Source organism: Fretibacterium fastidiosum (assembly GCF_964642095.1).
Classification (GTDB): Bacteria; Synergistota; Synergistia; order Synergistales; family Aminobacteriaceae; genus Fretibacterium; species Fretibacterium fastidiosum.
The window spans coordinates 2,802,815-2,849,698 of sequence record NZ_OZ209244.1; the positions used below are offsets into that span (position 1 = coordinate 2,802,815).

The window sequence follows — 46,884 nt, forward strand, 5'->3', positions numbered from 1 at the left end:
CGCGCCACCCGTGTGGTTCTCCGCCGCGATGAAGAGCGGCGTGCCGACCTGCACGGCGCGCAGCGTCGTCGTCCAGCCGGCATAGGCCATATCCATCCGGCCGGCGCTCATGGCCTCGGGGACCTTTCCGTTTCCGGTGATCTCCACCTTCATCCCCAGGGCCTTGAAAATGCCGGAGTCCTTGCCGACACAGGCCGCCGTCATGTGGTCGCAGTTGTAGTACCCCAGGTTGACCGTGTAGTCGGCGTCCTCCTCAGGAAGGGGCTCCAGGTCGTATTGAGCGACCATCTCCGGTACCGGGTCGTCCTTCTCGACCGAGGCGGCCGACAGGCAGCTCGTTCCGAGGACGCAGACCAGGGTCAGGACAAGAGCGCAGAAACAGGACTTTTTGTTCAACTTCAACGTTCATCGCCTCCGGTAGTTTTCAGAAAATCCGCAAAAACAAAAAACAGAAAAAGAAATCAACAGCATCCGTCCATGCCGTCGCCAAAGAGGCTGATCCACTCCCCATCGACGAAGCGAAAGACGGCGTATCCGATGTAAATGCCCTTTTGTCCCGACACCAACAGCTCGACCGGCGGGACCTCGTCGATATCGCGCCACTGCAGCCGACAGTTCTCCAGGGGGGCGCGCACCGGCGCGGAGAGGCGGAACGCGCCGCCGTCGGAGTAGACGGCGACCATATGGTTCTTGTCCCTGTCCTCGCGGTAGACGACCACGAGGTCCTCGATGCCGTCCGCATTGCAGTCCCCGGGCGTCGTCAAAAGGACCTCCCTGTCGGGGAGGCTCTTCCTGAAGACCGCCATCAGGGGATGGCTGGTCACGGGCAGGAAGACGTCCTCCGCTCCGCCGGGCGCCGCGCCCGGGCCAGGAAACGCCAGAAGGAACAGGGCGCAGAGCAGGGCTGCGCCCCACGGGACGAGTCGGGTCATGCCTCCCTCCTGCGCAGGGACCGCCTCCACTGCAGAATCCAGCCGTATCCGCCGATGCAGAGGACGAGGATTGCGCAGAAGACCTTGAACCCATCGGGGAAATCGATGGATATCCTGCTGACGAAATCGATCTTGCCCTGCGAGCGCGTCAGGTCGAAGACCGGCCTGAAGTTGTCCGCCAGGAGGAAGTTCGTGATGTAGCCGAAGGCCAGGCCGAACAGCACGAGCATTCCCGTATAGAGGGTCACCGCCCTTTTGCCGATCAGCCGCCAGATGCTGACCATCTCCGGGAAATTCGTCGCCACGCTCGAAAGGAGAAACGTCACGGCGACGCCGGGTGCCGCACCGGCGCTGACCAGCGCCGCGATGAACGGGATGTGTCCCAGTGCGCAGACGTACATGACGCACCCCAGCAGGGTGATCCCCAACAGCGACACCAGGCGTGGGTCGCTCAGATAGTCGAGGATGAACGACGTGGGGACGACCGTCAGCAGAAGCGCGGCGAACGCGGTGCCGACGACGATGAAGCGGCACGTCTGCACCGCGAGGTCGTTGAATCCCCATTCGATCCCCCCGCGGATGCGCTGCATCAGGGGCGGGAGCGCCGGCCGCTCCTCCCGGGCGGAGGGCGCCGCCGCCAGCCCCGCGGCTGCGGGCGACTGGAGCTCGGGGCCCCCCAGGGCGTTTCCGACGATCCCGATCACGAAGGGGATGACGAAGCCGCTGATCAGGTAGATCGTCGCGATCTGCGGCCCCAGCATCGCATAGGCCAGGATGACCGCCGCCGGGTTGATGATCGGCGTCGCCACCAGAAACGCCAGCGTCGGGCCGAGATAGGCCCCGGAGTAGTACAGGCCTAGGGAGAGCGGCACCACCCCGCAGCTGCAGATGGGGAGCAGCATCCCGGAGATCGTCGCCTTGACGATGGAGGACAGCTTCTTGTTGCCAAGCGACCGCTGCAGCGTCTCCGGACGCAGAACGGCGTGCAGGACGCCGCAGAACAGGAAGCTCAGGATCAGCCACGGTCCGCTGGTCTCCAGCATCCCCCAGGAGTATTGGCAGAACTGCCAGCCGTATTGAAGGAAGAGCCTCATAGCTCCTCGCCGATCGCTTCCGATACGACCTTCTCGATGGTGCGGCGGTTCAGGTCCTCGTAACGGTCCTTTCCGTCGACGATCATCGTGCCGCGGGTGATGGGACCGTACTTGGGCAGGTAGTCGAAATCCTTTCCGGCATAATAGATTTTGAGGTCGATCTTCTCCGGAAAACGCTTCTGCAGTTCGTTGAGAACGTCCACATGGCCGTCGCAACACGGACACGTATTGATAAACTCGACCTTCGTCATGGCAAACCGCCTCCACACAGCGTAATCGTATGCCTATGCATCCAGGAGCTGCGCCAGGAACAGGGCGCACCACGCACACCCCTCCCCTCGTCGAGGTCGCCGAAGGATTAAAAGGGATTTAGAAGGAATGAAAGGGAATGAGAAAAACCGTAAAGGGAATGAGAAGATGGACAAAAGAAGGCCGCTCAAGCGGCCCACTCAAAGGAAAATCGAAAGAGCGACGGCGCACAAAGACGGCGCGTCAGCTCCTGAAGAGCTGGGCCCGAACGGACAACTCCTTCGCGGAAGGAATTCCCTCACGGCATGCATCCCGTGCATCCAAGCCACATCCTCAGGTGTATCCGCAGCGTCGCATTCGGGTTCCCTCCTTACTTAAAAGAATTTTTCACGATACTTATACCCCACCGCCGGCTAAATGTCAATCAACGTGTCGTTGTTCCGAGCTCCGGCCGGACAATGAGCAGAGGACCGGGAGCGCCGTTCCGCTCCCGGTCCCCTCCGTTCCCCTCAGGGCGATTGCGTCAATGGATTGGGTTGAACTCCGCGCTCAGGAGCTTTTGGAACGCCTCGAGGGACATGCTGCCCAGGTCACCCTTCGTGCGCTCGCGCACCGCGACCTGACGCTCGTCGCGCTCCTTGTCCCCGATCACGATCATGTAGGGCACCTTCTGCAGCTGCGCGTCGCGGATGCGCTTGCCCAGCTTCTCGTCGCGGCTGTCCGTCTCCGTCCGCACACCCCAGCTCATGAGCTCCTTCCTCAGCTCCTCCGCGTAGGCGCGGTGCGCCTCGGAGATGGGGATCAGCTCCGCCTGCACGGGCGCGATCCAGTAGGGGAAAGCACCCGCGTAGTGCTCGATGAGGATGCCCATAAAGCGCTCCAGACTGCCCAGGATCGTGCGGTGCAGCATGACGGGCCGATGTTCCTTCCCGTCCTCCGCGATGTAGTGCATGTCGAATCGCTCCGGCATCTGAAAGTCCAGCTGGATCGTCCCGCACTGCCAGGTGCGGCCGATGCAGTCCTCGAGGTGGAAGTCGATCTTCGGCCCGTAGAAAGCGCCATCGCCCTCGTTGACGCGATAGGGCGTGTTGGACTGCTCCAGCGCAGCCCTCAGGCCGTTCTCCGCGGCCTCCCACTGCTCCGTGCTCCCCATCGCGTTCTCCGGCTTCGTCGAGAGCTCCACGGCGTACTTGAACCCGAAGACGTCGCTGTAGACGTAGCGGCACAGGTCCATGATGCCCATGACCTCCTGCTGAATTTGGCTGGGCTCGCAGTAGAGGTGCGCGTCGTCCTGCGTGAAGCAGCGCACGCGCATCAGCCCGTGCAGCACGCCGCTGCGCTCGTGGCGGTGGACGACGCCCAGCTCCCCGATGCGCATGGGCAGTTCGCGGTAGCTGTGCAGCTGCGTCTTGTAGATCAGGATGCCGCCCGGACAGTTCATCGGCTTGATGGCGAAGGGCTTTTCGTCGATCTCCGTGAAGTACATGTTCTCGCGGTAGTGGTCCCAGTGGCCGGAGCGGAGCCACAGCTCGCGGTCCAGGATCTGGGGCGTGCGGACCTCCTGATAGCCGCGGCGGACGTGTTCGCGGCGCCAGAAGTCGATGAGCGTGTTCATCACGACCATCCCCTTCGGGTGGAAGAACGGGAAGCCAGGCCCTTCCTCGTGCAGGCTGAACAGGTCAAGCTCTCGGCCCAGCTTGCGATGATCCCTCAACTTCGCCTCTTCCATGCGCTTCAGGTAGGCCTTCAGCTCGTCGGGCGTCGCAAAGGCCGTGCCGTAGATGCGGGTCAGCATCTTGTTCTTCTCGCTCCCGCGCCAGTAGGCGCCGGCCACGGAGAGCAGCTTGAAGTTCCGGATGACGGACGTGTCCGGCACGTGAGGTCCACGGCAGAGGTCCACGTAGTCCCCCTGACGGTAGAGGGACACCGTTGGCGCCTCCAGCTCGGAGATCAGCTCTTCCTTGTAGGGATCGCCCCGATCCTTGAAGAACTTCAAGGCGTCCTCGCGCCGCATCTCCTCCCGCTCGACCTTCTCGGCCGCGCCGGTCAGCTTCCTCATCTCCGCCTCGATGGCCGGCAGGTCCTGCTCCGTGATGGTCCCCGTCGCGTCCACGTCGTAGTAGAAGCCATCCTTGATGCAGGGGCCGATGCCGAAGTGCGTCCCCGGATAGAGCCTCTCGATGGCCTGAGCCATGAGATGCGCGCAGCTGTGGCGCAGGACGTCAAGGCCCTCCTCGTCGGCCGCCGTCAAGGGCTCCACCCTCCCGCCGGCGCGGATCTCGCGGTTCAGGTCCACCGCTGCGCCATCCAGCTTCGCGGCGATCGCCTTCTTTTGCAGGCCAAGCGCCTCCAGGACCTCGGACGCCCTCACGCTCTCCCGGTCGAACTCACAGGACTTTCCGTTGCTTCCCTCAAACTTCAGCATGTTCCAATCCCCCTCTTGAATTCTAAAGCAGCCCCGCCGTGCAGAGCAAACTTCGCAATCGCCAACCGAACCGCGCAGCGTACCGACGTCGGTCCGCAAAAACAAAAAAGCGCCCACGTCATCTCGCACACAGGAGACGACGTGGGCACACGTTCGCGGTTCCACTCCACTTCCGGCCTCGACGGGCCGGCACTCAAGTCCGCTGTGAGGGGCGGACCCCGACGCCTTATCTTCCGCTCCGCACAAAGAGAGACCCAGCCTCGACGCCAGCTCGGAGGGGGTTTCGTCCTGTTCCTGGATATGGCGCGCCTCTCAGCCTGCGGCGTGCCTCTCTGGATATCCGCCCTGCGCGAACGCGCAGGACAGGGCGAATGGTCCTCTTCATCGCTTTTTTCATTCAATTTCCGATACGATACCACCAAAAGGGCTTTTAGGCAAGCGCGACTTTTCGGCCCTGCCGCAGGACCACGCGCATCGCAATGCCCTGCGCGATCGGCACCGGCGGCCTTCTCTCATCCGTCCTCGCCGGGTGGGCGCCTCGTCACCGTGGTCAAAATTGATGGGCACTCACCTTTTGCTTGTCTCAGCTGACTTTTCATCGTAGAATAGAAAAACATGGATGGAGACATGCGCGCACTACCGAGCGAAGGGTACTCCGAGGTCATTGATTATGGAGGATTCATCATGAACGCAAGCCAGGAGATACAGGCGGTCATCGAAGCGCTGCCGGACCCCGTTCTGATCCTCGCCCCCAACCGAGGACGGGTTCTTGCCTACAACAAAGCCTTCGTGGACAAATGGGGTTTTGCAGAGGAAACCTTCATGGACAAGCCCTTCCTGAAAATGCCCCAATTCTCCCGGGCGATTCAGCGCGGGCTGATCGGGGTCTACGCCAAAGCCAGGCACAGAAGGGCCGAGATCGCTCCCTTTTCCTTTTGTTATCCCGACATGAAGGGGTTCCTGAAGACGTTCTCCGCCTCCGCCTCGCCCATTGAAGAGGCGGGGAGCGTCGATGTGCCCTGCGTGATGCTGCGCTTTCAGGAACTGCCCCAGATGGACGAGGCCACGATACGCGCTCAGAAGGACTCTGAGGCCTTCAACATCTTTACGGACATCACGGATGAGCCGTGGCTGGAGTTTCGCCCCCCGCTCCCCATCGTCGCCCCGGGAATCGAGGACAGCGACCGGCGCGACCACCTCGCCCACATCGGGAAGCACCTTCGCCTCGTCCGCGCCAGCAAGGCGGCCATCCACTTCTATGGCCTCGTCGAGCGGGATATGGAATCCGAGGACGGCGCCATCAAGCTGAAGGAGAAAAACTTCCCCGCATTCTTCAGCCGCAGCGAGGACGCCTGCCGAATGTTGGACATCCTCACGACCATCGGGTTCATTCGGGCGCGGTCCGCGCTGCTGGACCGCAAGGGCAACGTCATCGAGGCGGAAGTCTCCTGCGCCAGCCAGTTTGGCCAGGGGAACAGCCTCGCCGCCATCTACTGCATCTTCCACTTCTCCGAGGAGATGATCAACTGTCGCAACGCCTTCCGTGAGGGACAGCAGATGCGCGACTTCACCTTCAATCAGCCGTTCCTCGGCCTGGGTCAGCTTGTCCCCCAACGCCCGCTGAAGCGCCCCGAGGCAGAGAGCGCCGAGGCAGAGCTGGGGAAGCTCGTCAACGCCATCCTCCTCGTGGCGGCCAACGACGCCCTGCTGAAGCTCCACAACGCGCAGAAGAGCCGGTTCCTGATGCAGCCGATGTCCGTGCTCTTCCCGAACACCTCCCACGCCGTAGCGGTTCTCCGAGAGCTCTTCGTCACCCGGGAATCCTCCTTCGCCCTGTACGACGGCAACGGAACGCTGCAGCACATCACGATCTTCAAGGCGATCTTCAACGACGCCGACGAGCTGGTGCGCATCCTCATCTCGACCTCGGACCACTCCCAGGGCATCGAGGAGCACTACAACAACCAACCCATTCCGCTTCGGCCAAAGCCAGCGTAGACGCTCTGAAGGTGCGGGCCTCCCCTCGAAGGGGAGGCCCGCGTTGGTCATCAACTTCTAATAAAGAGGCCAAGCCTCCCCTGTAAGGAAGTGGGCCGGAGGGCAGCCAGACGACACGACTTACGGACGCCGACAGGCGGTCGGCGTCGTGTCGGTCGGCTGAGGGCGAAGGAAGTCCGGGGGACTTCCGTAGCTCGGCCAGACGACGCAGCTTATGCAATCGCGTCAACGATTGCGGCGCTGCGTCGGTCGGCTGTGCCGAAGCAAGGCAATGGATTGCCTTGTGGAGGCGTTGGCGGGGAATGTCGGACAGGCGCGTCTTATGAAAAACACTCGCCACCTCCCCCTCGGGGAGCCTTCCGGCTGTCGTTCGCTACCGCTCACGGGCCGGCAGTCTCGCCCCTGCGGGGCTCGCCAGCCCCCCTTCCAGGGGGGCCTGAAAAGCGCGCCGCTTCTTTTTGCCTCCCCTGCAAGGGGAGGTGCCGCCGAAGGCGGCGGAGGGGTTGTTCTGAAGTGGTGCGTTCAGTTTCCGGTCCCGGCCCTCAGTGCCGCAACCTCGTCAGGGGAGAGGCCCGTCGCCTGAGATATCTGCTCCGACGTGAAACTCATGCCCAGCATCCGACGCGCCGTGGCAGCGACGCCCCTTGCCTCACCCAGCTGAATGCCCTCTGTCCTGCCCAGCTGGATGCCCTTTTCAATGCCCTTACGTTCCATGATGCTGACGTACATCCGTCCCGCCTCCTTCGCCTCTTCCAGGGCGCTCTCCCATTCCTCGTACTCCCTGGAGCTCTCGTCCTCCGTCAGGTGAATCACGCCCTCCATAAACACCAACAGCTGCGCCTTGTCCGCGTGGGGCCAGCCCTGTTCGTCCAGGAGCTTCAGCATCTCCTTCAGGTAACTCAGCTTCCTCGGCTCGCTGCTCCGGCTCTTCCACGCCCTCAAACCCGCCAGGTGCGCCCAGTCAAAGGGGTTGTCGCTCGCCTTCAGGGCCTCTTCGTCCCCTTCGTAGAGCTTGAACACGGGAAACTCGTACTTCACCCGCGTGCCGTAGCCCTCCCAGGAATAGATCCCGTAGGACTGCGCCTCCGACAGGGGCTCGATGAGGAGAGCCAGGGCGCTGACGTGCCTTCGGTAACGTCCCTCCAGGAGGCCACGGTAGCGGTGCATCCGCAGAGGGAAGTCCTCGTTCCCGCCCCGGCCCTGCACCTCCACGTGAAGGAGGATCCAGGCGTCTTCTTGGGTACGGAGGGGGACGTTCGCCAGGAGGTCCACGAATCGGTTCCCGTCCGGCTCACCGCCTTCCGACCTTTGGGTGAAGCGGGCCAGCCGGCGCAGTTCCTTATCGAGGAAAACGACGTCCCGTTTCTCGTCGAGGTCCCTGGCCAGGTCGGGCAGCAAAGAGTGGAGCATGGGGACGAAGAATCGGTTTAGAATATCTTTCCAGAGCAGATCATCGCGTCGCGGTTCCTTGGCGGCCTTCTCCGATGGGTCTTTTTTCTTCCCGCTCATGGCGTCACCTCGTTTCGTGATTTGCCGTGCACTTAGGCTTTCCCTGTACCAGTATAGCAAAGCTCAGGGGAGTTTGATTCAGAAAGGGGCTCAAAAACAACCCCTCAGTCTCGCCCCTTCGGGGCTCGCCAGCCCCCCTTTCAGGGGGGCCCAAAAGCGCGCCCTGCTTGCCTTGCCTCCCCTGAAAGGGGACGGCCAGACTGCCAGCGAACGCAGTGAGCTGTGCAGGTCGGCTGGTTTCTTCATCAGGTGGCCCAACGGGCCGGAGGGGTCATCCCCTCCGCCGCAACACAACGGGGATAGCCGCAGCGAGCAGCAGCCAGCCCAACAAAAACCCTGCGTCGCATCCACCACCACCGCCCTTGCCCTTGTCGGGCTGGCCGGGGTTGGTGTCTGGCTTTGGCTCCGGTGCCGGCGTGCCCGACGCCTCGACCGTGAGGATCGCCGCGGGGTCCACCACCTTGCCGTCCGCCGCACCGTCCAGGTCCAGCGGGCCGCCGTCCCGGATAAACAGCGTCAGGACGTAAGGAATATAAGGCTTCAGGTCCTCGACGATGTTGCCCTTGTCGTCCAGCACCGTGAAGCGTCCGTCGGCGAAGTCCGCAGGCCTGGCCGCCCACGTCAGCAGCACGCCCTTATCCGGTCCCGTGACCTTGAGCAGCTTCACGTCCGCACCCCTCTTGCCCTTGGGATCCGTGACCGTCAACGCCACGCCTGCCGCCGCAACACCGCCGGCCTTGTTCAGTCGGGCCGTGAGGACCGGAAGGAGCTTGACGGTCGCGGTCGTCTCGGAGGCCGGCAGCACCTTCTTCGCCACCTCCCTGGCAACCCTGGGCGCGAGCTTCACGACGCCACTATCGGAGTCCGCCCTCAGATCGTCCCGGGTCAGCCCCGTCCGGGAGAGCGCCTCCGCCGCTTTCGTCAACTCTTCCGCCTGGCCGGACGCCGCGAAATATTCCGGTTTCACGGCCTGGATACCCTCGGGGGAACCGCCCGGAAGGCTGGGCACAATGCCGGACTCCGGCTGGCCGGGCTGCGGCGTGGGCGACGGAGAGGGGCTTGGCGATGGACTCGGTGAAGGGCTTGGACTGGGAGACGGGGACGGTGGGATCACCGGGCCGGTCTGGATGGAGATTGCCGTGTAGGCCGAGATGTTCCCGCCCAGCGCGTTGGCATCGAACTCCCTCCAATTCGTCCCGTCGTAGCGCCACAGGCTGTAGCCCACGCCCGCCCACAGGTAGTTTCGCTCCGGGTCATAGACCAGGCCCATCCGATAACCGTACTTCCCTTTGAAGTCCCGCAGCAGCGTTCCCAGGTCACCGGCGGCCAGGCGTTCCGCCGTCGTCTCATAGACGCGGATGCTGTAGCCCGGCTTGTACTCCTCCTCGGAGACCCACTGCGTAGCCTGCACGTAGATCTTGCCCCATGCCGACGCGACCGCCCCGAACATGTGGCTGAAGGTGGGGTCCTTCTCCTTCATCCTTCTTGCCGTCACAGGCGCGGAGACCTCCATCGTGTCCAGGTTCACGATCTCCACGCAGGAGTCGGGATTGTACGTGTTCCCGAAGGGCTGGACTCCGCCCAGCGTGGCCACGTAGAGAAGGTTTCCCTGTCGGATGTAGGCGCCGGGGGTGAAGCCGTCCAGGTTCTTGCCCAGCATCGGCTTGTTCGCCAGCACGTTCAGGTCCTTGTCCAGCTTCACCAGCCGGTTGGGCGCGTAGCCGACGCCTGCGATGTTCCACACATCGTGCCCCTCGGTAAAGATGGCGTAGAGCGCGTCCCCATAGGGGACCAGCCCCTCGCCGTGGGCCTTGTTCCCAGAGGAGGACGGCGTGTAGAGGTACGTCTTGTCCTCCGTGTACTGGTCTCCACGGGTCGACACGCGGTTGATCGTAGGAATGTCGTAGGCCGTACCGTAGAGATACCCTCCCGAGGGGACCAGTATCCGGGTGTTATGCAGCGAGGTGCCAGCCTCCTGGGGGCGGTTCCATGTCTGAGGGATCTTCCAGTTCTCCTTGGGGCCGGGGTCGTGGATGTTAATGACGTCCGTACCGTTCAGGGTGTAGAGGGTGATCGCGACGCGGAAATTGCCGTCCGCGTTGACGAATGGGTAGATGCCCTGACCCTGGTTGCCCCCCATGTTGCTGACCAGGGGATGGATGGGCACCCCATCCCCCAGGACGATGCCCAGAGCTGTGTTGGCGTAGCTGTTGTCCTGCCGCGTGAAGATCAGCTCAGCTCCTGCCGGGGCAACCGGGAACGCCAGCGCCAGGATTAACGCCAGAATTGCAAAGAACCGCTTTCTCATTCCTACCACCATCCTCTTAATAGTGCCATGGCCTCCCCTGGAAGGGGCATCATTTTCCTACGCTGCTCTTGCCTGTAGTGCCCGGATTGTCGATTTGGCGTTGAAAATCCAAGCGTCTCCCACAAAGGACAATTTCGGGGCGGACGGGGCACCCTCCCATGCACAGGCTTCTTTTGTCGCACTCTGGGCAGGACGTTCTGAGACAAGTGCGAAAATCCTCGAACGTGCTGCTGTTCCAGGCTGCCTCAACCGTATTGTCACGAAGGTTGACTTCCCATCGTCGATCCTGATTGTCGAAGCTGCACGGGAGCATCTTCATGTCGGGGGTGACGTAGGCGGACCAGCGTGCTCCCTCGCACGTATCCAGGCTCTTCATATCAATGATTCCGGGATTGTTCACCAACGCCGGTACGGTACAGGAGTCGAACCCTACCCTGTATCGAAAGGTCCTGGAGTTCACCAGCTTCAGAAATTCCTTGAAGCTTTCGTCCTCAAGAGATATCACCTTTTCCCGACTCCCAAGGCCAACAGGCTTGTGCAGCAGAAATACGACAGCGTTTATCCCCACCGGGAAACCCTCACTGGGCCCCTTACCGGTGAGAAGCCTTATTGCTTCCGCTACGCTGTCACGGGCAAGGACGAAATGAATGTTCGTCTTAACACCAGCATTAAGAAGCAGACTGACAGCACGGAGTGTGTATGTGCTTCGATACCAGCTGACAGCCACCGCCCCGCAGTGCCGTCCGCTCAGCTCTGCAATATCCTTCGTCATGCCCAGTCCGGATGTCGTGTAATTGGGCACAATACGATAATGCCTACAGATTTGAAGTATCTCCGCAAAGTTCTCGTGCTGGTCGGGATCCCCGCATCCCCCGAGCGCAAACTGGTACGTCCTGCTGCTGCACTGCCGCGCCAGCTCCAGGAAATCGTCCAGCTCCATATCCGGGGCATCCGAATGAGGCCCGTCCTGATAGCATTCCACTCCCGCTGCCCGGCACAGGCCAAGCTTGCCGTGGCGACAATGCCCCATGATTCCGACATCGACCAGTTCCGGGAAAGATGACATAAACGGGTCCTCGCCGGTGTCCCTCCCATCCCTGATAATGCCGGTTCTGAAATACCGCCCTGTCCTGTCGTCGAAACAGGACAGGAAATCTTTTTCTCTGTGGATTTGCATCGTAGTTCCAGGAATGTCAGGCCACAACAATTCGGCCCGATGCCCTAGTACGAAAGATCATCATCAATGGCAACAAAGTTTCCGTCGCCGGTTTGATCAAGAACAGCCCACAGGTCCTGGAACAGCCGTGTATAGTAGACCTCGGCCGTCTCGAGGTCAAGGGTGCCCGAGTAAATGTCCTTGCCCTCCTTCAAAGCCTCACGAATCCCATCCTCATCCACGACGTAATTGTCCTCAAAAAAATCCTGGATATCCTTCTCGCCGCTCTCAGGCCCCAGGACTTTTTTGCCGAGCATCTTCTCCTCAACAAACTTAATGATAGCTTCCTTCTGCTTTTCGTTCAGTTCACCCTGCCGCGCGACGATAAAACTGCTGCTGCTTGAGTTCGTCACGAAATCCATTCGGATTTTCATAAAACGCTACCTCCTCGTTATTATCCCAAAGTAACCGATTTTTATTGATACCGTATGGACTCACGGTTGCAGGGGTGGTCCGAATGACCGGAGGGGTTCGGCCAGACGACACGACTTACGGACGCCGACAGGCGGCCGGCGTCGTGTCGGTCGGCTGAGGGCGAAGGAAGTCCGGGGGACTTCCGCAGCTCGGCCAGACGACACGACTTACGGACGCCGACAGGCGGCCGGCGTCGTGTCGGTCGGCTGAGGGCGAAGGAAGTCCGGGGGACTTCCGCAGCTCGGCCAGACGACACGACTTACGGACGCCGACAGGCGGCCGGCGTCGTGTCGGTCGGCTGAGGGCGAAGGAAGTCCGGGGGACTTCCGCAGCTCGGCCAGACGACACGACTTACGGACGCCGACAGGCGGCCGGCGTCGTGTCGGTCGGCTGAGGGCGAAGGAAGTCCGGGGGACTTCCGCAGCTCGGCCAGACGACACGACTTACGGACGCCGACAGGCGGTCGGCGTCGTGCCGGTCGCTTAGGGGCTTCAGCAGCGGGGCCCAACAACCCCTCAGGCCCCCCTTCGGGGAGCCTTCCGGCTGCCGTTCGCTACCGCTCACGGGCCGTCAGTCCCCGCCCCTGCGGGGACCGAAAACAACCCCTCAGTCTCGCCCCGTTGGGGCTCGCCAGCTCCTCTTGCAGAGGAGCCTAAAAAGCGCGCCCTGTCTTTGCCTTGCCTCCCCTGGAAGGGGAGGTGTCGCCGAAGGCGACGGAGGGGTTATCCCCTCCGCCGCAGCGCGACGGGAACAGCCGTCATCAACAGCCAGCCCCACAAAAGCCCCGCATCGCACCCGCCACCGGACCCCCTGGACTCGCTGCCAGGTTTTGGCTTCGGTTTTGGAGACAGGGCGCCCGACTCCTCAACGGACAATAGCATCGCCGGGTCCACAATACGCCCGTTCGCACGGCCGTCGAGGTCGTACTTCCCCCCGTCCTCGATGAACAGCGTCAGCACGTACCGGCCACGGCCGCTCAGGTCCCCGACGATCCGGCCGCTCCCGTCCAGCACCGTGAACCGCCCGTCACCGAACTCCGAGACCGAACCCGCGTACTTCAACAGTTCCCCTTCCTCCGGGCCCAACACCTTCAACACCTTTACCCCGGACGCCTCCTCGGCCATCAGCGCGGAGCCCGTCACCTCGAGGCCCACCGCCGCAACACTCGCTCCCGACGGCAGCGTCGCCGTCAGGACCGGCAGAGACTTCGCCTCGTCGATGAAGCCGTCGGAGCTCACGGCCTTCTCCGCAACCTCCCAGCCCACGTCCGCGTTCAGCTTCACCTGCCCCGTCTTTCGATCGACGATCAAGTCACCCTTCTCCAGCCCGGAGTCCGCAAGCATCTTAGCCGCCAGGGCCAACGATTCAGACGGGGTTTTTCCAAAGGCAAGCTCAGGCTTCACCGCGATGATTTTCCCGTCCGTCCCCTCGGGCAGCTGCGGGGCGACGCCATGCTCCGGAACCTTGGGCAGCTCCACATCAGGACTCACCGGTGGCTTTATATCCGGGCTCACGTCAGGACTGGTCGGTCCAGACAGGGCAGTGTTCTTCGCCAGCACCAGAGAGGCGGCAACCCTGCGCTCCGCCGGGGTCAGGTCAACCCGGCCTCCATCACGGACGTACACCACCAGGCCGTATTTCTTATCCGGGACGAACGGCTCGTCTCCGGGCATCACCGTACCATCCTCGTGCTGCACCGCAAAGTGCCCGTCCAGGTAATCCCTCGGGCTCTCCGCGTAACGGAAAATCTCACCCGTCCCCTTGGGACGCGCCTCGAACAACGTGACGTCTTTCGGCGCGGCGGCGCGGAAACGCTTGCCCTCAACCCAGAAGCCCACAGCCGTCAGGGTACGTGACTTCGATACCTCAAGCGAGATCAAAGGGAAGGGCGAGGCTCCAATCAGCTTCACACCTTCCTGCTTCCCCAACGCCTCCATGACTGTCTCTAGCCGGGACCGGCTCGGGTACAGCAGGCCGTCGCCACCAAGGCGGAAGTCCTCCGGGGCCGTCCCCATCTCCGACAACAGCTCCACCGCCGAACCGGACCTCACCCCGAAGGGACGCTTCCCCTCCGCCCCGCCCGGAAGCATCGCCCCAATCGGGACGAACCCCGGCACGTTCGGCTCCGCGCCCAGTGCCTCGCCCCACACCGTGGTTGTCGCGGACAGGCCGCTGGCCGACTGGACCGTAACGCCGTAGGAAGCGCCGTCCTTGTACTGCTTTTTCAGCGTCACCGCAGCCGTCCCGTCCCCGTGATCCTCCAGGAGGAGGTCGTCAACGGCCCCCTGCCCCTCGGCCTTTGTCACTGCCCAAGTCAACACCTCGGGCTTCGCATCGGAGGGGACGATCGCGGCCGTCAACGTAACGCTCTCCCCCTCCTTCAGCGCATGGCTGGGGCCGCCCAGAGCGATCCTTGTCGCCGGCGGCAGGACGTTCACCACCTTCAGCACCGCCTCGGGCATCAACGCCGCGTCGTCGCTGGCCACCGGCACGCCCAGCACACCCGTCACCGCGAGGGCTAGACGGTGCAGCCCCTCGGAGGCGGCCTTCACCTCGATCTCCGGCCCGTCGGCCCCGGAGAGGACCGTCAGACCACGGTCCGCGGTCCACCTGTACTTCAAGCCCGAAAGGTCCCCCGTGGAGGGATAGGGACGGGCACGGATCTTCCGCGTCTCCCCCACGAGCATCGTGCGCACGTCGGCCGCATCCAGCACCACCGAGGCGACCGGCAGCTTGGCGGGGTCCGTTATCATGACCCCTAGATCTAGTCTCCCTGAGTAACTGGGTTGGGTCTCCTTCACCTTCAGCCAGTAGCAATCCTCCCAGCCTCCGTAGGCCCCGACGATCCCTCCGGTGTATTGCGGCAGGGCCTTGACGGAATCGCAGATCGAGACACAATGTTTGAAGCCGCTGGCCAGGCCGCCCCCCAGCCCGCCGCCGTCCGTGTAGCTCTCCACCTCTGCGAGGGCGGCCGTACAGTTTTCCACTTCCCCACCGTCCCAATAAGAGAAACCCAGAATTCCTCCGGAATAACAGAAGTTGGTAGAGACTGCCCTGGCCGTTCCGAAGGTTACGCAGTTGCGAATCATGCCTATGGCGATGAGGGAGGCGATGCCTCCCACAAAGGCCCGGCCATCGCACTCGACCCTGAGATCGAAGGATGTCGTGCAGTTCAGGACGTTGCCATCCATCCAATTCGTTATCCCCGAGGCCCCGTTGCCAGCCGTGGCATTGATGGAGCCCATGGCCGTAAGGTTTTTGACGGTCCCCCCCTGCTCGATGCGTCCGAACAGGCAGGACGAATGACTTAAGATACCCGTTTTCGGGCTGACCGGAAGGTGGTCGCTGTTGGTGAACGTGACCCCCGTGATGGCGTGGCCACCGCCGTCGAAGGTGCCCGCAAACCCGGCAAGGTCCCCGTAGGCCTGCATCCAGCCGATAGGACACCATTCCCGGCCCACCACGGAGATGTCCCGAGTCAGAAGGAAGTGTTTGCCCTGAAAATCCTTGTAGTCGGAGACCAGCTTGGCCAGGCCGGCCAGTTGCTCCGCCGTCTCGATGAGATAGGGGTCAGCCTCCGTCCCAGCATGTTGATCCAACCAGGACGTGTCGGCCACGTCGGACCACAATTCAGCACTCAATGCTGCAGGCTGTAAGCCCAGCAGCACCACACCAAGAGCTACGACACCGGCAATACCATGCAGCCATCTGCGCATGGGTTCACGCTCCTTTCAAAACTATTGTTGCCTCCCCTGAGTTGCCTCCCCTGGAAGGGGAGGTGGTCCGAAGGACCGGAGGGCAGCCAGACGACGCAGCTTACGCAATCGCGTCAGCGATTGCGGCGCTGCGTTGGTCGGCTGTGCCGAAGCAAGGCAATTGATTGCCTTGTGGAGGCGTTGACGGGAATGTCAAACAGGCACGTCTTATGAAAAACACTCGCACCTCCCCTTCGGGGAGCCTTCCGGCTGCCGTTCGCTACCGCTCACGGGCCGTCAGTCCTAGCTCCTTCGGGGCAGCCCCCCTTGCAGGGGGGCCAAATCAAACCGGGGGCCGAAAAACCTTGCCTCCCCTGTAAGGGGAGGTGTCGCCAAAGGCGACGGAGGGGTTATCCTCTCCGCCGCAGCACAAAGGGGACGGCTGCAGCAAGCAGCACCCCAGCCCATGGGAGCCCTGCCTCACACCCCCTACTATTGCCCTTCTCTTCTTTGATATCAGCCTGCTTCAGGGTGTCCAATGCCGACTCCGCGGTAAAAACTTCCTGCGGTAACGGCAACGGTGCAAAAGCGGAGATGTTTCCGCCCAAGGGAATCGCACTGCCTGAACTGAAGACCGTTGCCTGTGAAGAGGCCGTTACGGGCAACGAATAGCGATGAAGCCTGTCCCCAACGGCCACCCAAAGGTAAGTCCCCTCCTGAACCATCCCCAACTGCCAAATGGCGTCGGTTGCAATTGTCTGGACTGGGGCAGTTTGAGGCAGAGTCCCAATGTCTGACATGGAACATTTATAAATTCGCACCTCACCTCCGGGCATTGCGAAAGGGGTACCCGGAAATTCCTTCCAAGTAGCGGCCTGTACATAAGCCGTATTGCCATGAAGAGCGATGGCGGTGAAATGATGCTTCCACGAAGGATCATTGTCGTGCATCTGCTGCCCCGTGACAAGGGTTTCGGTGGACATTCCGTTCAGGTTCACCTTCTCGATCCGGGACTCGGGATGCCAGTTGGAGATAAAGAAATGGAGACCGCCCCAAGAGGTGAGGTAGAGCGTACTGCCACTCTGGCAGTACGCTCCAGGTATACTGCCGTCGGTGTTCTTACCGTGCAGATCGAGCGCCCCGACCTGTCCCAGCTCCGCGTTGAGCTTCACCAGCTTGTTCGGAGAGTAAACGAAATTGGGGTAGTTCCCGGTATAAGATTTAAAGAGAGCGTAGACGAAGCTTCCATGAGCTGCCAGTCCCTCGCCGTTAGCCGTGTAGCCCGAGGGGGACTCATACTGAAAGAGGTGGGTGTAGAGGTTGTCCGGCCAGTAGGTCGTCCCCCACATATGGTTCCAGCGCGCGACCTTTGCGCTTCTTCTGACCGGATCCTCACTGTAGGCAAAGGCAAACGGCGTGCAGTCATAGCCGATGCCGTAGGGATGTCCTCCCATAAAAGCCAGAGCCCGAATGTTCTTCAGACGTACATGGGTTAACGTGCTCTCCGGGGACGACCAATTCAGCGATGCCGGATCATAGATACGGACCTCATCTCCAGGATAATAAGGATTTGAGTTGGGATATAAAGTCACGGCCACACGATCTGCCGCCCCACGTTTGAAGGGAAAAATAACCTGTCCCCAGTTACCGCCAACGTTGGTCGCAAGAACTATTGCGGTGTCCCCCACGATCTTGCCGACACTCGTAGAGGCATAGTTATTGTCATGCACCGTATACAGCAGGTTTGCCGAGGCCGGGGCTCCGAGGACCAGAGCCAGGGCAAAGAGCAACATCCCTGAAGGCCAACGCTTCATTGCCTTGCGATACATAACTTTACCTCCTCACTGAAATGATTTTTGATGTTCCTACGGACTACCACGCTCGCGAAGTTCCACCGCCTGTATGTCTTCTTTTTCCGCATCACCTCCCGCGTTTTTGAGGGGAAAGAGGGATTGCTCTTCACACTCAGCCCCCCTTCGGGGAGCCTTCCGGCTGCCGTTCGCTATCGCTCACGGGCCGTCAGTCTCGCCCCGCTGGGGCTCGCCAGCCCCCCTTCCAGGGGGGCCTAACAACGCGCTTCTTCATTTTCGCCTCCCCTGAAAGGGGAGGTGTCGCCGAAGGCGACGGAGGGGTTGTCCTTCACGCTCAGCAACAACCTCTCCAGCCCCTTCGGGGCAGAAGGCCAAAACAACCCCTCAGTCCCCCCTTCGGGGAGCCTTCCGGCTGCCGTTCGCTGTCGCTCACGGGCCGTCAGTCTCGCCCTTGCAGAGCTCGCCAGCTCCCCTTCCAGGGGGGCCTAACAACGCGCTTCTTCTTTTCGCCTCCCCTGCAAGGGGAGGTGTCGCCAAAGGCGACGGAGGGGTTGTTTTGAAGTGGTACGTTCAGTTTCCGGTCCCGGCTCTCAGCGCCTCGACCTCACCACGGGACAGACCGGTGAAGTCGGCAACCTGCTCAGGCGAAACGCCCCGGTTCAACATCCGCCGCGCCGTAGCGGCAATGCCTTCAACCTTACCTTTGGCCTCTCCTTCAACAAGTCCTTCATCCCTGGCAACGCGGCGAATCGTTTCGTCGGTCATCAAATCGTCCACCATCGCCTTATAGCTCGTAATGTAACGCTGGCGTTCCTCCTGGTTCTGCAGAAATTGTTTCTCCAGATCCAGCGCCTGACTAATCATCTCATCTTTCGCCACCTCCTCAGGCATCTCCTCCGCAGCCATCCCCGAAAGATACATCATCCAATAGTCCAGACGATTCAGTGGAGCGGTCAGCTCGCCGTCGCGCTCCTGCTCTGCGTCCTCCATGTCCCTGCCTCCTCTCCGAAAACGTCCTCTCACAGTCTAACTTTATTATAATTTGCCCGTTGCGTTCTTCGCCTCCCCTAAGGGGAGGTGCCGCCAAAGGCGGCGGAGGGGTTATTTCTCACGCTCAACCCCTCCCCTGCCCCTGCGGGACCAAACCAACCCCTCAGTCCCCCCTTGCAGGGGGGGGTCAATTACTGCCGCCGCAGCGCGACGGGAACGACCGCAGCGAGCAACAGCAGCCAGCCAAGGCCAGCGTTACACCCGCCACCGCCGCCGTCCTTGCCGTCAGGGCCTGGCTGAGGCCCCGGGGCCGAACCGCCCTTCAGCGACAGCAGCGCCAGCGGGTCCACCACCTTGCCGTTCGCCTCGCCGTCCAGGTCGTACTTCCCTCCGTCCCCGATGAACACGGTCAAAACGTACCGGCTGCGGGGCTGTAATTCATCGACACCCCGACCGCTCCCGTCCAGCACCGTGAACCGCCCGTCGCCGAACTCCTCCGGTTTGCCCGACCATTTCAGCAGCGCTCCCGTGTCCGGCCCCGTCGCCTTCAGCAGCTCCACCTCGGACGCCTTCTTCGCCATCAGATCCCTGCCCGTCAGCTCCAAACCCACTGCCGCAACGTTCGCTCCCTGCGGCAGGGTGGCCGACAACACTGGCAGCGTCCGAACCCGCTTCACCGTGGCCCCCTCCGGCAGCACCTTCCTGGCCACCTCACGGGCCACCCGGCTCTGGAGCCTCACGATGCCTGTATCCGGGTCGAAGGCCAGGTCCTTTGCTTCCAGTCCAGTGTCCGACAACGCCGCCGCAGCGTTCTTCAAAGCCGCTGCCTCGCTGCCGCCGAAGAACGCGGGCTTCGACGCTCCCACCCCCGCGGGCACGCCGTCCGGCAGCCTCGGGGCAATTCCCACCTCCGGCTCGCCAGGTTCGATGTCCGGGCTCGTCGGCGCAGGAACGTCGGGGCTCGTTGGTGCAGGAACGTCCGGGCTCACATCCGGGCTCACCGGCGCTGGGGGATTGTATTTGACCATGACGATCACGTCGTCCGACAGGCCGGACCCGTCCACCGCCTCGGCCAACACCCGGTACTTCGCGCCAGAGACCGGGCGCACCAGCGTCACCGCGGCACCCAGCCCATCGGCGGTGGGCATCAGCTCGATGTCGTCGGCCGCCGCTGAAGTTCCTTCGAGTACACTAAACGTCCATTTGGGAAGATAGGACACGGCGCCTGCGTCCGGAGCGATCGCCATATGGATCTCCGCAGATTGGTCTTTTTGGGCCAACTCAATGACCTTCGGGCTCAGGCTCAAGGACGCCAGTCGGATAAGCCGAACCGTGACGAAGGAAGCCGGGTAATAGCTCGTATCCCCCAGAAGGCCGTTGCAGGAGAGCTTGAGGCCGGACGTTCCCTTCTTCACGCCTCGAACGACCGCCATCCCGGCATGGTCGGATTCGACCTTCAGGATATTTTCGTCGAGGGGCGAAATTTTTAAGGAGACCGTCTCCCCATTGAAGGCATCCAAGGGATAGACCTCCGCCTTAACGGAGGCGGTTTTGTTCTCAGTCAGGCCGATCCAAGGGATCATGGCCACCGAGGTGGCCGGCAGGGCGGACTCCGCCGCAACGACATCGGTGCTGTCCAGTTTATCTCCAGCCCCTATCGCCTTGTCTGCCCCCAGGCCCGACACCCAGCGGCAGTTGCTGACCGCACCCTGAGCGTCCTGGTTGTTCCCGACGAGGGCGCCCACGTTCGCGTTGTCGCCTTCAGAGGAGACGTTGCACGCGGCAGAACAGTTCTCGACTTTTCCGAATGCGTAACCGGCAATGCCCCCTACAGCACCGTCCGGCCCCGTCACCGTTCCTTTGGCAAACGAGTTGCAGATCAGGCCTGCTCCGAGGCCCGCAACCCCTCCATAGGCTCTCACTAGGCTTGCCTCCGGTATCAAGGGAGCCATCGGCGTCCCCGCGATCGTGACGTTCCCCTCAAAAACCCCGTTGATTATCTTAGCGAAGCCAAAACCCAAGATGCCGCCCGCGCACACGTTGTCGATCCCGCACTGATACTCCAGCTCCGCCCTGGCGCGGCAGTTCTCTATTTCCGTTTGGTCATAGAGGCGTCCCACAATTCCGCCCAGGCACGTCGTGTCCGGCGTCCCCATTGCCGTCATCATTGCAGCCTCTTGCATGGGGACTGAGCTCTTCATGTCAAAAGACGCAAAACAGTTGCGGTAGCTTCCTCCCGATAGTATATCGAAACACCCGTCCAGTCCTCCGGCGATCCCCCCCGCGACGATCGAGCCACCGCCCATCGTTCGGTTGAGCATCCCCTCAAACACGGAGTCCTCAATATCACCGAGGTTTATCCCCGCAATCCCTCCAATGAGCACTTGAACGAGGGGGACTCCAGAGCTGGCGCTGCCCGCCTCGGGCGCCATCTCCAATGCTCCCGACACCCGGCATCCCCGGATTATCGACGAGGGGTTCCCAGGCAACCTCTGCGGGTTACACCCCACCAAACCGCCCAGAGCCCGGACAACCCCCTCCGATCCTACGTACCTCACCTTCCCCTTGAAGGAACAGTTCTCGACAATTCCTCGGTTGACGCCGAGGAGCGTCCCGTCAGCCCAACGAAAACCTTCTTGCATGACAGGAGATGCCCCTTTGGGGGCCAAGTTCACCGTTCCGCTCAAGTGCAGGTTCCTCAGGATGCCCCCTTTGAGAAGGTCCGAAAAAAGGGCTGTCGTGTTGCCCGTTCCCAGCGTAATGGAGCGGTTCCGGCCATCGAAGAGGCCTTCAAAAGCCCCGACGGCGGTCCATTCCTTACTTCCCAGGTCCAGATCCGCCCCCAGCGACACCGTCTTGTCCTTGAAGGACTTGCCCTCAAGGGTCAACTTCGCCAACCCGGCAAACTGGGCCTCTGAAGTGAGAGTGAATTCGGACTTGCCCTCGTCATACCAGCTCACATCCGCGCTGTCGATCCAGTTCGCCGCGTTCGCGGCCGGGCTGAAGAGAACGAGGAATGCCAGGAGAAACGCGGTGCAAAAGGCCCTTGCTTTCATCGTTTGCATTACTTGTCACCTTCTTTACTTTATTTGCCTCCCCTGGAAGGGGAGGTGGCCCGAAGGACCGGAGGGGTTGTTTTTCACGTTCAGCAACACCCCCCAGCTTCGCTACCGCTCAGCAGCCCCCCTTGCAGGGGGGCCAAAAGCCTCCCCGTAAGGTGAGGTGCCGAACAAAAGGAGGGCGGAAATCCGCCCTCCTCCTTTCCGTACCTTTTCCTAGAGGAAGAGAGCGATAACACTATGACCCTTAAAGCGTTATCCCCTCCGCCGCAGCGCGACGGGAACGACCGCCAGGAGCAGCAGCCAGCCGAACCCCGCGTCGCATCCGCTGCCGCCGTCCTTCTCATCCTTGGCGGCCATGGTCTGCACTGGCTCGTCCATCGCAGCCTGGGCAGCGGAAACACCTCGCAAAGAGGGGATGGCCGCAAATGCAGAGATATTTCCATACAGAGATGTTCCCCCCGGCCCGAAGACCGTTGCCACCGAGGAGGCCGTTACGGGCAGCGCGTAGCGGTAGAGGGAATCCCCCGCGGCCACCCAAAGGTAGGTTCCGTCCTGAACCATCCCCAACCGCCAAGCGCCGGTTATGGGTATCGTCTTGACCGGCAAGGTTTGAGACAGGGTATTCAAGCTCGAAATGGAACAGCTGTAGACACGCACCTCTCCACTTGGAGTTGCACCAGGACCAATCTGGTTCCAAGTCGAGGCCTGCACATAAGCCGTATTGCCATGAAGAGTGATGGCAGTGAAATGGTGCTTCCACATGGCGTCACTGTTGCGCATCTGCTGCCCCGTGACAAGAGTTTGGGTGGACATGCCGCTCAGATTCACCTTCTCGACCCGGGATTCGGGATGCCAGTTGGAACTGGCGGGCTGGTTACCGCCCCAAGAAGTGAGGTAGAGCGTACCGCTGTCTTGGCAGTACGCACCAGGTATACCGCCGTCGGTGTTCTTGCCGTTCAGGTCGATCGCCCCAACCTGTCCCAGCTCCGCGTTGAGTTTCACCAGCTTGTTCGGAGAGTAGACAAAATTGGGGTAGTTCCCAGTATGAGACGTAAAGAGAGCGTAGACAAAGCTGTCGTGAGTCGCCAGTCCCTCGCCGTTAGCCGTGTAGCCCGAGGGGGCCTCGTACTGAAAGAGGTGGGTATAGAGGTTGTCCGGCCAGTAGCTCGTCCCGCCCATATGATTCCAGCGCGCGACCTTTGCGCTCTTTCTGACCGGATCCTCACTGTAGGCAAAGGCAAAAGGCGTGCAGTCGTAACCGATGCCGTAAGGATGCCCGCCCATAAAGACCAAAGCGCGGACGTTTTTCAGGCGGGCATGAGTAATCGTGCTCTCCGGGGACGACCAGTTGAACGACGCTGGGTTGTATATCCGCACCTCATCCCCGGGATAGTAAGGATTTGTGTTGGGATATAAAGTCACGGCCACACGATCTGCCGTCCCACGTTTAAAGGGGAAAATAACCTGTCCCCAGTTACCGCCGACATTGTTGGCAAGGATCGTGGTGGTGTTTCCCACAACCTTGCCGACACTTGTAGAGGTATAGTTGTTGTCCTGAACAGTGTACAGCAGGTGGGCCGAGGCCGGAGCCCCAAAGGCCAGGACCAGCGCAAAGAGCAACATCCCGGAAAGCCAACGTTTCATTGCCTTGCAATGCATAACCTTACCTCCTCACTGAAATGATTTTTGATGTTCCGACGGACCACCGCGCACGCGAAGTTCCAGTATCTTGTTCTCCTTTTCCAAATCACCTCCTGCGTTTTTGAAAAGAGAGGTCGTCCTTTACACTCAGCACCCCCCCTTGCAGGGGGGCCTAAAGCCTCCCCTGAAAGGGGAGGTGGTCCGAAGGACCGGAGGGGTTGTCCTTCACGTTCAACAACACCCCCCAGCTTCGCTACCGCTCACGGGCCGTCAGTCTCGCCCCGTTGGGGCTCGCCAGCTCCTCTTGCAGAGGAGCCTAAAAAGCGCGCCCTGTCTTTGCCTTGCCTCCCCTGGAAGGGGAGGTGTCGCCGAAGGCGACGGAGGGGTTATCCCCTCCGCCGCAGCGTGACGGGAACAGCCGCCACCAGCAGCAGCCAGCCCCACAAAAGCCCTGCGTTGCACCCGCCGGACCCCTTGGACTCGTTGCCAGGTTTCGGCTTCGGTTTTGGAGACGAGGCGTTCGGCTCCTCAACGGACAATAGCAGCGCCGGGTCCACGATACGCCCGTTTGCACGGCCGTCGAGGTCGTACTTCCCTCCGTCCTCGATGAACAGCGTCAGCACGTACCGGCCACGGCCGCTCAGGTCCCCGACGATCCGGCCGCTCCCGTCCAGCACCGTGAACCGCCCGTCACCGAACTCCGAGACCGAACCCGCGTACTTCAACAGTTCCCCTTCCTCCGGGCCCAACACCTTCAACACCTTTACCCCGGACGCCTCCTCGGCCATCAGCGCGGAGCCCGTCACCTCGAGGCCCACCGCCGCAACGCTCGCTCCCGACGGCAGCGTCGCCGTCAGAACCGGCAGAGACTTCGCCTCGTCGATGAAGCCGTCGGAGCTCACGGCCTTCTCCGCAACCTCCCAGCCCACGTCCGCGTTCAGCTTCACCTGCCCCGTCTTTCGATCGACGATCAGGTCTCCCTTCTCCAGTCCGGAGTCCGCAAGCATCTTAGCCGCCAGAGCCAACGATTCAGACGGGGTTTTTCCAAAGGCAAGCTCAGGCTTCAACGCAATGATTTTCCCGTCCGTCCCCTCGGGCAGCTGCGGGGCGACGCCATGCTCCGGAACCTTGGGCGGCTCCACATCAGGACTCACCGGTGGCTTTATATCCGGGCTCACCGGCGGCTTGACGTCCGGGCTCACGTCAGGACTGGTCGGTCCAGACAGGGCAGTGTTCTTCGCCAGCACCAGAGAGGCGGCGACCCTGCGCTCCGCCGGGATCAGGTCGATCCGGCCTCCATCCCGGACGTACACCACCAGGCCGTATTTCTTATCCGGGACGAACGGCTCGTTCCCGGGCATCGCCGTGCCATCCTCGTGCTGCACCGCAAAGTGCCCATCCAGATAATCCCTCGGGCTCTCCGCGTAACGGAAAACCTCCCCCGTCCCCTTGGGACGCGCCTCAAACAGCACGACGTCCTTCGGCGCAGCGGCGCGGAAGCGCTTGCCCTCCACCAGGAAACCCACCGCCGCCAGCGTGCGCGCCTTCGACACCTCCAGCGCGATCAGCGGGAAGGGCGAGGCGCCGCTCAACTTGATCCCCTCCGCCTTCCCCAGCTCCTCCATGACCGTCTCCAGCCGGGCTCGGCTCGGGTACAGCAGGCCGTCGCCGCCAAGGCGGAAGTCCTCAAGGGCCGCCCCAATCTCAGATATCAGTTCAGCGGCCTGGTCAGACGTCGTCCCGAAGGGACGCTTCCCCTCCGCCCCACCCGGAAGCATCGCCCCGATCGGGACAAACCCCGGCACGTTCGGCTCCGCGCCCAGCGCCTCGCCCCACACCGTGACCGCTGCGGACAGTCCGCCGGCCGACTGGACCGTGATACCGTAGGAAGCGCCGTCCTTGTACTGCTTTTTCAGCGTCACCGCAGCCGTCCCGTCCCCGTGATCCTCCAGGAGGAGGTCGTCAACAGCCCCCTGCCCTTCGGCCTTCGCCACGGTCCAGGTCAACCCCTCGGGTTTCGCGTCGGTGGGGACGATCGCGGCCGTCAGCGTAGCGACCTCCCCCTCCTTCAGTGCATGGCCGGGGCCGCCCAGAGCGATCCCCGTCGCCGGCGGCAGGGCGTTCACCACCTTCAGCACCGCGCCGGGCGTCAGCGCTGCATCATCGCTGGCCGCCGGCACACCCAGCACGCCCGTCACCGACAAGGACAGAGCATGATACCCTTCCGATACCGCCTTCACCTTCAGCACGGGCCCATCCATCCCGGACAGTACGCTCAGTCCCGTTCCCTTCACACTCCATTTGTACTTCACTCCAGACGGATCGCCGGTCGGCGGGTAATGGCGAGCGTGGACCTCCCGCGTCTCCCCGACGAGCATCGTGCGCACGTCGGCCGCATCCAGCACCACTGCCGTCACCGGCAGTTTTGCCGGATCCGTAATCATGCCCCCTGGGACCTTCCCCGTACCCAATCCAAAACTGGGCTGATTTTCATTTACCTTCAGCCAATAACAGTCGATCCAGCCATAACCATAAGCCCCCACGATGCCTCCTGTATAAGAAGGGTTAGCTTTTACTTTGTCTGCTGCAGAAGTACAATATCGGAATTCACTTTGATTTGGGCTGAACCCGCCAACGATACCCCCCGCATCCATGTCCGCCGTTATTTCGGAGCACATCGCCACGCAGTTTTGAAGAGATCCCTGATACCAATAAGAAAAACCCAATATTCCTCCCGCATAGTTGGCCCCACCAGCACCATGCGTCTTGATACTGCCGTAGGCGACACAGTTACGGATGAGTCCCCCTCCGTTCAAAGAAGCAACACCGGCCACATAGGCATTGTTCGGACTGGCTCCCATCAGGTCGAAGGACGTGATGCAGTTTAAAATATTTCCATCCGACCAGGTCGTGAGCCCTGCGGCGCCATTGGAGTATTTATTGGTGATCGCCCCCATGAGCACAAGATTCTTAACCGTCGCCACAGGGGCGACATACCCCAAAAAGGCTCCGGAATGACAGATCTTAAAACAATTTGGGCTGACCGGAAGATGCTCGCCCGTGGAGATCGTCACTCCCGTAACGGCGTGGCCACCTCCGTCAAGCGTTCCGGCAAAGTCTGCCAAATCGCCATAAGCACACATCCACCCCACGGGAATCCATTCTCTGCCGGCTACGGAGATGTCCCGTGTCAGCAGAATGTGTTTATCCCTGAAAGCATTTCCTGCGTTGACCAGCTTTGACAGCCCGGCCAACTGTTCCGCCGTCTCGATGAGATAGGGGTCGGACTCCGTCCCGGCATGTTGGTTCACCCAGGACGTATCGGCCACGTCGGACCACAATTCAGCACTCAATGCTGCAGGCTGCAAGCCCAGCAGCACCACACCAAGAGCTACGACACAGACAATGCCATGCAGCCATCTGCGCATGGGTTCACGCTCCTTTCAAAACTATTGTTACCTCCCCTGAGTTGCCTCCCCCAAACGCGCCTCTTCTTTTCGCCTCCCCTGCAAGGGGAGGTGGCGCCAAGGGCGGCGGGGGGGCCGTTCTTCACGCTCAAAAACAACCCCTCAGCCCCTACGGGGCAGCCCCCTTCCAGGGGGGCCAAAAGCCTCCCCTGCAAGGGGAGGTGTCGCCAAAGGCGACGGAGGGGTTAGCTCCTCCCCTTCACAAAATTCTCGATATCCACACAAACTGCTTCAAAATTTTCTGCGACGTCAAGATTCGTGTAGCGTAACACCGTTATACCCAAGGATTTCAGAAATTTCGTCCGTTCGAGGTCATATTTCACAACGGCCTCGTCACAATGTTGCCCTCCATCCACCTCGATTGCCAACTTAAAGGAAGCACAGTAGAAATCCACGATAAAATTACCGACAACACGCTGCCGATAAAATTTCATGGGAAAGTCCCTCAAAAACTCGTACCACAGACGTCGTTCCTGAGGGGTCATCTCCCGGCGCAACAATCTTGCGTACCCCAAAAGGTTTTTGTTGCGAGGCAGGAGGGGCATCATATCATTCCTTCCCATCCGTCTCTTGCTTTCCCAGCAAGGGGAGATGCCGAACGAAGTGAGGCGGAGGGGTTCGGCCAGACGACACGACTTACGGACGCCGACAGGCGGTCGGCGTCGTGTCGGTCGGCTGTGCCGAAAGAGGACAATAAATTGTCCTCTTTCGGCGTTGGCGGGAGATGTCAGACAGGCACGTCTTATGAAAAACACTCGCCGCCCCTACCCCCCTCCCCTTCGGGGCCAAAACCAACCCCTCAGTCTCGCCCCGCTGGGGCTCGCCAGCTCCCCTTCCAGGGGAGCCTAATAAACCGGGGGCCTAAAGCGTGCCTCTTTGCTTTGCCTCCCCTGAAAGGGGAGGTGCCGAACGAAGTGAGGCGGAGGGGTTGCTTTCATGCCCAAAAACAACCCCCCAGCCCCTGCGGGGCAGCCCCCCTTGCAGGGGGGCCAAGAAAACCCGCCTCCCCTGAAAGGGGAGGTGTCGCCGAAGGCGACGGAGGGGTTATCCCCTCCGCCGCAGCACGACGGGAACGGCCGCAGCGAGCAACAGCAGCCAGCCAAGGCCAGCGTTACACCCGCCACCGCCGCCGTCCTTGCTGTCAGGGCCCGGCTGATGTTCCGGGGCCGAACCGCCCGTCAGCGACAGCAACGCCAGCGGGTCCACCACCTTGCCGTTCGCCTCGCCGTCCAGGTCGTACTTCCCTCCGTCCCCGATGAACACGGTCAAAACGTACCGGCTGCGGGGCTGTAATTCATCGACAACCCGGCCGCTCCCGTCCAGCACCGTGAACCGCCCGTCGCCGAACTCCTCCGGTTTGCCCGACCATTTCAGCAGCGCTCCCGTGTCCGGCCCCGTCGCCTTCAGCAGTTTCACCTCGGACGCCTTCTTCGCCATCAGATCGGCCCCCGTTATCTCAAGACCAACCGCAGCGACGGTTGCCCCCTTCGGCAGAGAGGCCGACAACACCGGCAGCGTCCGAACCTTCTTGAGCGAAACGTCCTTCGGAAGCACCTCCCTGGCCACCTCGCGGGCCACCCGGCTCTGGAGCCTCACGACGCCCGTATCCGGGTCGAAGGTCAGGTCCTTCGCCTTCAGTCCACTGTCCGACAACGCTGCCGCAGCGTTCTTCAACGCCGCATTCTCGCTGCCGCCGTAGAACGCGGGCTTCGACGCCCCCACGCCCGCGGGCGCGCCGTCCGGCAGCTTCGGGGCAATTCCCGTTTCCGGATCGTCCGGTACGTCAGGAAGGGTGATATCCGGGCTCACCGGCGGTTTTACATCGGGACTCAGCGGCGGTTTGATGTCGGGACTCACGTCCGGGCTTACCGGCGCGGGAACGTCGGGGCTCACGTCGGGGCTCACCGGCGGCACTGGGACGTCAGGGCTCCCAGGAACCGGGGGAACGTAATTGACCGTGACGATCACGTCGTCCGACAGGCCGGACCCGTCCACCGCCTCGGCCACCACCCGATACTCCGCACCAGAGACGGGCCTCACCAGAGCAACCGCCGCGCCAAACCCGCCGTCGGCAGGTGTCAGCTCGATGTCGTCGGCCTCCGCGGAATTGCCTGCAACGACCTCAATTCTCCATTTGGGAGGATAGGACACCGTATTCTTATCTGGATCGATCAGGGTGCGGATATTCTCCTTATGGTTTTTATTCCTCAAGACAAGGGTTTTGGGCCTCAGAGAAAGCTTTTCCATCAGGACCCGATGCACGAAGACCAAGCAGGAGGGCTTGGATACGTTCTCCTCCACCAGAGGCCCGCACTGCGCCATCACCTCGGCTGCCCCCTCCTTCAGCCCCATCATGGAGGCCGTAGCCGTCTTTCCTTCGTCCAGTTTCAGCACCCCGACCTCTGACTCCCGAAGCGACCAGGCAAAGGTCACGTTCCCGATCTGGCTGCTAACCTCCGGATAGAGCTCGACGCTCAACTCGCCCCTTTTTCGCTCCGTCAGGCCGAGCTGGGTCGGAAGAAGCGCAACGGTAACGGGCAGGTCCGCGTCCGACGGCACCCTGTCGCAGCTCACCAATTCCACCTTTGGGGAGTTGGCCCCCAACGGGTTTTCGCCCTCCGACACCCAGAGGCAACGGACGATCTGATACTTATCTCCATACGTAGAGGCAGTCCCCGCCAATTCGCCGGCAAGCCCGCTGGTGCTGGAGACCGCACAGGCCGAGGAGCTGTTTTCAATCCTGACAAGTTTTTGAGCATGAGCGAGATGGCCCACAAGTCCCCCTGAGACTCCAAGCTTGTTGGCCACCTTGCCCCGGGCAAAGCAGCTGCGGATATTTTTGTCCCCCAGGCCTGCAATGCCCCCAGCGCTGCTGGGGGCATCCGTTTCTCCCCACGAGGTGTTGCCGACCCCAATGTCTCCGCTGAAGACGCACTGGACGACGTCACCTCCCTTTCCTCTCCCGACGATCCCACCGGCATAAACCACGTCGTCGCTGCCCACGTAGCGGATACTCCCCTCGGCCAGGCAGCCTTCAATGAGATCTCCGTTGACCCCGGCTATTCCGCCCAATATTGTTTGATAGTGGTGCGAATCCTCGTCGAGAGTGTTGATGAACTCCGAGTCCGCCCCCAGGACGACCTGCGCGCGGCAGTTCCGTATCTCGCCCCCCTGTCCAACAATCCCCCCCATGGTGGAGTCCCCATTAGCCATGCGGTCGATCGTTCCCTTGAAAGAACAATTTTCAATGGTTCCAACGCAATAACCCACCACCCCCCCGACAATTTGATGTGCCCTTTCCAAGTGGGGGGGGTCACCTACCAAGTTGTAGGAAGCATCGGCAATAATCAGACTCTCTACAGAGCAACCCCGAACCCTCCCTGACCACTCGACCTTCTCCACGAGCCCTCCGGTTACAGGAGAGCTGGTTAGGGTAGAGCCAGGGGGGGGGTGGGATCGGTTAGCACAGCGCCTTTAAAGAAACAGTCCTCCACCGTCCCCTTTGAAAGAACCTTCACCAGGCCGCTTCCGGAGGAATCGCCGACCTTACGGAGGCCACGCAGCAGGGCGCCCTCCCCGGAGATGTGGCTGAAGAGCGTCGTGCGCCCCTTGACGACGTGCCCTTTTCCATCGAAGACGCCGGAGAAAGTCCCGACGGGAGTCCACTCTGCCCCGTTCAGGTCCAGGTCCGACTTCAGGCTCACCGTCTTGCCCTCGAAGGCGTTGCCCCTCTGCGTCAGTTCCACCAGCCCGGCAAACTCCTCCGGCGTGGATATCTCGAATTCCGTCGCCTGAGGGTTGGCCGAGACGACGTCCTCGTACCAGCTTATGTCGGCGTTGTCCAGCCAGTTCGCCGCTTCTGCGGATGGCGCGGGAAGGGCAAGGAACGCCAAAAAGAATGCGGCGCAGAGGGCCCTTACTTTCATCGTTTTCATTACTTGTCACCTTCTTTACTTTTTGCCTCCCCTGAAAGGGGAGGTGGTCCGAAGGACCGGAGGGGTTCAGCCAGACGACACGACTTACGGACGCCGACAGGCGGTCGGCGTCGTGTCGGTCGGCTGTGCCGAAGCAAGGCAATGGATTGCCTTGTGGAGGCGTTGGCGGGGAATGTCAGACAGGCGCGTCTTATGAAAAACACTCGCCGCCCCTACACCCCTCCCCTTCGGGGCAGCCCCCCTTGCAGGGGAGCCGAGACAAAAGGAGGGCGGAAATCCGCCCTCCTCCTTTCCGTACCTTTTCCTAGAGGAAGAGAGCGATAACGCCACGTTTCCTCAAGCGTTATCCCCTCCGCCGCAGCGCGACGGGAACGACCGCCAGGAGCAGCAACCAGCCAAAGCCCGCGTCGCAACCGCTGCCGCCGTCCTTCTCATCCTTGGCGGCCATGGCCTGCACCGGCTCCTCCTGTGCCGTCTGAGCGGCAAAGACACTACGAAGCGACGGGATCGGCATGAAGGAGGAGATGTTGCCGCCCAAGGACACGCCGTTGGGCCCGAACACCATATTCGCGGTGCCGTTCGCAGGCAGCGTATAGCGGCGAAGGTTCTTTCCCGCGGCCATCCAGAGGTACTGTCCGTCCTGGACCATCCCCAGCCGCCAGCCGCCGGAAAATGAGACCGTGTCGACCCGATGCGCTCTGCCCAGCGACCCCAGGGAGGCGACGGGGACCGCGTAAAGCCGGACCTCGCCCCCTATCCACGAAGCGTTCCAGCTCACAGCCTGCACATAGGCGGTGCTGCCGACGATCACGATGGAGGTGAAGTGGTGCCTCCAGCCCGTCTCGCGACCGGCGACCTGCGAACCGGTGACGCAGGTGGTGTGGCTCAGGTTGTTCAGGTTCACGGATTCGATCATGGAATCGGGATTGTAATTGGGGGCCGTGGGCTGCGACCCACCCCAGGCAGCGATGTAGAGGGTCCCGCCGCTCAGGCAGGTGGCACCGAGAGTGCCGCCGTCGGTGTTCTTTCCGTACAGGTCGATCGCCCTGACCTGTCCCAGCTCCGCGTTGAGCTTCACCAGCCTGCTTGGGTTGTAGACGAAGTTGGGGTAACTCCCCGTCTGGGACGTGAAGAGCGCGTAAAGGAAATTGCCGTAGGACACCAGGGCCTCCCCGTGCCCGTCGCCCGACGGAGGGTTGTACTCGTAAACATGATCCATGTCGGGGGTATAAGTGCTGCCCGACATCCCGATCCGCGCCACCCTGGCCTTGGTGTTCTGCGCATTCGCCTTCCCCATGTAGGATGTGCCGTAGAGGTAGCTGCCCTTGGAGACCATGCTGCGGATGTTGGGCAGGTAGGGATGTCCCGTCAGCACCGGCAACGTGCTTATGAATCTGGGATCATAGACCTGGATGACGTCCGGCTGTACGCCGTCGAACGTCTGGCAGAGGGTGACGGCCACCCGCTCCTGGTTCGCGTTCTTGAAGGGAAAGATCCCCTGTCCGTACTTTCCTCCGATATCCCTGGAGAGGGTATAGACTCTATACCCCGAGATCTTCCCAAGACGCGCGTTGTTGAACAGATCGTCCTGAGCCGTGAACAGCAGGTTTGCCGCCGCCACGGGCATAGCCGACAGGACGAGGACCGCTGTTACAAGCAGCATCCCGGAAAACCAGCGCTTCATCGTCTTGCGATACATAACTTTACCTCCTCGCTGAAATGATTCCCGATGTTCCGACGGACCACCGCGCACGCGAAGTTCCACAACCTGTGCGTTCTCCTTTTCTGCATCACCTCCTCCCCACAACACCCCCCAGCTTCGCTACCGCTCAGCAGCCCCCCTTGCAGGGGGGCCTAAAGCCTCCCCTGAAAGGGGAGGTGGCCCAAAGGGCCGGAGGGGCTGTCCTTCACGCTCAACAACACCCCCCAGCTTCGCTACCGCTCAGCAGCCCCCCTTGCAGGGGGGCCTAAAGCCTCCCCTGAAAGGGGAGGTGGCCCAAAGGGCCGGAGGGGTTGTCCTTCACGTTCAACAACACCCCCCAGCTTCGCTACCGCTCAGCAGCCCCCCTTGCAGGGGGGCCTAAAGCCTCCCCTGAAAGGGGAGGTGGCCCAAAGGGCCGGAGGGGTTGCTCTCTCACCCATCAACAACCCCTCAGGCTCGCCCCGCTGGGGCTCGCAAGCTCCCCTTCCAGGGGAGCCTAATAAACCGGGGGCCTAAAGCGCGCCTCTTCTTTTTGCCTCCCCTGAAAGGGGAGGTGCCGAACGAAAGTGAGGCGGAGGGGTTGTCGTCTGCGCCTCGCCAACGCAAACTGTTGCGTTGGCGAGATAGCGACCGACACAGCATCGCAGCCTGACGGCCGCGGAAAGCTGGTCGTCTGCTAGAACGTCCAGATCAGCGAGACGTAGAACGTCCGGCCCTGGAGCGGGTACCACAACATGCGCTCCGGCCCCGTCCCCACCGCAAAGAGCTTCAGGTCCGGCCCCTTGTCGAAGAGGTCGTCCACCCCCAGAACCAGCTTCAGGTTCTCCTTGGGCTGCCAGCGGACGCCCAGCCCGGCGGTCAGCAGGTCCGTCCAGCCCACCTCGCCCTGCATGTCGTAGTAGTTCCTGCCCACGTAGCGCAGCTCCGCAAAGGCCGAGGACCGCTCCCACTTCCGGGTCGCCCTCAGCAGCCCCTCCCACTCGGGCCGGTTCGCCAGAGGGTCACCGTCCATGTAGCCCGGCGTCTCGTTCTTCGGGTCCATCCAGGTGGCGGCCAGGTAGAGGGCCCACTTCGCCCACTCCGCACTCACCTCCAGCTCCGTCCCGATCACCCTGGCCTTTCCGATGTTCACGTACTGGGCAAACCGGGGGTTGGTCATCAGGTAGTCGATCAGGTCGTCCGAGTGGCGGCCGAAGGCCGTCAACTCCGCCGTGGCCTCCCCGCCCCACAGCTGCCCCTTCCAGGCCAACCCGACGTCCCACTGCGTCCCGCTCTCCCACCTCAGGCTGGGGTTGGGGATGACGAACGCCCCGTCCCCGTAGAGCTCGTAGAGGTTCGGGGCCCGGTTGTACGTGCCGCCCGTCAGTTTCAGGGTCCACTCCCGGCTCATCCTCCAGTCCAGCGCCGCCCCCCACGAGAACTCCGTGCGGCCGTCGGCGGCGTTCCAGCGTACCACCGGGGTCAGCCAGAGGTCGTCCCCTCTGCCCAGCCCGATGGTGTCCTGGACCTGGGCGTTCCAACTGTAGCGGTTGTGCTCCCGAAATCCGCGCATCTTCTTCACGACGTCCCCGTCCGTGTTCAGGGTCTCGTCGTAGTAGTTCCAGAGGAACTCCAGCAGGTGGTGGTCCCCGACGGGCAGCGCGCCGTCCAGGGCGAAGCTCAGGCGGTCCGTGTCGTAGCGGTTGTGCTGCTCGCCCCAGCCCCCGATCGTGTCCGCGGGATCGTCGTACCTCTTGCTCTGCCCCAGGTACTCCGCGCGGAACCCCCATTCCAGGTCGCCCCAGGTCTGGCGCCGCGCCAGGACCACGTTCCACTGATCGACGCGGAAGTCCGCGCCCCGCGGGCTCTCCGGCTTGTCCGCTCCGGGGGCCGGGTAAGGCAGCGCGCGGTCGTTCCGTTTCCAGCCGCCCTCGACGCGCCAGTGGTCGTCGTTCCACTTCAGCAGCACGTCCGTGTTTGCATAACGGTTGTTCTCGCGATCCGCCTCGTAGTCGTCGGTCGGAGTGTAGGGAGTGTTGTTGTCGTTGGGATATCTGAAATCGCCGTCGGTGCGGTCGTGGTTGAGGCCCAGAAACAGGCTGCCGCCGCCAAGCGGTGCGTCCCAGGCCAGGCCGGCCCGTGCCCGTCCCCAGGAGCCCGCTCCAAGCGAGAGGGTCCCGCCGGACTTTTCGGGCTTCTTCGTGACGATGTTGATGACGCCGCCCATGGAGGCCCCTCCGAACCGGGAGGGAATGTAGCCGCGGTAGACCTCGATGCGCTCGACGTTCTCGACGGGGATCGTGGAGAGGTCCACCGCCGCCTCGCTGCCCAGGTTCATCAGGACCCCGTCCACGTAGACCGCCACCTGCGCGGCGCTGCTGCCGCGGATGGAGGCCACCGTATAGGCCCCGCGCCCCTTGGTCTCCACGACGTGGAGGCCCGGAACCTGCTTCAGGAGCTCCGGAAGGTTCTTCTGCTCCCCCTTCATCTCCTGGGGGCGCACCACCGTCACCGATCCGGGGGAGAGGAGCAGCTTGTCCTCGTCCTCCACGGGGGGAGCGACGACCCGCTCCTCGGGGAGCTCCGTCGTCCCCAGGGCAGGACCCACGGCCCCCAGCACGAAAACGGGGGTAAGCGCAAAGAGCAAAAGGACAAAGGCAGGGGAAGGGGGTCCGACCTTCATCGGCGCGCATCTCCTCTCTCCATTTAGACAACAGGAGGAGCCCCTCGAGGACTCCTCCCACATACCCGACTCCAGAAACACATTGCCGACACCCGTCCCCCGAGGCGTTCGGCAAAACGGACGTTCGGCAGGTCTCCTGGCTTGCGGTCCTCCTACTCCCGAGCCTTCTCGTCCCGGCCACAGCCGGAGAACAATGGCATCCATCGGTTTCGTCGCGCTCACAGTGGCGGGGCCGTTCCGGATTCGCACCGGATTCCCTGCGCCGAACTCCACGTGAAGATTCATGTGCAAATCGCAATAGTATTATACCGCAAAAAGACGATGTAATTCTTCTATAAAGTGGAAATGCCGATACCAATTTGCGTTTAATTTTAAGAAAAGCCTCCCCGAAGGGGAGAGCTGCCCCGCAGGGGCTGGGACTGACGGCCCGTGAGCGTCAGCGAACGGCTGCCGGAAGGCTCCCCGAAGGGGAGGGGTTGTTGTTGAACCTGAGGATCAACCCCTCCGGCCCTTCGGGCCACCTCCCCTTTTAGGGGAGGCAAAGTTTTGGCCCCCCTGCAAGGGGGGCTGCCCCGAAGGGGCTGGGGGGTGTTGAGCCTGAGAAACAACCCCTCCGGTTCGCTGACGCGAACCACCTCCCCTTTCAGGGGAGGCGAAAAGAAGCGGCGCGTTTTCAGGCCCCCGGTTTATTAGGCTCCCCCAAGGGAGGAGCCTAGGGGCGGCGAGTGTTTTTCCTAAGACGTGCCTGTCTGACATTCCCCGCCAACGCCTCCACAAGGCAATCCATTGCCTTGCTTCGCCCTCAGCCGACCGACCGGCCGCCGCAATCCTCCCGAAAGATCGGCTTGTGTGAGGCCGGTCGTCTGGCCGAGCTGCGGAAGTCCCCCGGACTTCCTTCGCCCTCAGCCGACCGACCGGCCGCCGCAATCCTCCCGAAAGATCGGCTTGCGTGAGGCCGGTCGTCTGGCCGAGCTGCGGAAGTCCCCCGGACTTCCTTCGCCCTCAGCCGACCGACCGGCCGCCGCAATCCTCCCGAAAGATCGGCTTGCGTGAGGCCGGTCGTCTGGCCGAACCCCTCCGCCGCCCTCAACGCTCCAGGCGAAAGCTGACGGGCACCCGGGCGCGTATCCGTCCGGGGTGGTCGAACCGCCAGGTCCGCACCGCGCGCAGCGCGGCCTCGTCCAGCCGGGGGTACCCGCTCCCGTGCTCCACCTGCGCGTCGGTCACGCGCCCCGACTGGATGGTGATGAGGATCGTCAGACGCCCCTCCTCCCGACGTTTGCGCGAGAAGAGCGGGTACTCCGGCGGCGTCCTGGAGAGAATCCTGAGCGTCCCCACGTCCACGGGGCCCGTCTCGGCCCCCGGACCGGAGGACGTGCCCTCGCCGCTCCCCACAGTGCCGCTCCGCCCGCCTCCGAGGCCGGAGCCTCCGGCGTTCGGCAGAGGGGCCCGACCCCGCACTACGGTCGGGGCCTCGCTTGGCGCTTCACGCACCGCGGGGTTGGCAACGGGTTGAGGCTGGGGTTCGAGCTTCGCTTTGGGAACTGGTTTGCGCTGCGGTTTGGGGCTCTGTTGCGTTTTTTTCGCAGGGGCAGTTTTTCTCCGTGGATCGATCTCTCTTTTGGGTTCGTCCTTCCGGAGCGGGGCGGATGGCGGGGACAGAAGATCGGTCCACACCTCGTTCCCCCGGTCGCCGCCCCCGACCGGGTGGGGCGGGCCAGGGACGCGCGCCGGCCGGAGCAGGGTGAGCCTCATGGCGGGACGGGACTCGGTGACGTTCAGGCCGATGGGAAGGAGAAAGAGCACCGCGTGGAAGGCCAAGCTGAGGGCTGCGGGAAGCGCCCACCGACGGATATCTGAGCAGCGACTCATGGCACTGCGACGCCCCGAAGGGCCAGGCCCGCGCGGTCCAGCCCCTCGTGCCGAAGGAGCTCCAGGAGCTCCGCGACCGCCCCGTAGGGAGCCGCACGGTCGCCCGCCAGCAGGACGTCCCGGCTCTCGGCCACGGCGCGGGCCGCCAGGGTGGGCACGTCCGCACTCGCAGCCGGGGTCCCGTCCCAGAGGACCGTGCCGTCCGCTTTCACCGAGACCAGCAAGGTCCTGTCCTCCCTCGGCGGAGTTCCCTCCCCCCGGGGCAGGTCCACCTCCACCCGCCCCTGCACGAAGCTCGTCGTCAGGACGAAGAAGATGATGAGCATGAAGAGCACGTCGATCAGGGGAGTGATGTCCAGGTCCACCTTCCTGCGGGGCCGAGTCCTCATGACTCGGGACGCCCCGCTTCACGGACGGCGCGCTCGCGAAGCAGAAAGTCCACCCCGCGCTCCAGCGTCTCCGCCTGGGAATCGACGGCCCCCTGAAGCAGACTGTGGGCTAGCACCATCGGGATCGCGGCAACCAGCCCCGCAACGGTGGTGAAGAGCGCCTTCCAGATTCCCCCGGTCACGGCGATCGCGTCGACGGCCCCACCCTGGTGGAGCGACCGGAACATCTCCACCATGCCCAGCACGGTGCCCAGCAACCCCAGAAGCGGCGCCACACGGGCCGTTACCTCCAGCACTGGCAGATGCCGCTCCCATCGGTAGAGCTCCCGCCGAATCCGACGCTCGGCCAAGAGCCTCACGGTCTCGTCCGGCAGCTCCCAACACGAGAACACCGCTGCAAAGAGCCGATGGAGTGAGCTGTTTCCCGCTTCGGCAAGGGCCAGGGCGGTTTGCAGGTCCCCGTCACGCAAAGCCCGGCCCAGCCCGACCTCCAGCCTTCCAGGGTCCGTCCGGCTGCGGGTGAAGAAGAAAAGCCTCTCCAGGACGACGGCCAACGCGACGAACGAGAGCAGGGCGATGATCCACATGATGCCGCCACCGGCCCGCATATACTCCAGCATAAGTCCACCTCCGAAAATCCCCTGGAGAATCCAATCGTCCCACGCCCCCCTTACAAAGGGGCCTTTCGCCTCCCCTGAAAGGGGAGGTGCCGCCAAAGGCGGCGGAGGGGTTATCCTTCACGCTCAGCAACACCCCCCAGCCCCTCCGGGGCAGCCCCCCTTGCAGGGGGGCCAATGCGCCACTTGCTTTCGCCTCCCCTGGAAGGGGGGCCGAAATCACCTTTCATGCCGTTCACGTCTCAGCAGGAGCCACAGGAAGAAAGAGGCTCCCATGCAGGAAGTGAGGACACCGACGGGGATTTCTGCAGGAGCCCAGAGCGTTCGGGCAGCGGTGTCGCACGCCACCAGAAACGCCCCTCCGAACAGCGCCGAGGCGACGACGAGCGTCCGATGGACGGGGCCGACGAGACGGCGACAGATATGGGGCCCCATGAGCCCGATGAACCCGACGGGGCCGCACGCCGACACACTGGCAGCCACGGCCAGAGAGACCCCGACGAACAACCCGATCCTCAATCGCTTCACGGACACGCCGCGACTCTCGGCCAGTTCCTCCCCACAGAGGAAGAGGTCCAGCTCCGGCGCACAAAACACGGCCACCGCAAGGATAAACAGCAACGCAGGCAGTGTGGTCCACAGCGTTCCAAAACCCACCGCCTGAACGCTGCCCATGGTCCAGCGCGCCATCCTGAAGGTGTCCACATAGTTGCCCGTATACTGAACGATCAGCGTGAGGCTGCTGAAGAGAAAGCTGACGGCGATGCCGGACAGGAGCAGAGAAGACGTGCTCCTGCGCCTCCAGGACCCGGCGGCGCAGACCACGATCGTCGCCACCCCCGCCCCCAAAAAGGCCGGAACGGAGAGCCCGGACTGCCCAGAAAGGAGGGAGACGGTCAGCCCCAGCCGGATGGAGAGCACGGCGCCGAAGGCCGCCCCGGTCGAGACCCCCAGCATGTCCGGCGAGGCCAGGGGGTTCCGGAACAGGGCCTGGAACACCGCGCCGCAGACGCCGAGTGTGGCCCCCGTCACCCAGGCCAGACAGACCCTCGGCAGCCGAAGCTCCCAGAATATCCTGTGCCCCTGCCCTTCTCCCGGCCAGATGTCCCGCCAGGAGAGCGCGTGCATCCCCACCAGGGGCGCGACGACGAGGACTGCGGCGGACAGGGAGAACAGGACGAAGAGGGCTGACCTGCGTCCTCTCATCGCAGCATCCGGGCCGGGGCGACGAAGGGGATCGTCTGCCCCGCCCCCAAAAAGGAGTGAAAATCCGTCCCGAAGACCTCCCCCAGGATGGACGCGTCCCAAAAATCCCGGCTCGGCCCCTCATGGCATATTTTTCCGTCCCGGAGCGCCAGCACGCGGCCCGCCGCGGAGAGGGCAGCGTTGACGTCGTGGGTGACCATCAGGATCGTAACGTCCCGCTCCCCGCCGATCCGCTCCATCAACTCCAGGATCTCCGCCTGATGCAGATAATCCAGGGAGTTCAGCGGCTCGTCCAGAAAGAGCACGTCCGTCCCCTGCGCCAGGGCCGCGGCGATGAAGGCCCGTTGACGCTCGCCACCGCTCAACGCGCCCATGGGACGCGGGGCAAACGCTTCCGCTCCAGCCACGTAGAGCGCCTCGCTCACGGCCCGCTCGTCCTCCCGCGTCCAGCCGGAGAAGGCGTCCCGCCAGGGGAACCGCGACATCCGGACGAACTCCTCCACTGTGAAGCTCCAATCCCCTTCCCCGCTCTGGTGGACCCAGGCGATGCGTCGGGCGATCGCCCTGGCCGACAGGGAGACGACCGGACGCCCCTCGAGGAGCACCACCCCGGAGAAGCTCCGGCAGAGCCCGCCGAGGCAGCGCAGCAGGCTGCTCTTGCCCGCTCCATTAGGCCCTACGATCGCCACGAAGTCCCCCCGTCGGACCGAAAAGTTGAGCCCGTCCAGAATACGCCGGCCTCCCAGCGTCAAAGTGAGGCCGCGGACCTCGAAGAGCGGCGGATTCATCGAGGCAGGGCTAAGGAGGAACTAGCGGGCCGCAGGGGCCTGGTCATCGGACAATGCCCCGGGATGGATGCAGCGCGCGAAGGCCTCGACGATCTGAGGGATTCGAGGCCCCGGACGGAGGAGGAAGGTCCCCCTCAGGATGTGGACCCTGCCCTCCCGAACGGCCCTGACGTCTGAGAGACGCAGCCACGGCGCCATGAGGTGTTCGGAGCTGAACACCCTGTCGGGGTCGGCCGCGTCGGGGGCATGGTAATAGGACTGATCGCCCACCAGGTCGAGGATGACCTCCGGGTCGATCTTCAGGACCCCCTCCTGGGATATCTTCACGTAGGAGGGGCCTTCCTCCACGGCGTTGACTCCGCCGGCCATTCGAATCAGTTCGTTATAGAAGTTGCCGGACGGCCCCGCAACGTAGAGGGTCTCAAGATAGTCCAGCGTGAGCTCCCGTGAAACGGAGAGCAGCACCCTCGGTCGGGGGAGGTCCTTCAGCCGGGACGCCAGTGCGTCCAGACGGCTCCGAATCTCTGCCACCCTGGCCTCGGCCCGGTCCTGCACCCCACAGAGCTCTCCCAGCTCCAGGATTCCCCTGCAGATGTCCTCCGTCGACTCCTGGCTCAAAATGTAGTAGGGGATGCCCAGGGCCTCCAGCTTGGGAGCCAGCTCCTGACGGTGAAGGTCCTGAAGCACCAGAAGGTCCGCGCTCATGACGACCAGGCTCTCCAGGTTGACCTCCGTGAAGCCCCCGGCCTTCGGCTTCAGCTTCGCCTCCGGCGGGTAGTCGCAGAACTCCGTGACCCCGGCGATGCGGTCCTCCAATCCAAGGTCAAAAAGAATCTCCGTCCCGACCGGCGACAGGGAGACGATTCGGGCCGGAGCGGCTGCCGCAGCGGCAGCAAACAGGAGCAACAACGACAGGGCAACGCAAAAATGCCGACGAACGCGCGTCAGGAACATGAAATCCCCTCCCTCGATTTTTGCCGGGGACGTCCGCTCTGCCCCCGTTCAGGACAGCGGCAGCCCCTCGCTGAAGGACCACGCCGTGTCGCAGGCAGCCTTACGCCCCACCTTAAATTAAAGGTCGTTCCACTTCCTGTTCTATTCTACCTCATAACGCGCAGCACGAGGGGAGGTGGTCCGAAGGGCCGGAGGGCAGCCAGACGACACGACTTACGGACGCCGATAGGCGGTCGGCGTCGTGTCGGTCGGCTGAGGGCAAAGGAAGTCCGGGGGACTTCCGCAGCTCGGCCAGACGACGCAGCTTATGCAATCGCGTCAGCGATTGCAGCGCTGCGTTGGTCGGCTGTGCCGAAGCAAGGCAATGGATTGCCTTGTGGAGGCGTTGGCGGGGAATGTCAGACAGGCGCGTCTTATGAAAAACACTCGCCGTCCCTACCCCCCTCCCCTTCGGGGAGCCTTCCGGCTGCCGTTCGCTATCGATCACGGGCCGTCAGTCCCCCACTTCGGGGAGCCTTCCGGCAGCCGTTCGCTGACGCTCACGGGCCGTCAGTCCCAGCCCCTGCGGGGCCAAAACAACCCCTCAGTCTCGCCCTTGCAGGGCTCGCCAGCTCCCCTTCCAGGGGAGCCTAATAAACCGGGGGCCTGAAAACGCGCCCTTCTTTTTGCCTCCCCTGCAAGGGGAGGTGGCCTGAAGGGCCGGAGGGGTCGCTTCTCACGCCCCCAACAACCCCCCAGCCCCTTACGGGGCAGCCCCCCTTTCAGGGGAGCCAAAACCTTCGTGGAGGGGTGGGGCCGGGCGCAGATCTTCCGCGTCTCGCCCACAAACGACGACTGGCTTGACCCTCAGTAAAGCCGTCGCACCCTTTGGATTTGGGTCCTCCTTCCTTACTTTACAGCACTTTACAGCCACAGGACATAACTGTACAATAAAAAAATCTGAAAAACACACCCGGAGGAGGAACGGATGATGAAGGTTGTGGTTTTGGGCTGCACGCACGCCGGCACGGCGGCGGTGTTGAACACCGTGGCGCTGCACAAGGACGCGCAGGTCACGGTCTATGAGAGGAACGACAATATTTCCTTCCTGTCGTGCGGCATCGCGCTGCACGTTCAGGGGTTGGTGAAGGACCCCGCCGGTCTGTTCTACTGCTCGCCGGAGAAGCTTGCGGAGCTCGGCGTCACGACCCGCATGGAGCACGAGGTCACGGAGGTCGACCTGGCGGGGAAAAAATTGAAGGTCCGCGACCTGAGATCGGGCAGGGAGTTCGAGGATACCTACGACAAGCTGATCGTCACGGCGGGTTCCTGGCCCGTCGAGCCGCCCATCGAGAACGCGAAGCTGGAGAATGTGATGCTTTGCAAGAATTACACGCACGCCATGGAGATCGTGAAGCGGTGCGCGTCCGCACGCAAGGTCGCGATCATCGGCGCGGGATACATCGGCACGGAGCTGGTGGAGGCCTTCGAGACCCAGGGCAAGTCCGTGACCTTCATCGACCAGATGTCCCAGGTGCTGCCGCGCTACCTGGACCCCGACGTGATCGACGTGATCGAGAAGCTTTACGTCGAGAAGGGCGTGACGCTGGCCTTCGGCCGGACCGTCAAGAAGTTCGTGGACGACGGGCACGGAAAGGTGGCCAAGGTCGTCACGACGGATGGGGAGTTCGACGCGGACCTGGCGATCCTGTGCGTGGGCTTCCGCCCCCTGACGGCGCTCTTCAAGGGCAAGCTGGAGATGCTTCCCAACGGGGCCATCCGGGTGGACGAGTACATGCGCACCTCGCACCCCGACATCTTCGCGGCCGGGGACTGCTGCGCGGTCTACAACAACGCCTCCCGGCAGTACGGCTACATCCCGCTGGCCACCAACGCCGTCCGTATGGGGACGCTCGCCGCGCGGAACCTCAAAGCGCCCACGACCAGGCATCGGGGCACTCAGGGGACCTCCGGCATCAAGATTTACGAGTGGAACATCGCCAGCACGGGGCTGACCGAGCTGGTGGCCAGGGAGCTGGGGATCGACTACGCGGTCTCCGTCCTGAAGGACAACTACCGGCCGGAGTTCATGCCCACCACGGAGCCCTTCTACCTCAAGCTGGTCTACGACCGGAAGACGATGCGTATCCTGGGGGCGCAGGTGCGCTCGAAGGAGGACCTCACCCAGTCGATCAACACGCTGTCCGTCTGCATCCAGAACGAAATGACGGTGGAGGATCTGGCCTTTACGGACTTTTTCTTCCAGCCGCACTACAACAAACCGTGGAACTACCTCAACTCGGTGGCGCTTCAGGCCCTGCCGCCGGTTTGAGGACGCGGAATGCCGAAAGAAGAAAAAAGAACAGAAAAAATCCTCAAACGCATAAGGGATACAACAAAAGCGCCTCGATTTTTCAGGGCGCTTTTGTGCGTTTCATTCGATTTTCGATTGCCGTTTGCACGCCACGTTTGTGAAGCGCTTGCGAGTGTGGAGGGCAGGCTTTACGTGGCGAGGTTGCAGAAAAACGCGGCGCGACGACGAGGACTGCGGCGGACAGGAAAAACAGGACGAAGAGGGCTGACCTGCACCCTCTCATCGCAGCGTTCGGGCCGCCGCGGCGCGAATTCCACGGTGCTTGTCCTTTGGATCAACGTGCCTCCCGGCGACAACGCTATCTGGGCTGGGGGATGTACCACCATCGGCCGCCCAGGGAGACGGGGGCGCGTCCGTCCTGAAACTCCCCCGCGCGCTCCAGGAACGGGGGGACCAGGATCACGCCGTCGGAACGCCGATACCCAAAGAGCCCCGAAGGGGCACGATAGGGCCGGACGAGCGTCGCGGCTCCCTTCTCGGCGGCCGCGAAGCCCCTTGCGCCGACGTCGTCCCCCTCACGGTTGATGAAGAACTCCCGTCCGTTCCCGTCCTCCACCGCAGCGATGCCCGACCGGAAGCGCGGCGCCGCGCCGCGCCAGGCCTTAAAGGCGCCCTTGATCACGACCCTGCCGCCCCTGTCCATGAAGGCCGTCCGGCCCCCGCTCAGGACGGCGGCCAGCCCCTCGCTGAAGGGCCCGGCTTCCGCACCGTCGCCGGGTGGAGTGAGCTTGAAGGGGATCGTCGTCCGGCCCGCCGCGTCGATGTAACCCAGCGATCGGCCCTTCCTGACGGCGGCCAGCCCCTCGCTGAAGGGCCACGCCGCGTCGTAGGCGGCCTTGACGACCCACCGGCCGCGCCGATCGATGTACCCCCACTTCCCCTTGGCGCGGACGGGGGCCAGCCCGTCGTGGAAGGCGCCCGCGGCCTCGAATTGCGGCGGGATCGCCGTCCGTCCCTGCCGGTCGATGTAGCCCCACCAGCCCCCTGCCACGACGGCGGCCAGGCCGTCCGAAAAGCTCCGGGCGTCCGCGAACGCGGCGTCGAAAGCGTCCCGCCCCTCCTCGTCGATGAAGAACCTTCGCCCCGCCAACGCCACGAGGGCGAACCCTTCCGAAAAAGGTTCCGCCCCGTCGAAGGCGCGTCCCCCAAAGAGGGGGGCGACGTTGCGCCCCACGTACCCCCACCGCCCGTTCAGAGCGCTGCGCACCGGCGCCAGGCCCTCGCTGAAGGGCCACGCCTCCAGGAACACCGGGTCCGCCATCCAGGAGCCCAGACGGTCGATGTAGCCCCAGCGACCGCCGACGGCCGCGCTGGCCACACCCTCGGAGAAGGGCATCACGTCCTCGAAGGCGTAGGGGATCGCAAGCTCGCCGGACAGGGAGACGAACCCCCAGCGCCCGCCGCGGCGCACCGGCCCCAGGCCGTCGCTGAAGTCCCCCACCCCCTCGCAGAAGGGCTCGACGAACCAGCTCCCGTTGAGGTCGATGTAGCCCCACAGCCCCTGGATTTCCACGCCCGCCAGGCCGCTGCTGAACACCCGGCCTCCCACCGGGGGATCGTACCGCGGCGGAACCGCCATGCGCCCCTCCCGGTCGATGAAGCCCATCCTCCCGTCCACCACGACGGCAGCGCGGTCCTCCACGAAGGGCCAGGCCGCGTCGAAGTCCAGGCTCCCCACCCGAACGCCCTTCGGGTCCAGGAAGAAGCAGCGCCCGCCGCTGGTGACCGCGGCTCGCCCCTGATAGAAGTCCCCCGCCAGGTCGAAGCTTGCGGCGATGGCCATCGTCCCCCTGCGGTCGACATAGCCCCACTTGTCGCCGGCCCGAACGGCCGCCAGCCCCTCGCTGAAGGAGGACGCGGCGGCGAAGGCGGGCTTGACCGCGAGGCGCCCCTTGAGGTCCAGGAAGCCCCATCGCCCATCCAGCAGGACAGCGGCCAGTCCGCCGCGGAAGGGCTGGGCATCCTCATAGCGGGGCTCCACCGCCCACCTTCCCGCCGGGTCGATGAACCCCCAGCGCCCGCCCGAACACACGGCGGCCAACCCCTCGCTGAAGCGGGAGGCGCGATCCCAGACCGGCTGCAGGAACCAGTCGATCCGCGCGGCCCCGGCCTCGCCGCAGAACGTCAGCAGGGCGGCCAGCAGGGCGAAGGCGGCGTGGAGGCGTCTTGTCCTCCGCATGGCATCCGGACGCTAGTTCGAGGGGGAGGTCCGCCGCGGGGTCGGCAGGACGTCGGGGGACGCTTCGCTCCAGAGCGTGTAGAAGCCCCACTCGTCCGTCTCCTCCTGCGCTCCCAGGAAGTCCAGGACGGCGTGCCCCGCGCGCTGGAGCCGCGCCACGCCCTCCTTCGAGAGCCCAAAGTGGTTGAAGGCCCTTCCCGTCCCGGCATAGGTCACCTCCGTGCGGCGGACGCGCCTGCCGGAGGGCATGAGGAGGACCTGCAGAGGAGCCGCCGCAAGCCGCGTCAGGCGCGTGCGGCCGTCGTCCTCCCTCTCGAACTCCGCGGAGAGGATGCAGGTCCGCTCGCGGGGCAGCGTGCGCTGGAACGAGACGAAGTTCCCCAGTGACCAGGCGATCGCCCGGGCCGCGCCGTCCTCTCCGACGCGCACCTCCACAGGCTGAAGGACGTGGGGGTGCGTCCCGATCACCAGGTCGGCCCCCCCCGCCAGGGCCTGATCCGCCGCCTGCCGCTGGCGCGCGTTCGGCGAGAGATGGTACTCGTCCCCCCAGTGGAAGCACGCCACGACGACGTCCGCACTCAGCGCCCGCGCCCGCGCCATGCCCGCGGCGACGGCGGGCTCCGAGATGACGTTGAGGTGGACGTCCTTCGAGGCAGGGCTTCGGTTGCTGCCGTAGGTCCAGTTGACGAAGGCCCAGCGAAGCCCCTCCCGCTCCAGCAGGAGGGCGTCGTTCGCCAGCACCTCCCCCGTGCCGAGCCCCGTCCAGGCGATGCCCGCTCCGTCCAGGACCTCCGCCGTGCGCCGCGCGCCCGAGGCACCCCGGTCCAGGATGTGGTTGTTCGCCAGGGTCACCAGGTCGATCTCAAGTCCCTTCAGCGCCTCCGTCAGGGAATCCGGGGTGTTGAACGAGGGGTACCCGGCGTAGCCGCGGGACTCGCCGGCAAAGGTCGTCTCCAGGTTGCCCACGACAAAAGCCCCGGCCAGCAGGGGCTTCACGCGGTGGAACTGCGGGGCGAAGTCCCAGGTTCTGCCCCTCTTCGGGTCGCTGCGCTCCGCCGCGTCGATCTGCTGGATGTGCGCCATGATGTCGCCGATGAAGAGCACCCGCGCGCGAACCGGCGCCGCCTGCGCCCCGGAGGCTGCCAGGGACAGGAGCAGGGCCGCCGCTCCAAGGACGCCGCGCATCTTAAGGGTCCGGAACATTTCGCAGAGAACCTCCTTAAATTTAAAAAGGTCGTTCCACTTCCTGTTCTATTCTACCTCATAACGCGCAGCACGCCCGATGTTGTTCGTCGCGAGAGGCAACCCCTCCGCCGCCTTCGGTGGCACCTCCCCTTAGGGGAAGCGAAAAATGCAACGGGCAAATTGTATAATATAGTCAGGCAGTGAGAGGACGTTTAGCGAGGAGGCGGGAAC

General features: G+C 63.2%; 31 protein-coding genes, 1 pseudogene and 1 riboswitch (1 of these 33 running past the window's edge). Of the genes and pseudogenes, 3 read left to right on the forward strand and 29 right to left on the reverse strand.

Annotation, left to right across the window (positions count from 1 at the left end):
* From saoX to thrS, 5 genes are all read right to left on the reverse strand, one after another.
* Positions 1-402, reverse strand: the start of a protein-coding gene (gene saoX, locus ACK28C_RS12580) for an ABC transporter substrate-binding subunit SaoX (protein WP_243440605.1). It extends 756 nt beyond the left edge of the window; the window shows 402 of its 1,158 coding nt (coding positions 1-402); its start codon is at positions 400-402; its stop codon lies off the left edge, out of view.
* A 59-nt stretch (positions 403-461) separates the two neighbouring features.
* Entirely contained in the window at positions 462-932 is a 471-nt protein-coding gene (gene saoC / locus ACK28C_RS12585) for a Cys-Cys-COOH (seleno)protein SaoC (protein WP_015556509.1), read from the reverse strand.
* Positions 929-2,026 (reverse strand): efflux transporter SaoE, encoded by a 1,098-nt coding sequence (gene saoE, locus ACK28C_RS12590; protein WP_015556510.1) that lies wholly within the window; start codon positions 2,024-2,026, stop codon positions 929-931. The genes saoC and saoE overlap by 4 nt, the downstream gene beginning before the upstream one ends.
* Positions 2,023-2,277, reverse strand: coding sequence for a thioredoxin-like (seleno)protein SaoT (gene saoT / locus ACK28C_RS12595; RefSeq protein WP_015556511.1), 255 nt, complete (start codon positions 2,275-2,277; stop codon positions 2,023-2,025). The genes saoE and saoT overlap by 4 nt, the downstream gene beginning before the upstream one ends.
* Positions 2,278-2,798: 521 nt before the next feature.
* On the reverse strand, positions 2,799-4,700 hold the full coding sequence (thrS, locus tag ACK28C_RS12600; protein WP_015556512.1) for a threonine--tRNA ligase: 1,902 nt from the start codon (positions 4,698-4,700) through the stop codon (positions 2,799-2,801).
* A 684-nt stretch (positions 4,701-5,384) separates the two neighbouring features.
* Here thrS and ACK28C_RS12605 point away from each other — a divergent pair.
* Positions 5,385-6,698, forward strand: a complete 1,314-nt coding sequence (locus tag ACK28C_RS12605) for a PAS domain-containing protein (RefSeq protein ID WP_015556513.1) — start codon at positions 5,385-5,387, stop codon at positions 6,696-6,698.
* Positions 6,699-7,220: 522 nt separating this feature from the next.
* Here ACK28C_RS12605 and ACK28C_RS12610 read toward each other — a convergent pair.
* From ACK28C_RS12610 to ACK28C_RS12690, 17 genes and pseudogenes are all read right to left on the reverse strand, one after another.
* Positions 7,221-8,207: a hypothetical protein gene (locus ACK28C_RS12610; protein WP_015556514.1), complete on the reverse strand. Its 987-nt coding sequence runs from the start codon at positions 8,205-8,207 to the stop codon at positions 7,221-7,223.
* A 271-nt stretch (positions 8,208-8,478) separates the two neighbouring features.
* Positions 8,479-10,515: a Synerg-CTERM sorting domain-containing protein gene (locus ACK28C_RS12615; protein ID WP_015556515.1), complete on the reverse strand. Its 2,037-nt coding sequence runs from the start codon at positions 10,513-10,515 to the stop codon at positions 8,479-8,481.
* Positions 10,516-10,564: 49 nt separating this feature from the next.
* Entirely contained in the window at positions 10,565-11,455 is an 891-nt protein-coding gene (locus tag ACK28C_RS12620) for an SPASM domain-containing protein (RefSeq protein WP_409152276.1), read from the reverse strand.
* A 281-nt stretch (positions 11,456-11,736) separates the two neighbouring features.
* On the reverse strand, positions 11,737-12,105 hold the full coding sequence (locus tag ACK28C_RS12625; RefSeq protein WP_015556517.1) for a hypothetical protein: 369 nt from the start codon (positions 12,103-12,105) through the stop codon (positions 11,737-11,739).
* Positions 12,106-12,867: 762 nt separating this feature from the next.
* The gene (locus tag ACK28C_RS12630; protein ID WP_409152277.1) at positions 12,868-15,861 is read right to left on the reverse strand and encodes a hypothetical protein; all 2,994 of its coding nucleotides are present in this window, start codon (positions 15,859-15,861) and stop codon (positions 12,868-12,870) included.
* A 389-nt stretch (positions 15,862-16,250) separates the two neighbouring features.
* A complete protein-coding gene (locus tag ACK28C_RS12635) occupies positions 16,251-17,669 on the reverse strand; it encodes a hypothetical protein (RefSeq protein WP_015556518.1) in 1,419 nt (472 codons plus the stop codon).
* A 552-nt stretch (positions 17,670-18,221) separates the two neighbouring features.
* Positions 18,222-18,641 (reverse strand): hypothetical protein, encoded by a 420-nt coding sequence (locus ACK28C_RS12640; RefSeq protein ID WP_015556519.1) that lies wholly within the window; start codon positions 18,639-18,641, stop codon positions 18,222-18,224.
* Between the two features lie 191 nt (positions 18,642-18,832).
* On the reverse strand, positions 18,833-21,706 hold the full coding sequence (locus ACK28C_RS12645) for a Synerg-CTERM sorting domain-containing protein (RefSeq protein ID WP_015556520.1): 2,874 nt from the start codon (positions 21,704-21,706) through the stop codon (positions 18,833-18,835).
* A 249-nt stretch (positions 21,707-21,955) separates the two neighbouring features.
* Complete coding sequence (locus tag ACK28C_RS12650) at positions 21,956-23,362, reverse strand: Synerg-CTERM sorting domain-containing protein (protein WP_015556521.1); 1,407 nt, start codon at positions 23,360-23,362, stop codon at positions 21,956-21,958.
* Positions 23,363-23,730: 368 nt separating this feature from the next.
* Positions 23,731-26,772 carry an Ig domain-containing protein gene (locus ACK28C_RS12655; RefSeq protein WP_409152278.1) on the reverse strand — a complete coding sequence of 1,014 codons (3,042 nt, stop codon included), beginning with the start codon at positions 26,770-26,772 and terminating at the stop codon, positions 23,731-23,733.
* A gap of 224 nt (positions 26,773-26,996) precedes the next feature.
* Positions 26,997-27,359, reverse strand: a complete 363-nt coding sequence (locus ACK28C_RS12660) for an endonuclease domain-containing protein (RefSeq protein WP_409152279.1) — start codon at positions 27,357-27,359, stop codon at positions 26,997-26,999.
* Between the two features lie 496 nt (positions 27,360-27,855).
* Positions 27,856-30,003 carry a Synerg-CTERM sorting domain-containing protein gene (locus tag ACK28C_RS12665; RefSeq protein ID WP_409152661.1) on the reverse strand — a complete coding sequence of 716 codons (2,148 nt, stop codon included), beginning with the start codon at positions 30,001-30,003 and terminating at the stop codon, positions 27,856-27,858.
* A 30-nt stretch (positions 30,004-30,033) separates the two neighbouring features.
* Positions 30,034-30,213, reverse strand: a pseudogene (locus ACK28C_RS12670) (GLUG motif-containing protein); the annotation flags it as partial.
* A 26-nt stretch (positions 30,214-30,239) separates the two neighbouring features.
* A complete protein-coding gene (locus ACK28C_RS12675; RefSeq protein ID WP_015556524.1) occupies positions 30,240-30,746 on the reverse strand; it encodes a hypothetical protein in 507 nt (168 codons plus the stop codon).
* 343 nt (positions 30,747-31,089) lie between these two features.
* Positions 31,090-32,445, reverse strand: a complete 1,356-nt coding sequence (locus ACK28C_RS12680) for a Synerg-CTERM sorting domain-containing protein (RefSeq protein WP_015556525.1) — start codon at positions 32,443-32,445, stop codon at positions 31,090-31,092.
* A gap of 679 nt (positions 32,446-33,124) precedes the next feature.
* On the reverse strand, positions 33,125-35,110 hold the full coding sequence (locus ACK28C_RS12685) for a TonB-dependent siderophore receptor (protein WP_015556526.1): 1,986 nt from the start codon (positions 35,108-35,110) through the stop codon (positions 33,125-33,127).
* A gap of 108 nt (positions 35,111-35,218) precedes the next feature.
* Positions 35,219-35,392, reverse strand: a riboswitch (cobalamin riboswitch).
* 804 nt (positions 35,393-36,196) lie between these two features.
* The gene (locus tag ACK28C_RS12690) at positions 36,197-36,604 is read right to left on the reverse strand and encodes an energy transducer TonB (protein ID WP_409152280.1); all 408 of its coding nucleotides are present in this window, start codon (positions 36,602-36,604) and stop codon (positions 36,197-36,199) included.
* A gap of 18 nt (positions 36,605-36,622) precedes the next feature.
* Here ACK28C_RS12690 and ACK28C_RS12695 point away from each other — a divergent pair, with 18 nt between their 5' ends.
* Positions 36,623-36,970: a hypothetical protein gene (locus ACK28C_RS12695; RefSeq protein ID WP_409152281.1), complete on the forward strand. Its 348-nt coding sequence runs from the start codon at positions 36,623-36,625 to the stop codon at positions 36,968-36,970.
* 8 nt (positions 36,971-36,978) lie between these two features.
* Here ACK28C_RS12695 and ACK28C_RS12700 read toward each other — a convergent pair whose 3' ends face one another.
* The 5 genes from ACK28C_RS12700 to ACK28C_RS12720 all read right to left on the reverse strand — a co-directional run bounded on the left by ACK28C_RS12700 (position 36,979) and on the right by ACK28C_RS12720 (position 40,936).
* On the reverse strand, positions 36,979-37,371 hold the full coding sequence (locus tag ACK28C_RS12700) for a biopolymer transporter ExbD (RefSeq protein ID WP_015556527.1): 393 nt from the start codon (positions 37,369-37,371) through the stop codon (positions 36,979-36,981).
* Positions 37,368-37,991 carry a MotA/TolQ/ExbB proton channel family protein gene (locus tag ACK28C_RS12705; RefSeq protein ID WP_015556528.1) on the reverse strand — a complete coding sequence of 208 codons (624 nt, stop codon included), beginning with the start codon at positions 37,989-37,991 and terminating at the stop codon, positions 37,368-37,370. The genes ACK28C_RS12700 and ACK28C_RS12705 overlap by 4 nt, the downstream gene beginning before the upstream one ends.
* A 216-nt stretch (positions 37,992-38,207) precedes the next feature.
* The gene (locus ACK28C_RS12710) at positions 38,208-39,194 is read right to left on the reverse strand and encodes an iron ABC transporter permease (protein WP_015556529.1); all 987 of its coding nucleotides are present in this window, start codon (positions 39,192-39,194) and stop codon (positions 38,208-38,210) included.
* A complete protein-coding gene (locus tag ACK28C_RS12715; RefSeq protein ID WP_409152282.1) occupies positions 39,191-39,982 on the reverse strand; it encodes an ABC transporter ATP-binding protein in 792 nt (263 codons plus the stop codon). The genes ACK28C_RS12710 and ACK28C_RS12715 overlap by 4 nt, the downstream gene beginning before the upstream one ends.
* 21 nt (positions 39,983-40,003) lie before the next feature.
* Positions 40,004-40,936, reverse strand: coding sequence for an ABC transporter substrate-binding protein (locus tag ACK28C_RS12720; RefSeq protein ID WP_015556530.1), 933 nt, complete (start codon positions 40,934-40,936; stop codon positions 40,004-40,006).
* 967 nt (positions 40,937-41,903) lie between these two features.
* Here ACK28C_RS12720 and ACK28C_RS12725 point away from each other — a divergent pair.
* Positions 41,904-43,247: an FAD-dependent oxidoreductase gene (locus tag ACK28C_RS12725; RefSeq protein WP_409152283.1), complete on the forward strand. Its 1,344-nt coding sequence runs from the start codon at positions 41,904-41,906 to the stop codon at positions 43,245-43,247.
* 340 nt (positions 43,248-43,587) lie between these two features.
* Here ACK28C_RS12725 and ACK28C_RS12730 read toward each other — a convergent pair whose 3' ends face one another.
* Positions 43,588-45,468: a WG repeat-containing protein gene (locus tag ACK28C_RS12730; protein WP_015556173.1), complete on the reverse strand. Its 1,881-nt coding sequence runs from the start codon at positions 45,466-45,468 to the stop codon at positions 43,588-43,590.
* 12 nt (positions 45,469-45,480) lie between these two features.
* Entirely contained in the window at positions 45,481-46,671 is a 1,191-nt protein-coding gene (locus ACK28C_RS12735) for a CapA family protein (RefSeq protein ID WP_409152284.1), read from the reverse strand.
* Positions 46,672-46,884 lie beyond the last annotated feature (213 nt).

Excerpts from the sequence above, each read along its gene's own strand:
- ACK28C_RS12685 (WP_015556526.1), bottom strand. The coding sequence starts at position 35,110 with ATGAAGGTCGGACCCCCTTCCCCTGCCTTTGTCCTTTTGCTCTTTGCG.
- ACK28C_RS12725 (WP_409152283.1), top strand. The coding sequence starts at position 41,904 with ATGATGAAGGTTGTGGTTTTGGGCTGCACGCACGCCGGCACGGCGGCG.
- ACK28C_RS12665 (WP_409152661.1), bottom strand. The coding sequence starts at position 30,003 with ATGGGGGGGATTGTTGGACAGGGGGGCGAGATACGGAACTGCCGCGCG.
- ACK28C_RS12680 (WP_015556525.1), bottom strand. The coding sequence starts at position 32,445 with ATGTATCGCAAGACGATGAAGCGCTGGTTTTCCGGGATGCTGCTTGTA.
- ACK28C_RS12700 (WP_015556527.1), bottom strand. The coding sequence starts at position 37,371 with ATGAGGACTCGGCCCCGCAGGAAGGTGGACCTGGACATCACTCCCCTG.
- ACK28C_RS12645 (WP_015556520.1), bottom strand. The coding sequence starts at position 21,706 with ATGCAAACGATGAAAGCAAGGGCCTTTTGCACCGCGTTTCTCCTGGCA.
- ACK28C_RS12660 (WP_409152279.1), bottom strand. The coding sequence starts at position 27,359 with ATGATGCCCCTCCTGCCTCGCAACAAAAACCTTTTGGGGTACGCAAGA.
- ACK28C_RS12710 (WP_015556529.1), bottom strand. The coding sequence starts at position 39,194 with ATGAGAGGACGCAGGTCAGCCCTCTTCGTCCTGTTCTCCCTGTCCGCC.
- ACK28C_RS12650 (WP_015556521.1), bottom strand. The coding sequence starts at position 23,362 with ATGCATTGCAAGGCAATGAAACGTTGGCTTTCCGGGATGTTGCTCTTT.
- ACK28C_RS12735 (WP_409152284.1), bottom strand. The coding sequence starts at position 46,671 with ATGTTCCGGACCCTTAAGATGCGCGGCGTCCTTGGAGCGGCGGCCCTG.
- ACK28C_RS12620 (WP_409152276.1), bottom strand. The coding sequence starts at position 11,455 with ATGGAGCTGGACGATTTCCTGGAGCTGGCGCGGCAGTGCAGCAGCAGG.
- ACK28C_RS12625 (WP_015556517.1), bottom strand. The coding sequence starts at position 12,105 with ATGAAAATCCGAATGGATTTCGTGACGAACTCAAGCAGCAGCAGTTTT.
- ACK28C_RS12720 (WP_015556530.1), bottom strand. The coding sequence starts at position 40,936 with ATGTTCCTGACGCGCGTTCGTCGGCATTTTTGCGTTGCCCTGTCGTTG.
- ACK28C_RS12615 (WP_015556515.1), bottom strand. The coding sequence starts at position 10,515 with ATGAGAAAGCGGTTCTTTGCAATTCTGGCGTTAATCCTGGCGCTGGCG.
- ACK28C_RS12675 (WP_015556524.1), bottom strand. The coding sequence starts at position 30,746 with ATGAAAACGATGAAAGTAAGGGCCCTCTGCGCCGCATTCTTTTTGGCG.
- saoC (WP_015556509.1), bottom strand. The coding sequence starts at position 932 with ATGACCCGACTCGTCCCGTGGGGCGCAGCCCTGCTCTGCGCCCTGTTC.
- ACK28C_RS12635 (WP_015556518.1), bottom strand. The coding sequence starts at position 17,669 with ATGTATCGCAAGGCAATGAAGCGTTGGCCTTCAGGGATGTTGCTCTTT.
- ACK28C_RS12705 (WP_015556528.1), bottom strand. The coding sequence starts at position 37,991 with ATGCTGGAGTATATGCGGGCCGGTGGCGGCATCATGTGGATCATCGCC.
- ACK28C_RS12730 (WP_015556173.1), bottom strand. The coding sequence starts at position 45,468 with ATGCGGAGGACAAGACGCCTCCACGCCGCCTTCGCCCTGCTGGCCGCC.
- ACK28C_RS12630 (WP_409152277.1), bottom strand. The coding sequence starts at position 15,861 with ATGCGCAGATGGCTGCATGGTATTGCCGGTGTCGTAGCTCTTGGTGTG.
- saoE (WP_015556510.1), bottom strand. The coding sequence starts at position 2,026 with ATGAGGCTCTTCCTTCAATACGGCTGGCAGTTCTGCCAATACTCCTGG.
- ACK28C_RS12640 (WP_015556519.1), bottom strand. The coding sequence starts at position 18,641 with ATGGAGGACGCAGAGCAGGAGCGCGACGGCGAGCTGACCGCTCCACTG.
- ACK28C_RS12655 (WP_409152278.1), bottom strand. The coding sequence starts at position 26,772 with ATGCGCAGATGGCTGCATGGCATTGTCTGTGTCGTAGCTCTTGGTGTG.
- ACK28C_RS12715 (WP_409152282.1), bottom strand. The coding sequence starts at position 39,982 with ATGAATCCGCCGCTCTTCGAGGTCCGCGGCCTCACTTTGACGCTGGGA.
- thrS (WP_015556512.1), bottom strand. The coding sequence starts at position 4,700 with ATGCTGAAGTTTGAGGGAAGCAACGGAAAGTCCTGTGAGTTCGACCGG.
- ACK28C_RS12610 (WP_015556514.1), bottom strand. The coding sequence starts at position 8,207 with ATGAGCGGGAAGAAAAAAGACCCATCGGAGAAGGCCGCCAAGGAACCG.
- ACK28C_RS12605 (WP_015556513.1), top strand. The coding sequence starts at position 5,385 with ATGAACGCAAGCCAGGAGATACAGGCGGTCATCGAAGCGCTGCCGGAC.
- saoT (WP_015556511.1), bottom strand. The coding sequence starts at position 2,277 with ATGACGAAGGTCGAGTTTATCAATACGTGTCCGTGTTGCGACGGCCAT.